The organism is Arthrobacter sp. PvP103 (assembly GCF_017833075.1).
Taxonomy (GTDB): Bacteria; Actinomycetota; Actinomycetes; order Actinomycetales; family Micrococcaceae; genus Arthrobacter.
In genome coordinates this window covers 3,256,607-3,313,096 of the sequence record NZ_JAFIBQ010000001.1, presented here as the reverse complement: position 1 = coordinate 3,313,096, position 56,490 = coordinate 3,256,607, and the positions used below count along the sequence as shown (strand labels likewise).

Annotated in this window: 53 protein-coding genes, 1 tRNA gene and 2 riboswitches (1 of these 56 running past the window's edge); of the genes, 15 read left to right on the top strand and 39 right to left on the bottom strand. The window is 65.7% G+C overall.

Translation table 11 applies throughout. From position 1 onward, the window contains the following. Positions 1-1,117, top strand: partial view of a sodium:solute symporter gene (locus JOE41_RS15325; RefSeq protein WP_011690711.1) — the 3' portion only. Its footprint begins 407 nt before the window's first position; only the last 1,117 of its 1,524 coding nucleotides appear in the window; the start codon falls outside the window, past its left edge; the stop codon is at positions 1,115-1,117. Between the two features lie 6 nt (positions 1,118-1,123). On the opposite strand, the gene JOE41_RS15320 is transcribed toward JOE41_RS15325, so the two are convergent. Further along, positions 1,124-1,480: a hypothetical protein gene (locus JOE41_RS15320; protein WP_209752834.1), complete on the bottom strand. Its 357-nt coding sequence runs from the start codon at positions 1,478-1,480 to the stop codon at positions 1,124-1,126. A 259-nt stretch (positions 1,481-1,739) separates the two neighbouring features. On the opposite strand from JOE41_RS15320, the gene JOE41_RS15315 reads away from it, so the two are divergent. Together JOE41_RS15315 and JOE41_RS15310 are read left to right on the top strand one after the other, a co-directional pair. Beyond that, complete coding sequence (locus tag JOE41_RS15315) at positions 1,740-2,903, top strand: VIT1/CCC1 transporter family protein (protein WP_011690709.1); 1,164 nt, start codon at positions 1,740-1,742, stop codon at positions 2,901-2,903. Then, entirely contained in the window at positions 2,903-3,811 is a 909-nt protein-coding gene (locus JOE41_RS15310; RefSeq protein WP_209752833.1) for a matrixin family metalloprotease, read from the top strand. The genes JOE41_RS15315 and JOE41_RS15310 overlap by 1 nt, the downstream gene beginning before the upstream one ends. A gap of 10 nt (positions 3,812-3,821) precedes the next feature. On the opposite strand, the gene JOE41_RS15305 is transcribed toward JOE41_RS15310, so the two are convergent. From JOE41_RS15305 to JOE41_RS15285, 5 genes are all read right to left on the bottom strand, one after another. Further along, complete coding sequence (locus JOE41_RS15305; RefSeq protein WP_209752832.1) at positions 3,822-4,955, bottom strand: LOG family protein; 1,134 nt, start codon at positions 4,953-4,955, stop codon at positions 3,822-3,824. 16 nt (positions 4,956-4,971) lie between these two features. After that, positions 4,972-5,745, bottom strand: coding sequence for an SDR family NAD(P)-dependent oxidoreductase (locus JOE41_RS15300; RefSeq protein ID WP_209752831.1), 774 nt, complete (start codon positions 5,743-5,745; stop codon positions 4,972-4,974). A gap of 38 nt (positions 5,746-5,783) precedes the next feature. Next, positions 5,784-7,166, bottom strand: coding sequence for an MFS transporter (locus tag JOE41_RS15295; protein ID WP_156810610.1), 1,383 nt, complete (start codon positions 7,164-7,166; stop codon positions 5,784-5,786). A gap of 229 nt (positions 7,167-7,395) precedes the next feature. Next, positions 7,396-8,103, bottom strand: a complete 708-nt coding sequence (locus JOE41_RS15290; protein WP_209752830.1) for a FadR/GntR family transcriptional regulator — start codon at positions 8,101-8,103, stop codon at positions 7,396-7,398. Positions 8,104-8,151: 48 nt separating this feature from the next. Further along, positions 8,152-8,640 (bottom strand): SRPBCC family protein, encoded by a 489-nt coding sequence (locus JOE41_RS15285; RefSeq protein ID WP_209752829.1) that lies wholly within the window; start codon positions 8,638-8,640, stop codon positions 8,152-8,154. A gap of 40 nt (positions 8,641-8,680) precedes the next feature. On the opposite strand from JOE41_RS15285, the gene JOE41_RS15280 reads away from it, so the two are divergent. The 3 genes from JOE41_RS15280 to iolB all read left to right on the top strand — a co-directional run bounded on the left by JOE41_RS15280 (position 8,681) and on the right by iolB (position 11,400). Then, entirely contained in the window at positions 8,681-9,514 is an 834-nt protein-coding gene (locus JOE41_RS15280; RefSeq protein WP_011690702.1) for a gamma-glutamyl-gamma-aminobutyrate hydrolase, read from the top strand. Between the two features lie 157 nt (positions 9,515-9,671). Next, on the top strand, positions 9,672-10,412 hold the full coding sequence (locus JOE41_RS15275) for a GntR family transcriptional regulator (RefSeq protein WP_011690701.1): 741 nt from the start codon (positions 9,672-9,674) through the stop codon (positions 10,410-10,412). An 85-nt stretch (positions 10,413-10,497) separates the two neighbouring features. After that, positions 10,498-11,400, top strand: a complete 903-nt coding sequence (iolB, locus tag JOE41_RS15270) for a 5-deoxy-glucuronate isomerase (protein ID WP_209752828.1) — start codon at positions 10,498-10,500, stop codon at positions 11,398-11,400. A 91-nt stretch (positions 11,401-11,491) separates the two neighbouring features. Here iolB and JOE41_RS15265 read toward each other — a convergent pair whose 3' ends face one another. The 6 genes from JOE41_RS15265 to JOE41_RS15240 form a co-directional block, all read right to left on the bottom strand. Then, positions 11,492-12,526 (bottom strand): Gfo/Idh/MocA family oxidoreductase, encoded by a 1,035-nt coding sequence (locus tag JOE41_RS15265; RefSeq protein ID WP_209752827.1) that lies wholly within the window; start codon positions 12,524-12,526, stop codon positions 11,492-11,494. Then, positions 12,523-13,629 (bottom strand): Gfo/Idh/MocA family oxidoreductase, encoded by a 1,107-nt coding sequence (locus JOE41_RS15260; protein ID WP_209752826.1) that lies wholly within the window; start codon positions 13,627-13,629, stop codon positions 12,523-12,525. The genes JOE41_RS15265 and JOE41_RS15260 overlap by 4 nt, the downstream gene beginning before the upstream one ends. A gap of 30 nt (positions 13,630-13,659) precedes the next feature. Further along, positions 13,660-14,577: an ATP-binding cassette domain-containing protein gene (locus tag JOE41_RS15255; protein ID WP_011690697.1), complete on the bottom strand. Its 918-nt coding sequence runs from the start codon at positions 14,575-14,577 to the stop codon at positions 13,660-13,662. A gap of 13 nt (positions 14,578-14,590) precedes the next feature. Then, positions 14,591-15,640 (bottom strand): ABC transporter permease, encoded by a 1,050-nt coding sequence (locus tag JOE41_RS15250; RefSeq protein WP_209752825.1) that lies wholly within the window; start codon positions 15,638-15,640, stop codon positions 14,591-14,593. Between the two features lie 54 nt (positions 15,641-15,694). Continuing rightward, a complete protein-coding gene (locus JOE41_RS15245) occupies positions 15,695-16,690 on the bottom strand; it encodes a substrate-binding domain-containing protein (RefSeq protein ID WP_209752824.1) in 996 nt (331 codons plus the stop codon). Between the two features lie 249 nt (positions 16,691-16,939). Beyond that, a complete protein-coding gene (locus tag JOE41_RS15240) occupies positions 16,940-18,163 on the bottom strand; it encodes an MFS transporter (RefSeq protein ID WP_209752823.1) in 1,224 nt (407 codons plus the stop codon). Between the two features lie 164 nt (positions 18,164-18,327). Here JOE41_RS15240 and JOE41_RS15235 point away from each other — a divergent pair, with 164 nt between their 5' ends. Then, on the top strand, positions 18,328-18,777 hold the full coding sequence (locus tag JOE41_RS15235) for a MarR family winged helix-turn-helix transcriptional regulator (protein WP_209752822.1): 450 nt from the start codon (positions 18,328-18,330) through the stop codon (positions 18,775-18,777). 67 nt (positions 18,778-18,844) lie between these two features. On the opposite strand, the gene JOE41_RS15230 is transcribed toward JOE41_RS15235, so the two are convergent. The 9 genes from JOE41_RS15230 to JOE41_RS15190 all read right to left on the bottom strand — a co-directional run bounded on the left by JOE41_RS15230 (position 18,845) and on the right by JOE41_RS15190 (position 29,236). Beyond that, positions 18,845-20,293 carry a sugar porter family MFS transporter gene (locus JOE41_RS15230; protein WP_374068720.1) on the bottom strand — a complete coding sequence of 483 codons (1,449 nt, stop codon included), beginning with the start codon at positions 20,291-20,293 and terminating at the stop codon, positions 18,845-18,847. Between the two features lie 10 nt (positions 20,294-20,303). Beyond that, positions 20,304-21,176 carry a sugar phosphate isomerase/epimerase family protein gene (locus tag JOE41_RS15225; RefSeq protein ID WP_209752820.1) on the bottom strand — a complete coding sequence of 291 codons (873 nt, stop codon included), beginning with the start codon at positions 21,174-21,176 and terminating at the stop codon, positions 20,304-20,306. A gap of 41 nt (positions 21,177-21,217) precedes the next feature. Beyond that, on the bottom strand, positions 21,218-22,231 hold the full coding sequence (locus JOE41_RS15220) for a Gfo/Idh/MocA family protein (RefSeq protein ID WP_209752819.1): 1,014 nt from the start codon (positions 22,229-22,231) through the stop codon (positions 21,218-21,220). A 36-nt stretch (positions 22,232-22,267) separates the two neighbouring features. Further along, on the bottom strand, positions 22,268-23,179 hold the full coding sequence (locus JOE41_RS15215; protein WP_209752818.1) for a sugar phosphate isomerase/epimerase: 912 nt from the start codon (positions 23,177-23,179) through the stop codon (positions 22,268-22,270). 78 nt (positions 23,180-23,257) lie between these two features. Beyond that, on the bottom strand, positions 23,258-24,769 hold the full coding sequence (locus JOE41_RS15210) for a CoA-acylating methylmalonate-semialdehyde dehydrogenase (RefSeq protein ID WP_209752817.1): 1,512 nt from the start codon (positions 24,767-24,769) through the stop codon (positions 23,258-23,260). Positions 24,770-24,791: 22 nt separating this feature from the next. Then, entirely contained in the window at positions 24,792-26,720 is a 1,929-nt protein-coding gene (gene iolD / locus JOE41_RS15205) for a 3D-(3,5/4)-trihydroxycyclohexane-1,2-dione acylhydrolase (decyclizing) (protein WP_209752816.1), read from the bottom strand. A 42-nt stretch (positions 26,721-26,762) separates the two neighbouring features. Next, positions 26,763-27,749 carry a hypothetical protein gene (locus JOE41_RS15200; protein WP_011690686.1) on the bottom strand — a complete coding sequence of 329 codons (987 nt, stop codon included), beginning with the start codon at positions 27,747-27,749 and terminating at the stop codon, positions 26,763-26,765. Further along, positions 27,746-28,747 carry a 5-dehydro-2-deoxygluconokinase gene (gene iolC, locus JOE41_RS15195; protein WP_209752815.1) on the bottom strand — a complete coding sequence of 334 codons (1,002 nt, stop codon included), beginning with the start codon at positions 28,745-28,747 and terminating at the stop codon, positions 27,746-27,748. The genes JOE41_RS15200 and iolC overlap by 4 nt, the downstream gene beginning before the upstream one ends. 261 nt (positions 28,748-29,008) lie before the next feature. Further along, entirely contained in the window at positions 29,009-29,236 is a 228-nt protein-coding gene (locus JOE41_RS15190; RefSeq protein ID WP_011690684.1) for a tautomerase family protein, read from the bottom strand. A gap of 179 nt (positions 29,237-29,415) precedes the next feature. Between JOE41_RS15190 and JOE41_RS15185 the strand changes: the two genes are divergently transcribed. After that, the gene (locus tag JOE41_RS15185) at positions 29,416-29,778 is read left to right on the top strand and encodes a helix-turn-helix transcriptional regulator (RefSeq protein ID WP_043429409.1); all 363 of its coding nucleotides are present in this window, start codon (positions 29,416-29,418) and stop codon (positions 29,776-29,778) included. Further along, the gene (locus JOE41_RS15180) at positions 29,775-30,257 is read left to right on the top strand and encodes an SRPBCC family protein (protein ID WP_011690682.1); all 483 of its coding nucleotides are present in this window, start codon (positions 29,775-29,777) and stop codon (positions 30,255-30,257) included. Before JOE41_RS15185 ends, JOE41_RS15180 begins: the two co-directional genes overlap by 4 nt. 141 nt (positions 30,258-30,398) lie before the next feature. Here JOE41_RS15180 and sucD read toward each other — a convergent pair whose 3' ends face one another. The 5 genes from sucD to JOE41_RS15155 all read right to left on the bottom strand — a co-directional run bounded on the left by sucD (position 30,399) and on the right by JOE41_RS15155 (position 36,814). After that, positions 30,399-31,301, bottom strand: a complete 903-nt coding sequence (gene sucD, locus JOE41_RS15175) for a succinate--CoA ligase subunit alpha (protein ID WP_011690681.1) — start codon at positions 31,299-31,301, stop codon at positions 30,399-30,401. 11 nt (positions 31,302-31,312) lie between these two features. Next, complete coding sequence (gene sucC, locus JOE41_RS15170) at positions 31,313-32,482, bottom strand: ADP-forming succinate--CoA ligase subunit beta (RefSeq protein WP_011690680.1); 1,170 nt, start codon at positions 32,480-32,482, stop codon at positions 31,313-31,315. A 224-nt stretch (positions 32,483-32,706) separates the two neighbouring features. Continuing rightward, a complete protein-coding gene (locus JOE41_RS15165) occupies positions 32,707-33,414 on the bottom strand; it encodes a hypothetical protein (protein ID WP_011690679.1) in 708 nt (235 codons plus the stop codon). Between the two features lie 14 nt (positions 33,415-33,428). Continuing rightward, entirely contained in the window at positions 33,429-35,921 is a 2,493-nt protein-coding gene (gene pcrA, locus JOE41_RS15160; protein WP_209752814.1) for a DNA helicase PcrA, read from the bottom strand. Between the two features lie 44 nt (positions 35,922-35,965). After that, positions 35,966-36,814 carry an inositol monophosphatase family protein gene (locus tag JOE41_RS15155; protein WP_011690677.1) on the bottom strand — a complete coding sequence of 283 codons (849 nt, stop codon included), beginning with the start codon at positions 36,812-36,814 and terminating at the stop codon, positions 35,966-35,968. A gap of 68 nt (positions 36,815-36,882) precedes the next feature. On the opposite strand from JOE41_RS15155, the gene JOE41_RS15150 reads away from it, so the two are divergent. Next, entirely contained in the window at positions 36,883-37,506 is a 624-nt protein-coding gene (locus tag JOE41_RS15150; RefSeq protein ID WP_209752813.1) for a hypothetical protein, read from the top strand. Here JOE41_RS15150 and JOE41_RS15145 read toward each other — a convergent pair. Next, complete coding sequence (locus tag JOE41_RS15145; RefSeq protein WP_209752812.1) at positions 37,478-38,278, bottom strand: DUF998 domain-containing protein; 801 nt, start codon at positions 38,276-38,278, stop codon at positions 37,478-37,480. The genes JOE41_RS15150 and JOE41_RS15145 overlap by 29 nt on opposite strands. Before the next feature lie 85 nt (positions 38,279-38,363). On the opposite strand from JOE41_RS15145, the gene JOE41_RS15140 reads away from it, so the two are divergent. The 3 genes from JOE41_RS15140 (at position 38,364) to JOE41_RS15130 (ending at position 39,363) form a co-directional block, all read left to right on the top strand. Next, positions 38,364-38,436 (top strand) — tRNA-Arg (locus tag JOE41_RS15140). Position 38,437: 1 nt separating this feature from the next. After that, positions 38,438-38,956 (top strand): DUF6314 family protein, encoded by a 519-nt coding sequence (locus JOE41_RS15135; protein ID WP_209752811.1) that lies wholly within the window; start codon positions 38,438-38,440, stop codon positions 38,954-38,956. Next, complete coding sequence (locus JOE41_RS15130) at positions 38,953-39,363, top strand: NUDIX domain-containing protein (protein ID WP_209752810.1); 411 nt, start codon at positions 38,953-38,955, stop codon at positions 39,361-39,363. Before JOE41_RS15135 ends, JOE41_RS15130 begins: the two co-directional genes overlap by 4 nt. Here the strand turns inward: JOE41_RS15130 and JOE41_RS15125 are convergent. Together JOE41_RS15125 and JOE41_RS15120 are read right to left on the bottom strand one after the other, a co-directional pair. Continuing rightward, positions 39,360-41,273, bottom strand: coding sequence for an ABC transporter ATP-binding protein (locus JOE41_RS15125; RefSeq protein WP_209752809.1), 1,914 nt, complete (start codon positions 41,271-41,273; stop codon positions 39,360-39,362). The genes JOE41_RS15130 and JOE41_RS15125 overlap by 4 nt on opposite strands. Continuing rightward, positions 41,270-42,979 (bottom strand): ABC-F family ATP-binding cassette domain-containing protein, encoded by a 1,710-nt coding sequence (locus tag JOE41_RS15120; RefSeq protein WP_209752808.1) that lies wholly within the window; start codon positions 42,977-42,979, stop codon positions 41,270-41,272. The genes JOE41_RS15125 and JOE41_RS15120 overlap by 4 nt, the downstream gene beginning before the upstream one ends. Before the next feature lie 182 nt (positions 42,980-43,161). Between JOE41_RS15120 and JOE41_RS15115 the strand changes: the two genes are divergently transcribed. Both JOE41_RS15115 and JOE41_RS15110 read left to right on the top strand, forming a co-directional pair. After that, on the top strand, positions 43,162-43,905 hold the full coding sequence (locus JOE41_RS15115; protein ID WP_011690670.1) for a hypothetical protein: 744 nt from the start codon (positions 43,162-43,164) through the stop codon (positions 43,903-43,905). After that, positions 43,902-44,636 carry a hypothetical protein gene (locus tag JOE41_RS15110; RefSeq protein WP_209752807.1) on the top strand — a complete coding sequence of 245 codons (735 nt, stop codon included), beginning with the start codon at positions 43,902-43,904 and terminating at the stop codon, positions 44,634-44,636. The genes JOE41_RS15115 and JOE41_RS15110 overlap by 4 nt, the downstream gene beginning before the upstream one ends. A gap of 199 nt (positions 44,637-44,835) precedes the next feature. Here JOE41_RS15110 and JOE41_RS15105 read toward each other — a convergent pair whose 3' ends face one another. The 10 genes from JOE41_RS15105 to JOE41_RS15060 form a co-directional block, all read right to left on the bottom strand. Further along, entirely contained in the window at positions 44,836-47,862 is a 3,027-nt protein-coding gene (locus tag JOE41_RS15105) for a glycoside hydrolase family 38 C-terminal domain-containing protein (protein WP_209752806.1), read from the bottom strand. Between the two features lie 175 nt (positions 47,863-48,037). Then, positions 48,038-48,910: a formate dehydrogenase accessory sulfurtransferase FdhD gene (gene fdhD, locus JOE41_RS15100; protein WP_043429406.1), complete on the bottom strand. Its 873-nt coding sequence runs from the start codon at positions 48,908-48,910 to the stop codon at positions 48,038-48,040. A 71-nt stretch (positions 48,911-48,981) separates the two neighbouring features. After that, complete coding sequence (locus JOE41_RS15095) at positions 48,982-50,517, bottom strand: molybdopterin molybdotransferase MoeA (RefSeq protein ID WP_209752805.1); 1,536 nt, start codon at positions 50,515-50,517, stop codon at positions 48,982-48,984. Then, positions 50,514-50,885 (bottom strand): DUF6457 domain-containing protein, encoded by a 372-nt coding sequence (locus JOE41_RS15090; protein ID WP_083812658.1) that lies wholly within the window; start codon positions 50,883-50,885, stop codon positions 50,514-50,516. Before JOE41_RS15090 ends, JOE41_RS15095 begins: the two co-directional genes overlap by 4 nt. Positions 50,886-50,946: 61 nt before the next feature. Further along, positions 50,947-51,564 carry a molybdenum cofactor guanylyltransferase gene (locus JOE41_RS15085; RefSeq protein ID WP_209752804.1) on the bottom strand — a complete coding sequence of 206 codons (618 nt, stop codon included), beginning with the start codon at positions 51,562-51,564 and terminating at the stop codon, positions 50,947-50,949. A gap of 45 nt (positions 51,565-51,609) precedes the next feature. After that, positions 51,610-52,110 (bottom strand): HNH endonuclease, encoded by a 501-nt coding sequence (locus tag JOE41_RS15080; RefSeq protein WP_011690663.1) that lies wholly within the window; start codon positions 52,108-52,110, stop codon positions 51,610-51,612. 223 nt (positions 52,111-52,333) lie between these two features. Beyond that, the gene (locus tag JOE41_RS15075) at positions 52,334-53,098 is read right to left on the bottom strand and encodes an NlpC/P60 family protein (RefSeq protein ID WP_011690662.1); all 765 of its coding nucleotides are present in this window, start codon (positions 53,096-53,098) and stop codon (positions 52,334-52,336) included. Positions 53,099-53,237: 139 nt separating this feature from the next. After that, a complete protein-coding gene (locus JOE41_RS15070) occupies positions 53,238-53,822 on the bottom strand; it encodes a C40 family peptidase (RefSeq protein ID WP_245200726.1) in 585 nt (194 codons plus the stop codon). A gap of 160 nt (positions 53,823-53,982) precedes the next feature. Further along, positions 53,983-54,176, bottom strand: a riboswitch (cyclic di-AMP (ydaO/yuaA leader). A 113-nt stretch (positions 54,177-54,289) separates the two neighbouring features. After that, a complete protein-coding gene (locus JOE41_RS15065) occupies positions 54,290-55,111 on the bottom strand; it encodes a M23 family metallopeptidase (RefSeq protein ID WP_043429401.1) in 822 nt (273 codons plus the stop codon). A gap of 3 nt (positions 55,112-55,114) precedes the next feature. Beyond that, positions 55,115-55,358: riboswitch (cyclic di-AMP (ydaO/yuaA leader) on the bottom strand. A gap of 110 nt (positions 55,359-55,468) precedes the next feature. Then, entirely contained in the window at positions 55,469-56,164 is a 696-nt protein-coding gene (locus tag JOE41_RS15060) for a metal-dependent transcriptional regulator (RefSeq protein WP_011690659.1), read from the bottom strand. Positions 56,165-56,490: the final 326 nt, after the last annotated feature.

The following is a 56,490-nucleotide window of genomic DNA, read 5'->3' as shown; positions in this document are numbered from 1 at the left end:
CACCGGGGCCTACGCCACCATCTTTGTGGTGCTGTTCGGCTGGGACCGCGCCCTCGCCATCGCCGTTGGCGGGGCGATCGTCCTGGTGTACTCCACCATTGGCGGCATGTGGTCCATCACCCTTGCGGACCAGGTCCAGTTCGTCATCAAAACGGTGGGGATCTTCCTCCTGATGCTCCCCTTCACGCTTAATGCAGCCGGAGGCCTGGACGGCATCCGCAGCCGCGTCGAGGACAGCTTCTTCCAGATCGACGGCATCGGGATCCAGACCATCATCACGTACTTCGTGGTCTACACCCTCGGCCTCCTGATCGGCCAGGACATCTGGCAGCGCGTCTTCACCGCCAAGACGCCCACCGTGGCACGCTGGGGCGGCGCAACAGCCGGCATCTACTGCATCCTTTACGGTGCGGCCGGCGCCCTGATCGGCCTGGGTGCGCGAGTGGCCCTCCCGGAGATCGACGTCGCAAACCTCGGCAAGGACGTTGTCTATGCCGAGGTGGCCCAGAACCTGCTGCCCGTCGGCATCGGCGGACTGGTGCTCGCAGCAGCCGTAGCGGCCATGATGTCCACCGCCTCCGGCGCCCTGATCGCGGCGGCAACCGTGGCCCGTGCCGACGTCCTTCCGTTCGTTGCCAGCTGGTTCGGCAAGGACATCAACACCGATGACACCGACAACCCCGAGCACGACGTCAAGGCGAACCGCATGTGGGTCCTTGGCCTTGGCATCGTGGCCATCCTCATCGCCATCATCACCAAGGACGTCGTGGCAGCCCTGACCATCGCCTACGACATCCTGGTGGGCGGACTCCTGGTCGCGATCCTTGGCGGACTCGTCTGGAAACGGGGCACGGGCGTGGCCGCGGCGGCATCCATGGCGGTAGGCACGGTGGTAACACTCGGCACCATGATCTACCTGGAGATCAATGCCGCGGCGCCGCTGGACGGCATCTACGCCAATGAGCCGATCTATTACGGCCTGCTGGCGTCAGGCATCGTCTACGTGGTGGTGTCCGTGGCAACCAAGCCCACCGACCCCCGGGTCATGCGGAACTGGCAGGAGCGCGTCGCCGGCAACGTCGACGAAGAAGAGCCGGCTCCGGCTCTGGTCAACTAACACCGGTCAATTAACGCCAGTCAACTGATCCCGGCAAAACAATGCACGACGCCGGTGCCTCCCCTCCGCGGGGAGGCACCGGCGTCGTTCGTTTAAGGGATCGGTTGTATAGGGATGGGAGCCCTCACTCGTTTTCCTCAGGCTCTCTAGGAATTCTTCCCCGCCCAGGGGCACCACGGGTTTCTCATCGCCCAGGAAATCGTCCTCGCCCAGCGGAACAAGACGACCGGCCTCTTCGAGCAGTTCCTCTTCCTCCGTCTCTGCTGCGTCGTCGATGGGAGCGTCATCGGCAAAATCGTAGGCGGGATCGGATTCGAGGGTGTCCCGTTCCGGCTGGATGGGGTGTGATCCGTTCGTGTCCATGGTGCAAACCTCCGTCTCTGGTTATGCGGCCAGGGGTGGGGCTACGGAAGCACCTGCCCTGGCAATCATCACAGCACCGGCATGCGGCCCGGTCAATAGCCCGTCAAAACACCTCCGCCGAAGCCATCGGTTGGAGGCCACATTTGAGGGCCGCCTAAACTTCCGGGTGAGGAATGCCGGCCGAAAATCCGCGTAAATCCGCGGTACGCTGGATCTGCAATGGGGCCGAAACCATGCCCCATCTAGCCCAGGAGTGTCCGTGTCTCAGCACGCTAAATCTGACCATGATCGCGCCCTTCCCGCCGACCGTACGGCAGCAGGCGCACCCGAAACACCCGAAGGCAGCGCAACCCCGGCCGACATTAAGCGGTGGCGCCAATACCTCGCCGACGAACGGGCCGAGGCCCGCGTTTACCGCGAGCTGGCCCAGAACCGCAGCGGCGAGGAGCGGGACATCCTTCTGGCCCTGGCCGAGGCAGAGGGTCGACACGAAGCCCACTGGCTCCAGCTCCTCGGGGATCACGCAGGGAAGCCACGGCAAGCGTCCCTCCGCAGCCAGCTACTGGGATTCCTCGCCCGGCATTTCGGTTCCGTGTTCGTCCTGGCCCTGGCGCAACGCGCCGAGGGCCGCTCCCCCTATGCTTCGGACCCGTCGGCCACGCCCGCCATGGTCGCCGACGAACAGATCCACGAGGAAGTAGTCCGCGGGCTCGCCACCCGCGGCCGCAACCGCCTGGCGGGTTCCTTCAGGGCTGCCGTGTTCGGCGCGAATGACGGCCTGGTCAGCAATCTTTCCCTGGTCATGGGTATGGCTGCGTCCGGCGTCGGCAGCCAGGTGGTTCTCCTGAGCGGTGTGGCCGGACTCCTTGCGGGCGCATTGTCCATGGGCGCCGGCGAATTTATCTCCGTCCGCTCACAGCGGGAGCTCCTGGCCGCAACGCGGCCCACCCAGATCACCCTGTCCGCTGCCCCGCGGCTGGACCTCGAGCACAACGAGCTGCTGCTGGTGTACCTGGCCCGCGGCATGTCCCGGGAAGCCGCCGAACACCGCGTGGCGGAACGCACGGGCATGCTGGATTGCGACTGCGACCCCAGCCTGTCGCTCCAGCCTGAACTCCCCGACGCCGAGGACCAGCACGAAGCCGTGGGCACGGCGTGGAGTGCAGCGGCATCGAGCTTCTGTTTCTTCGCCTCCGGCGCCATCATTCCGATCATCCCGTTCGTCCTTGGCATGACGGGCGTGGCGGCGCTTGCCGTTTCCGCCGTTCTGGTGGGGATGGCCCTCCTGCTGACCGGCGGCGTCGTCGGCCTGCTGTCCGGCACCTCTCCGACCAGCCGCGGTTTCCGGCAGCTGGCCATCGGCATGGGCGCGGCCGCCGTCACCTACCTCCTCGGAATGGCGTTCGGCGCGGTGGTGGCCTAGTGGAGGGTCCGCAACCGCGGCAACGCCGGCCGAGGCATGCGGGCCGGCTGGGCACGCCGGCCCGGATCCTGCGCACAGCGGCACTCACCGCCTTGATCGCCGCGGCAGCTTTCACGGCGGCCGGGCTGTTTTACGGAGATCCCCGTGTTGTGGGGCTTTTCCAGTTCCGCAACAGCAATGTCCCCGACGGACAGGCCGCGGAGCAGCAGCCGGGGGTCGTCGCGGAGAGTGTCAACGCGGACGCGCCTCCCCCGGGGCTCGAGGAAGCGGACTCCCCCTTGGGAACGGCGGAGGAACCGCCCTCACGCAGTGATTCCTTCAAGTTCCTGGCCACGAACGACGACGGGACGCCCGTGGGCTATTCACCCTGCCGTCCGCTGCACTACGTCGTCAATGCCGGGCTGGCGCCCGCGGGTGCGGAAGATCTGGTGGAAAACGCCATTGGCACGATTTCGCGCGCCACGGGTATCCGGTTCATCTACGACGGACCCTCCACCGAAGCACCCGCCGAGGAACGCGACCCCTACCAGCCCGAAACGTATGGCGAGCGCTGGGCGCCGCTCCTCATCGCGTGGACCACCCCGGAGGCCGCACCGAAACTGAAGGGGCAAGTGATCGGCACCGGAGGCAGCACCCACTACAGCTTCGACGGCGGCCCGAAGACCTTCGTGACCGGCAGCCTGGACCTCGACGCCCCGCAGATCACTGGCGAACTCGAGCGACCGCAAGGCTCTGCCTACGCCACGGCCGTGATCCTGCACGAGCTGTCCCATGTAATGGGGCTGGAGCATGTCGATGACCCGCGGCAGCTCATGTATCCGGAGATCGGTACTCCGGAGGGCCTTGCCGCCGGCGACCTCAACGGCCTCTACCAGCTGGGCAAGACCACCTGCCGCAAGGACCTTTAGCCCGCTGCTGCTAACCCGCCACGATGCCGAGGGCTTCCTCCACCGTGTCCACCAGGAAGATCCTGTCCGCCATGGCGTTTCCCGAGGCAAGGCTCTGCAGCAAAGGCCAGGCAGGATAGCGGCGCTGCCAGTGTTCGCGGCCCACAAGGACCATGGGCGTGACGGTTTCCGAGGCACCGTAGTAGTTCTCGCAGGCGTCCTGGAAGATTTCCTGCAGGGTGCCGGCGGACCCGGGTAGGAAGATCACACCGCCGTCGCACAGCTCCAGCAGGATCGCCTCCCGGATGGCGTTGGCGAAATACTTTGCGATGTGGGTGGCGAAATAGTTGGGCGGCTCATGCCCGTAGAACCACGTGGGAACCCCCAGCGACGGACTGCCGTCCGGATAGCGTTCGACGACGGCAGCAGCCGTCCGCGCCCACGCGGACACAGAGGGCCGGAACCCCGGCACGGCCTCCAGCTGCGCCAACGCTGCGTGGAAGTCCGCGTCCGGCAGTTCGCTCAGATACGCGCCCATGTTGGCGGCCTCCATGGCGCCCGGTCCCCCGCCGGTGGCCACTACCCGTCCGCTTCTGGCAAGAAGCCGCCCGGCGAGGGCGGCTTCCTCGAAGGCCGGCGTTCCCCGCCCCGCCGTATGGCCGCCCATCACACCCACCATCGGACGGCCCCGGCACACTTCGGAGCGTGTCAGCTCATCAAGGGCGTCACCGATCGAGTGGTCATGCAGTGCAGCCGCGAGCGTGGCGTCCAGCCGTTGCCGCTGGCCGGGCCGGATGCTCCACTGGTAGATCCGGGCGTCCAGCGTTGATTCGTATCGGCCGCCCGGCGGACCGAAGTAGAGCTCCTGCGGCGAGTAGAGCTGCCCGCGGTAGGGATTGAAAGGCACGGTTTCCAGCTTGGGAAAGATGAGCGCACCCCGGCTCCGGAGCGAATCCTCTACACCCTCCTCGAAAGTGCAGCCCAGGAAGATGGCACCCTGCGCGTCCATGGCTTCCAGCGGAGCGGTGCGGCCGCGGAGGTCCAGGGACTGGGCATGCCAGCCCCGCATGCTGCGGACCCCCGCGTCCACCAGCCGGTCGAAGTTGTCCAGGCTTTCAACCTCAAGGGTTCTGGGGCTGGGCCTCAGGCTGCGGGCGGCGTTCATGGAGCCAGCCTAGTGGTCAGCTGACCTGCAGTCCCCCGTTGATGTCATACGTGGCGGCGGTGATATAACCGGCATCCTGACCGAGCAGGAAAGAGATCAGGGCGGCCACTTCCTCACGGGTTCCCACCCGTCCCATCATGATGCCCTCTGACATCTGGGCCTTGCGCTCGTCGGTCAGGGTGCCGCCCATGATATCGGTGTCGATGGGGCCCGGTGCGATCGCATTGACGGTGACGCCGAACTCGCCAACTTCCCGGGCAAGGGCACGGGTGAAGCCGATGATTCCGGCCTTTGAAGCGCTGTAGGCCACCTTCGAGTAAGTGCCGCCGCCGCGCTGGGCGGAAATAGAGGAAATGCTCACAATGCGGCCAAGCTTGCGCTCGATCATTCCCTTGAGGACTCGCTGGGACACGATGAAGGTGCCGCGCATGTTGATGGCGAAAACCTTGTCCCATTCCTCCACGGTGGTTTCCATGAAGGTGGTCGGCGAGCTGATGCCTGCCAGGTTTGCGAGTGCGACGATGGGCGGCAGCGATTCTTCGATTTCGCTGATCGCACGGTCCACCGAGGCGGCGTCGGAAACGTCGGCGCCCACTCCGATGGCCTTCACGGCGCGGTTGGAGCCGATCTCGGCAGCCGCGGCCTTGGCGTCCTCGGCATTGATGTCCAGGATGGCGATTGACCAGCCTTCGCTGGCCATCCGGTCCGCAGCTGCGCGGCCGATGCCGCGGGTGGAAGCTGCCCCTGTCAGGACGACGGTGCGTTCGGCGGGAAATGAGGTGGTTGTCATGGTGTGTCTTTCGTCGGGATTCGTTGGTGTTCGATCGGTCAGGAGCGGGCTTTGGCCGGGTCTGCGTTCACCGCTGCTGCGGCGGCAACTGCGGGATCCAGGGCGGCATCACCTTCCGGCCGCTTCCGGGCGTAGAGGTAGGTGGCCACCGCCGTGACGCACAGGCAGAAGGACAGGAAGAGCAGGCCGCTCTGATTGTTGCCTGTGGCGTCTTTGAGCATGCCGACGGCGTACGGTGCCACGAACCCGCCAAGGTTTCCCAGGGAGTTGACCAGGGCCAGCCCGGACGCGGCGGCTGCACCGGTGAGCGCCGCGGACGGCATGGACAGGAACGGGGCGATGGCTCCGTAGATCCCCATGGCGGAGACCGTGAGGGCAATCAGGGCCAGGACGGGGTTGACCGGGAGCAGGTACCCCGCCGCAAGGAGGCCCATACCGGCGAGAACCATGCTGACGGCGGTGTGCCAGGCGCGCTTTCCTGTCCGGTCCGCCCGCTTGCTCCAGAAGTACACAAAGACCGCGGCGACTGCGTAGGGAATGAAGACGATGAATCCCACTTCTGCCGTGGAGAACTTGCCGAGGGCGGCAACAATGGTGGGCATCCAGAGGCCAAGGCCGTAAATGCCGCAGACCAGGCCGAAGTACAGGGCGGAGTAGACCAGCGTGCGCTTGTCCTTCAGGCCGGCCAGGAAGTTGTGTTGTCCACCCTTGGACTTGGCAGCTAGTTCGGCTTCCATGGTGGTGGCAAGCCATTCGCGCTCGTCCGTGTTGAGCCACTTGGCGTCCCGCGGCCGGTCGGTCATGAGGATAGGGGTCAGCAGGCCCAGCAGGATCGCGGGGATGCCTTCGATGATGTAGAGCCACTGCCAGCCTTGCAGGCCGAGAATTCCGTCCATCTGGAGCAGCAGTCCGGACACCGGAGCGCCGAGTGCGTTGGAAACGGGCTGGGCCAGGATGAAGATGCCCAGCACGGTGACGCGTTGCGCGGCCGGGAACCACAGGGTCAGGTAGAACAGGATGGCGGGGAAGAACCCGGCCTCGGCCGCACCCAGCAGGAACCGGATGATGTAGTAGGTGCTTTCTCCGTTGACCAGGCACATGGCCGTGGCGAAGATGCCCCAGGTGATAAGGATCCGGGCAAGCCACTTGCGTGCGCCGAAGCGGTACATTCCGGCGTTGCTAGGCACTTCCAGCAGGGCGTAGCCCAGGAAGAAGATGCCTGCACCAAGGCCGTAGGCAGCAGCGCTGAGCCCAATGTCCTCGCTCATGGTGAGTTTTGCGAAGCCAACGTTGTTGCGGTCAAGGTAGGCAACGAAGTAAAGCAGGACGATCAGCGGCATAACGCGGCGGCGGACCTTGCGAAGCGTGCGCTCACCGAGCTCGCCGAGCCCTGCGGGCCGCATGGAAAGTGAAGTCATCATCGACCTTCTGTCTGACGGAGGCGGCACTTGGACAGTGGCGCGGTCCGATGGAGATGTGGGGGTTTCCGTCGTGCGACTAGGCAAGTCTGATGTCTGACATCTGACGGAAGAACATGAGAAAGATCATAGAAGCGTGATCTGGGTTACGTCAAGCCACGGCGGATGAACCTGGAGTGGTGCGGGGTCTGCCCGGCTGAGGGATGCCCCCCCCCTTTAGGGGTGGGCCGTGTCAGGACTCGGAACGGTGGACGTAGCGTTCGTAGTCGCGGTACGTCTGGTCCATGTGTTCGTCCATGGTCCGCCGTGACAGCTCGGCGTCGCCACTGAGGATGCTGTCCATGACCTTCTGGTGGTACTCGATGGCATGAACCTGGATTTCGGGTACCGCCGAGGTCTCCCGCCTGGTCATGTAGAGCAGCTGGCCCAGCTGCGCGAACAGGGCCCGGACAAACGGATTGCCCGAGGCCTTCAGCACTGCGTCATGGAATGCGATGTCCGCTTCGACAAAGCGGTCCAAATCGCCGGACTCGTGGAAACGCTTCATTGCCGTGATGCACTCCCGCATCTGTTCGGCGTGCTCAGGGGTGTGCCGCTTGGCGGCCAGGGAGGCCGCACCCGTTTCCACCATGCGCCGCATCTCGATCAGCCCCACGGAGACTTGGTCAGCGCCGTTTCCGTGCGACGCGGCTTTGAAGATCGCGTCCAGCCCGGTCCAGTTGTCCGAGGGATTGACGAACGTTCCCCGGCCGGCCTTGACGTAGAGGATGTTCTGCGCCCGCAGCGCCTTAAGCGCCTCGCGTACGGTGAGCCTGCTGACATCGTAGGCCTTCGCGATGTCCGCTTCGGGGGGTATGGCATCGTGCGGCTTCAGCCTGCCGTCGAGGATGTCGTCGAGCAGGCCGTCGACAAGATCGTCAACGAGTGTCCTGCGACCCATCCTGGCTCCTGCCTTTAGTCATGCCCGCCGCTGCGGGTGCTTTCAACATTACTGTTGAACGCGTTCCGGATCAGCATCATGGCCCGAAGCGGCAACATACTGGTCCAGCTTTGCCAGTGTGGCGTCCAGGTTGGCGGGGTGGCGGCGCAGGTAGCCGGCCAGCCGAAGGAAGAACTTCCCCCGGACCTGCCTGGCATCCCATTGCTCGGTAACCAGCGTGCCCGGGATTCCGCGGGCGTCGGTGGAGGGTTCCAGCACATAGCGCCACACGTGGCCAAAGAAATGCCGCCAGGCGATGCGCCGGCCCTCTTCGAACTCGCAGACCGTGTTGAGGATCTTGTAGTCCACCATCATGTTCATTTCCATGCCGAACCTGGCGCCGGCTGACAACCTCTCCGGACCGCGCGGCTGCGCCGCTTTCACGGTTTCAGACCCGTCGATCACGCTGTGCAGGGCAGGCGTAGCCAGGACCTCGAAAACGGCCTCGGGCCCGGCCTGGATGAAGCGCTGGCGGGACACAAGGTATCTGTTGTTCATCCGGCAAGCCTAACCGTTTCGGCCTGTTGCAGAATGAGTCATGCGCATTCCTCCCCTTAACCCGCCCGCCCGGCCGCGGATCGGAATCCCGGTCCGACTCAGCAGCTCCCGGGACCCCGACCCGCGGGTCGGGGAAGCCAATGAACTGTTTGAGTACATCGTGGAGCTGGTCCGCGACGGCGGCGGGGAGCCGGTGCTGCTGACGACACATTCCGACGGCGGCCGGCTGGCCGAAACGCTCAAGGGGCTTGACGGCGTCGTACTCCCCGGTGGCGGAGACCTCGATCCGCGGCACTACGGAGAAGAGCAGACGGCGGAGTGCTATGACGTGAACCCCGCACAGGATGAACTGGACCTCGCGGTTGCACGCGGGAGCCTTGACGAAGGGCTGCCGCTGCTGGGGATCTGCCGCGGACACCAGGTCCTCAATGTCCTCTACGGTGGAACACTGGTGCAGGACATGGCGGCCGGTCCCCTGACGCACCACGAGCCCGCAGCAGGCGGGGCGGCGGCGGACGGCGCCGAGGGAACGGCGCCCGGACCCTGGGCCTGGCACGACGTCGACATTCTCCCCGGCTCGAAGGTGGGGCGGCTCTACAGCAGGGACGGCGGGGCTGACGGCCTGACGGTGAAGATCGCCTCGGGACACCACCAGGCGGTGGCCCGCGTAGCGGACGGGCTGATCGTAACGGCCGTCGCCGGCGACGGCACCGTGGAGGCGCTGGAGGATCCCGCTCGCTGGGTGGCATCCGTTCAATGGCATCCAGAAGTCCTCGAGCTCCCGGCCGAGGACCGCGTCGCGCCCTTCCGGGCGTTCGTGGACGTGTGCCGCAACCGGCCGCTGCCCGGCCGGGCAGCGGCGCCTGGCGACTAGCCCCAACCCGGACGGCACCCCGTTGCCGCTCCTTGGCCACCGTAAAACAGCCTGCTATTATCGTCAAAAAGGCAGTATGTCCTATCAAGAGAACATACGCTGACATACGCGGGCCCTCCGGTACCCTCGGAGGTCGCGGAGCACAAGGGAGCGCTCAGTGGCGAATCAACTTAATCTCAGTATCGACCGCTCTTCTCCGGTGCCCCTTTACCACCAGGTGGTCCAGGGCATCGAGTCCGCCATCCACACCGGGCTGCTTCCCCCGGGCAGCCGGCTGGAAAACGAGATCGACCTTGCTGCCCAGCTCAACCTGTCCCGGCCCACCATGCGCAAGGCCATGGACGAACTGGTGCGTTCCGGGCTCCTGGTGCGCAAGCGCGGCGTGGGGACACAGGTTGTGTCCAGCCAGGTCCGGAGGCCGCTGGAGCTTTCGAGCCTCTACGACGACCTCACCAATAACGGAAGCAAGCCCACCACCGAGGTGCTGAGCTTCTCCCATATCGAAGCCGATGCTCCCACGCGCGAAGCCCTCCAGCTTCCCGCCGGCGCCAAGGTCTACCACTTCACCAGGTTGCGCAAGGTGGGCGGCAAACCGCTGGCCCTGATGGAAAACTGGGTCCGCGACGACATCACCCCCATCGACGAAGCCCAGCTGGAAGCCCAGGGCCTGTACGCGATCCTGCGCAATGGCGGCGTGAACTTCCGGCTGGCCTCGCAGCGCATCGGGGCCATGGTGGCCAATGACTACCAGGCGCCGCTGCTGGATACGCAGCCAGGCCTTGCACTGGTGACCATGGAGCGCACCGCAGTGGATGACACGGGACGCATGGTGGAGACCGGCCACCACGTCTACCGCGGCGACTCCTACAGCTTTGAAATGACCCTCGTCCAGCGCTAGGCACCAGCCTCCTGCCCGAGCGCTAGCCGCTGCCTCCTGCCCGTCCGGCCGGGCTGGACTCCCCCACTAACGAAAGAGCAACCCTATGGCCAACTGGGTATATCCCCTGGGTTCCGCCGCCGACGGCAGCTGGGACATCTCGCTGGGAACATCCGATTCCGCGCTTGACGTGAACGGCTGGACCCACACCGGACTCAAAGTGGCGACGCTGCCGGCGGGCGCCGCCGTCGACCTGCCTGCCGCCGGCGAGGAACGGATCGTGGTTCCGCTCAGCGGTTCCTTCACCGCCACGGTGGACGGCGAAGACTACCGGCTGGCTGGCAGGGCCAGTGTTTTCCACGGCCCCAGCGATGTGCTGTACACAGGCACGGAGAAGGCTGTCACCATCAGTTCTGCCGACGGCGGCAGGGTGGCGGTCGCAACGGCTCCCGCGAAGACGTCATACCCGACCCGGCTCGTGACCGCCGCCGAGACTCCCGTGGAACTGCGGGGTGCCGGCAACTGCTCACGGCAGGTCCACAACTTCGGCACCCCGGCCGCGCTGGAGGCCGACCGCTTCATCGTCTGCGAAGTCATCACCCCGGCCGGCAACTGGTCCTCGTATCCCCCGCACAAGCATGACGAGGAAAAAGACGGCGAAACCAACCTCGAGGAAATCTACTACTTCGAGACCCGCGTAGCGCCGGACGGTCCCGCCCCCGGCTCAGGCGTGCAAGGCGACGCCATCGGCTACCAGCGCGTCTATGCCTCCGACGACCGGCCAATCGATGTGTCGGCTGAGGTCCGCACCGGCGACGTCGTCCTGGTTCCGTACGGCTGGCACGGGCCCGCGATGGCCGCCCCGGGGTACGACCTGTACTACCTGAACGTGATGGCCGGCCCCGGCCCCGTCCGTGAGTGGCTCATCAGCGACGACCCGCACCACGGCTGGATCCGCCAGACCTGGGAGGGCAAGGACGTGGACCCGCGGCTGCCCTTCACCGCCTAAAGACGAGACGAGGCCCCTGACCGGTTCAACCGGTCAGGGGCTTCTTCGTCTGCCAGTGGGCGCTATGGGCCGGGGCCAGCGTCCGCCGGGGTTAGCGGGCCACATTCTGTGCCACGCGAACCGGAACGCCCGTCGCCAGCGATTCCTGGGCGGCGTCCGCAACGCGGGAGGCAGCCACGGCGTCCTCTGCCGTGCACGGGTTCTCCCGGCGGCCCAGGATTAGCTCCACGAAAGCCGCCATCTCGGAGCGGTACGCCTGGTCGAAGCGTTCAGCGAAGGTCTTGTGCGGCTCGCCCGCGGGGAAGTGGACGCCGGTTTCGGCCGATGCCAGCGCCGTCTTGTCATCCAGACCCACCATCAGCGAACGGCGCGAACCCTGGATTTCGAGCCGGACGTCGTGGCCTGCCCCGTTGTACCGGGTGGCGGAGACCGTCCCGACCGTGCCGTCGTCGAACGTTACCAGCGCGAGCGCGGTGTCCACATCCCCCACTTCGCCGATCGCCGGGTCGCCGTTATTGGAGCCCCTGGCGTACACCTCGACGATCTCCCGGCCGGTCAGCCAGCGCAGGATGTCGAAGTCATGGACGGAACAGTCCCGGAAGAGGCCGCCGGAGCTGGCAAGGAACTCCACCGGAGGGGGTGCCATGTCGCACGTGACGGCCCGTAGCGAGTGGATCCAGCCCAGCTCGCCGGCCTGGTAAGCGCGCCGTGCTTCAAGGTAGCCGGCGTCGAAGCGGCGCTGGTGCCCGATCTGCACCACGCCCTTCCGGTCCCGGATGTAGTCAAGCACCTTCAGGGCATCCGCCACATTCAAGGCCACCGGTTTCTCGCAGAACACCGGGATGCCGGCATCCACGCCTGCCTTGATCAGTTCCGGGTGGGTGGCAGTCCCGGTGGCAACGACCAGTCCGTCCAGCCCGGAGGACAGGAGTGCCTCCACCGAGGGAAGGAACTCGGCGCCGAGCCCGGCCGCCACGGTCCGCGCATGCTCTTTCGCGACGTCGGTGAGCCGGAGCCTGACGTTGATGCCCTCCGCGTTGAGGACCCCGTTCAGCGCGGCGATGTTGTTGGCGTGCATGACGCCGATCCGCCCTACTCCGACCAGGCCAAGAATGACGTCCTTCATGCTTTATCCTCCGCATAATCGGCTGTTGATGCTGCCACGGCCGCCGGGGCGCCCAGCTTGACTGAGTCGATGCAGGCCAGCGCCATCGCCAGCGCACGCCTGGCGTCGGCGGCCCCCGGCCTGAGCGTAAAGGCGGACGACGACGGCGGCACGCCGTCACGCCGTGCGCGCACCGCGTCGGCGAAATCGGCGAGTTCATCCGTGTAGGCCTGCCTGAACAGTTCGACGTTGAGCCGCGGTGTATCGGCGGACAGTCCCTCGGCGGTGTAGCGGCGGGCTGCGGTCTCCGTGGCACGGCCGGCCTGGACCATTCCCTTCGAGCCGAAAACCTCCCCGCGGATGTCGTATCCGTACAGTGCGCTGAAGTTTGCTTCCGCCACGGCTATGGCTCCGTTGCTGTAGCGGATGGTGACTACTGCTGTGTCCAGGAAGCCCTGATCACGGAGGCCCGGCTCCACCAGGGCGTCCGCGACCGCGTAGACCTCCACGGGCTCGGAGCCTTCGTTGAACCAGTTGAGCGTGTCGAAGTCATGGATCAGGGTTTCCAAGAAGATGGTCCATGCCGGGACCCTGGCCGCGTTCGGGATATTTCCGTTGCCGGGGTCGCGCGTCAGCGAACGCAGGAGCTGCGGCGTGCCGGCAACGCCTGCGGCAAGGTCTTTCTTGGCGGCCTGGAAATCCTCCGCATACCGGCGGTTGAACCCGATCTGGAAGTGCACGCCCGCCGCTTCCACCGCGGCGAGTGCGGCGTCCAGTTCGTCGAGCCCCTGGCCGGCGGGTTTCTCGCAGAAGACGTGTTTTCCGGCGGCGGCAGCCTGCGCGATGAGGGAGGAGTGGAAGCGCGCCGGGCTCGCGATGATCACGGCGTCGATCTCCGGATCCGCCAGGATGTCCTCGGCGTTGGGCGTCACCTTGACGGTGCCCAGGGAGCGGGCCAAAGCTTCCGCGGATTCAACGTTCGGGTCGGCGATGGCCGCGAGGACGGCGCCAGGGACGCGGCGGGCGATACTTTCGGCGTGGAACGCCCCCATCCAGCCGGAGCCGATGAGTCCGATCCGTACTGGGGCCGGGACTCCGGCGGGATTCAGGGTGACGTAGGCCAAGGGGCTGTCCTTTCAATTGGTCTCGGCAGTTCAGCTGTAGGCCTTGCCGGTGGTCTGGGCCACCTCGGCTACTTCGCCTTTGACTTCCTTCACGACGTCGCCGTGCCCACCAAGCTGTTCCAGTTCGTGCGCGAGCTCGGCCAGCTCCGCGCCGCCGGCCATCTGGGCGGTGAGTTCGTCGAGGGTGATGTCCTTCTTCTCGTAGTAGCCGATCGACTTGCCGCGCTTGAGCAGGAGGAACCGGTCCCCAACCGGGAAAGCGTGGTGCGGGTTGTGGGTGATGAAAATGACCCCCAGTCCGCGGTCGCGGGCCTGCAGGATGTAACGGAGCACCACGCCGGACTGCTTCACTCCGAGGGCCGCCGTCGGCTCGTCAAGGATCAGCACCTTCGCGCCGAAGTACACGGCCCGTGCGATCGCGACGCACTGGCGTTCACCGCCGGAGAGCTGGCCGATGGGCTGCTCCACGTCGCGGAGGTCGATGCCCATCTCGGCGAGTTCGTGCTTGGTGATGTCCTTCATTTTCTCGACGTCCATGCTTTTGAACGGGCCAAAGCCGGAGGTCAATTCCGAGCCGAGGAAGAAATTCCGCCAGATCGGCATCAGCGGCACCACGGCGAGGTCCTGGTAGACGGTGGCGATGCCGACGTCGAGGGCGTCGCGAGGGGAGGTGAACTTCCGTTCCTCCCCCATGACCTTCAGGGCGCCCTCATCGTGCTGGTGCAGCCCGGCGATGATCTTGATCAGTGTTGACTTGCCGGCGCCGTTGTCGCCCAGGACGCAGGTAACGCGGCCATTGTCCACGGCCATCGTGACGTCGGTCAGGGCGACGATGTTGCCATAGCGTTTACCGACCCTGTCCAGCGAGAGCAGATGCACCGGAGTGTGCGTCAGCGGGTCGGTTTCGTTCTGGAGCAGGGTCTGCTGGTCAATCTGTTTGGCATTCATTTCTCCGGCCCCTTTACTTGAGCTCTGCGCGGCGCTTGACGATGAGATTGACGATGGTGGCCAGCAGCAGCATCAGGCCGAGGAAGAACTTGAACCAGTCCGGATTCCACTGCGCGTAGACGATGCCCTTGTTGGCCATGCCGAAGATGAACGCGCCGATCGCGCCGCCGATCGCCGAGCCGTAGCCGCCGGTAAGGAGGCAACCACCGATCACCGCGGCGATGATGTAGAGGAACTCGTTGCCCACGCCTTCACCGGACTGTACGGTGTCGAAGGCGAAGAGGTTGTGCATACCCAGGATCCAGCCGCAGAAGCCCACGGCCATGAACAGGCCGATCTTGGTGGCCTTGACCGGCACCCCCACGGCACGGGCCGCGTTCGCGTCGCCGCCGACGGCGAAGATCCAGTTCCCGACCCGCGTCCGCATCAGCACCCAGGTGGCCACCGCGACGAGGGCGAACCAGATGAACACGGTGATTTTGACGTCGACCCCGCCGATGGTCACCGAGGATGCGAACACCGCCCGGGCCGAGGCGAAGCCGTCCATGTTGGAGATGGAGGGTGAGGAGACCGAGCCGCCGATCAGGCGGGTCAGGCCCAGGTTCAGGCCGGTCAGCATCAGGAACGTGGCCAGGGTGACGATAAAGGAGGGCAGTTTGGTCTTCATCAGGATCCAGCCGTTGATGAAGCCAATGCCCAGGGAGACCAGCAGGGCCAGGCCAACCCCCACCCACACATTCGTACTGAAGTACCAGCTGAACAGCGACGCCGTCAGCGCCGAGGAGATCACGGCGACACCGGTGGAGAGGTCGAACTCCCCGCCGATCATCAGCAAGGACACCCCGACCGCCATGATCCCGATCGTGGAGGAACCGTAGAGGATGGTCGCCAGCGCGTTGGGCTGGGTAAACGTCGGGGAGACCAACGCGAAGAAGATGAACAGGACGATGGCACCCACCAGGGCACCGACCTCGGGACGTCCGAGGAGCTTTTGGAACGGACTGCGCTTGGCGACGCGCTCATCGGGCGCCGCGGGCTTTGGCTTGGTCTGAGTGACGGTCATGATAATTCTCCTTGCTGCCGGGGCCGGCGTGAACCGGCCCCGGCCAGCGGGCTGTTAGCGGATACCCTGCTCGGCGAACTTCAGGACATCGGCCGCATTTGACTTGTCGACGATCGCGGGGCCGGTCAGGACGGGCTGGCCGCCACCGATACTGAAGCCGCCGCGCTTGTTCTGCCACAGCGCGTCGACTGCGCCGTATCCCTGCAGCCACGGCTGCTGGTCCACGGTGAACAGAACTGCACCATCCACAATCTTCCGGGAGAGATCCGCGTTCAGGTCGAAACTTGCCACCTTGGCCGAACTGCCCGCGTCAGTGACCGATTTGAGGAGCGTCAGCGTGATGGGAGCCCCGAGGCCGATGATGACGTCGGCCTCCTTGGAAGCCTGGAGCTTGGCGGTCGCGGTGGACTGGACGGAGGTCATGTCCTTGCCGTCAACGTAAAGGATCTCCGTTCCGGGCACCTTCGCCTTGACACCAGCGCACCGTGCTTCAAGTCCGACGTGCCCCTGTTCCTGTATCACGCAGATCGGATGCTTGAATCCGTCCGCGGCGAGCTTGGTGCCCACGGCCTGACCGGCGAGCTGCTCGTTGGAGCCGAAGTGCGTAAACGCTCCCAGCTGCGCCGAGACACCCTCGCCGGCATTGAGGCTCACAATCGGGATGCCCGCGTCGGCGGCCTTCTTCAGGACATCTTTGAGGGCTTCGGGCTTGGCGAGCGTGACCGCGATGCCGTCGACCTTCTGATCTATTGCCTGCTCGATGAGCTGAGCCTGACGCCCGGCTTCGGGGTCGGACGTGTAGAGGAGTTCAACGTTGTCCTTCGCCGACGCTTCCTCGGCACCCTTGCGGACGATGTCCCAGAAGGTATCACCCGCGGCCGCGTGGGTAATGAGAGCCACCTTGATGCGGTCCGTGCTTGCGGCCTGGCCACCACCTGCGCCGCCACCCGTCTCGGCGGGCTTTCCTCCGGTGCTTGAACACGCGCTCAACGCCATCATCGGCACTACCACCGCAACAAGGGCTGCCTTGCGCCAGGAAAAATTAGCCACCTGAATCTCCTTTGATCTCAGTTTCCGGGCTGCCACTCTGCAGCCGCCGGAGCACTGTCTACCTCGATCATGGTGATTGGGCCCACTAATGTCAATAGTTTGTCCTGACATTAGGATGTTTTAACCTGAAATCGCATTTATTGGCATGGAAATGCCGGGGGTGACGGGCAATTCCGTCACCCCCGGCAGTCCAATGCGAGAGCCCCAGGCCGCGCCGGCAAGGTTGGCGGCGAGGGTCACCGTGGATGCCTAAACGCCGACGGGCGCCCCGGCAGCAGCAGGCGCGGCGGCCGCCGTCGTGCGATTTTGATCCTGCCGCTTGGCTTTCGCCGCGGCGAAGGCCATCACACCGAGGCCCAGCAGTGTGATCCCCGCGCCGGCCCAGATTGGCGAGGTGTAGCCCAGGCCTGCAGTGATGGTCACGCCGCCGAGCCAGGCGCCGAGGGCGTTGCCGACGTTGAAGGCGCCGATGTTGGCGCCGGAGGCCAAAGTGGGCGCACTACTGGCATACTTCATGACGCGCATCTGGAGCCCCGGGACAGTGGCGAAGCCAAAGCCGCCCATCAGGACCATGGAGGCGATGGTGAGGGGCTGGTTGCCGGCAGCCAGGGCGAAGGCCACCAGGATCACCACCAGCGCGGCAAGGACAACCAGCAGCGTGCGGTCCACGTTCCGGTCGGCCGCCTTCCCGCCCACAGTGTTTCCGATGAACAGCCCGACGCCGAAGAGGATCAGGAGCCAGGGCACGGTGGAAGCCGCGAAGCCGCTGACCTCGGTGAGGGTGTAGGCGATGTAGGTGAAGGCACCGAACATGCCGCCGTAGCCGAGGATGGTAACAAGGATGGACAGCCACACCTGGCCGGACCGGAAGGCCCGCAGCTCGCCGCGGAGCCCGCCGGAGGCAGCCTGGGCGGCAGCGCGGCCAGGGCCGGTACGGGGCACCAGGATCAGGATGCCCGCCAGTGCAAGGACGCCGATGCCCGTGATGGCCCAGAAGGTGGAGCGCCAGCCGGCGGCCTGGCCGAGCATGGTGCCAAACGGGACGCCGAGGACGTTGGCAGCAGTAAGGCCGGTGAACATGATGGCGATGGCGCCGGCCTTCTTGGTGGGGGCCACCATGTCCGCGGCAACAACCGCCCCAATGCTGAAGAACGCGCCGTGGGCCAGGGCGGCCACAATCCGGCCGATCATCATCATGGAGTAGTCGGGGGCGATGGCGGAGACCAGGTTGCCGGCAATGAACAGCACCAGCAGGACGGCCAGGACCGGCTTGCGTTCGAAGCGCGTTACGGCTGCGGTGAGCAGCAGGGCGCCGACGACGACGGCGAGCGCGTAGCCGGAGATCAGCCAGCCGGCCGTCGCCTCGCTGACACTGAAGTCAGCGGCAACCTCGGGCAGCAGGCCCATGATCACGAACTCGGTGAGTCCGATACCGAACCCGCCGAGGGCTAGGGCTAACAGGCCAATAGGCATGGCGGAGCTCCTTCAAAACTGTACTGAATGGGGTAGGGCGCGTAAGCTAATAGTTGCAGACGCGTTATTTATTGTTGCACAAGCAGATACCACGCGCAAGCAACTATTATTTGTTATGCCCGCACTACTGTCCGCGGGGTACACGATTCGAAGGGAAGTACACGATGGGCATCAAGGACGACGCCGTTGAAGTCCGCGCGCAGGGATGGCGGACCCTCGCGGCCCTGCACGGCCTGATCGAGTCGGAGCTGGAACGCTCGCTCCAGGCCGAAGCCCAGCTGTCAGTCGTCGAGTACACGGTGCTCGACGCCCTGAGCCGGCAGGACGGCTGGCACATGCGCATGCAGCAACTGGCCCGTGCCACCGCGCTGAGCGCCAGCGCCACCACGAGGCTGGTGAACAGGCTCGAGGACCGCGGCCTGCTCACGCGTATCCTCTGCGCGGACGACCGCCGCGGCATCTACACCGAACTGACAGAGAGCGGCATCAAGCTGCTGGAGGAGGCGCGGCCCACCCACGACGCCACGCTGGAACGGGCCTTGGCCGAGGCGCAGGAGATCCCGGAGCTTGCCCCGCTCGTGGACGCGCTGCCGAAGCTCCACGCCCACGCGTAGGCACACAAGGCAAAAGCCCCGCGCCGCGCTGAAGCGCGCCCGCGGGGCTTTCCTGCTGTAGGGACGCCTACTTCACTGCGGCAGCGTTTTTGAAGAAGTGCTCCAGGTCCTCAAGGCTCTTGTCCTTGGTCTCCGGGACCACACGTTTCACCCACACGATGGCCGCCAGCTGGATGGCTACGAAGATGAAGAACGTCGTTGAAACACCGATCGAGGCCACCATCTGCGGAAAGGAGAATCCGATCAGGAAGTTGATCATCCACAGCACGAACACACAGATCCCCATGCCGATGCCGCGGACATGCAGCGGGAAGATTTCGGACATCGTCAGCCACGTCACCGTGCCGATGCAGGACTGCATGGAAGCCAGGAACGTCACCATGAACAGCAGCACCAGATAGCCGCGAACGATGCCTTCCGGGACCAGCATGGAAATCAGGCCAATGGCCAGCAGCGAAGATGCCGTGCCTACCAGGCCCACGATCAGCATGGACTTCCGGCGCACCTTCGTCATTAGGGACATTCCGACAATGACGGCGACCACGGAGGTGATGCCGTTGACGACATTGGCCAGCAGGGCACCCTGGTCCCCGAAGCCTGAACTGGAGAGGATCGAGGTTCCGTAGTACATGATGGCGTTGACGCCGCTGATCTGGTTGATGACCGCCATGCCCAGGCCCACCACGAAGATCCTGCGGATCCATGGCACGGTGAGGTCCCGGAACGTTCCAAGCTTGGATTGGTAGTCTTCCCGGGCCGCCTGCCGCACCTCATCGAATTCCGTGGAAACTTCGGCCGGGGCACGCGTCTTGCGCAGCACTTCGAGGACCTCGCCGAAGCGTCCGGCCGAGGCCAGCCAACGGGGGCTTTCGGGCAGGAACAACATGCCGAACCAGAGAACGACGGCGGGGAGCGTGGCGATCACCAGCATCCAGCGCCACACATGGGACGCCTCGGGGAAGGCGTTGCCCAGCACAGCGTTGAAAGTGAACGCCAGGAACTGTCCCGTGACGATCATGAGCTCATTCTGCGTGACGATCCGCCCGCGCTGGGCTGCCGGCGACATTTCCGCAAGATACACAGGAACGATTACCGACGCGCCGCCCACCGCAAGGCCCAGGACTGTCCGGGCTGCCACCAATAGCTCCGTCGTGGGTGCCAAGGAACAGGCGATCGTAGAGAGCGCGAATATGATTGCAAGCGCCATAATCGTCCTGCGGCGGCCGAAACGGTCGGACAACCGGCCGGCAGTGATGGCACCAAAGGCCGCGCCGAACAGCAGGGTGGACGTGACCAGGCCTTCAGTCAACGGCGTCAGCCCGAGATCGCGCTGCATGAACGGCAGGGCACCGTTGATCACACCGGTGTCGTAGCCGAAGAGCAGGCCGCCGAAGGTCGAGAACAGTGCTACCCGCCGCATGAATCCCCTGGGATTGGGAGCCGCTGCAGCAGAACCTGCCGGGCCGGCCAGTGACCGGGTCGAAGTACCGGGGAGTGTTTTTTCTGTTTGCTTCATAGGGCGGCCGTCACCGGGCTGTCGCGATGTAGTTGTTCATTGTGACCAGCTGGTAGCGGGAAACCTCCGCGGCGTTCTCGTCTTCAGCGAAGACGCTGGACACCATCACGGTGTCTTCACGGTCCAGGAAGCCGATTTCCTGCAGGCCGCCGAAGAATTCCTCCCAGTTGACGTCACCGTCGCCGATTTTCAGGTGCTGGTGCACGCGGACCGGGTTCCCGGGCGGGTTGGTGATGTAGCGCAGGCCGTGCGAAGCGTGGTGGTTCATGGTGTCTGCCACGTGGACCAGCCGGAGCTTGTCCCCCGCAGCGCGCATGATGTCCAGCGGCGCGTTCTTCATGTGGAAGCTGTGCGAGGCCACGTAGACCAGGCCCACGTTCTTGGAATTCAGGCCGCGGATGACGCGGATGGCAGCCAGGCCTTCCTCCACGAAGTCGTCCGGGTGCGGATCGATCAGGAGGTCCAGGCCTTCGCGTTCGATGATGGGCAGCAGCTCCTCCATCGAACGGTAGAAGGCGCGCTCTGATTCCTCGGCCTTCTCCGGGCGTCCGCTGAATTCGGTGTTGATAGTGCTGACGCCCAGGTCCACGGTGATCTGGATGACGCGCTTCCAGTAGCGGACGGCGGCTTCGCGGGCATCCTCGTCCGGCCCGGACCAGCGGAGCACAGGCAGGACCGAGGCGATCTCGATCCCCACGTCCTTGCAGGCCTTGTTGAGCTTGCCCACCAGTTCGTCGTCGGCCTTGGGGTGGTTGTAGAACGGGATGAAGTCGGCGTGCGGGGTCATCTGCATGTACTTGTAGCCGAGGTCCGCCACCACCCGGGGAAATTCGAGCAGGGTGTGCGAGTGGTGGAACGGCGTTGGATCAAGTGCGATTTTCACGGGGAACACTCCATGGTGGGTGAGTCAGTTGTCGAACGGGCTCAGCTGTAGAGGGCCGGCCTGGCGTTCAGCTTCACGGCCACCTTCTCACCGTTCTTCTGTGCTTCCACGCCGGCTTCACAGCATGCCGCGGTGGCGTAGCCGTCCCAGGCGGTGGGGCCGCCGATTTCGCCGCGGAGTGCCGCGTCCACCCAGGACTGGATCTCGACGTCGTATGCCGCGCCGAAGCGCTCTTCGAAACCGGGGGTGACATTACCGCCCCAGCGGCCGGCGCTGCGGGTGTAAGGGCCCTTGTCGCCGCCGATGCTGACGATGCCGTCTTCGAAGGATGCCTGCGTGGCCACCTCATAGCCGAACTTGGCGTTGACGAAGATCTCCACGTCCGCCAGGACGCCTGACTCGGTTTCCACCAGGACGTGCTGGGGATCGTGCTGGCCGGCCGGGGCGTTCTTCGTGGCCTTGCCCAGGCGGACCTGGACGCTGGTGATTTCCTCGCCGGTGAAGAACCTGATGGCGTCGAACTCGTGCACCACCGAATCGTTGATCAGCATCTCGTTGGTGAAGCCCGGGGGCGTGGTGGGGTTGCGGTGCTGGTGGTGCAGCATCAGTAATTCACCCAGCTCGTGGTCGCGGATGACCTGTCCCAGGGCGGCGTACTCGGCGTCGAAGCGGCGCATGAAGCCCACCTGGATGCGCTTGTGGCCCAGCTTTTCCTCGGCCTGGACGATCTTCCATGCTGATTCGGCGTCGGGGGTGAGCGGCTTCTCGCAGAGGATCGGGATGTCCCTGGCGAGGGCCTTGAGCAGGATGTCCTCGTGCAGGAAGCCTGGCGTGGCGATCAGGACGGCGTTGACGTCCCCGTTGTTCAGCGCCTCGTCGGCATCGGCCAGGGCCACTGCGCCCGGGATGCCTTCGACGGCCGCCTGTGCGCGGGCAAGATCAACGTCGACGACGGCGGCAACTTCAGCGCCGTGGATCCGCTTGCTGAGGCGCTGGATGTGGTCAGCGCCCATGCGGCCGGCGCCGATGACGGCGACGCGAAGGGTTTCAGTCATTGTTCTTTCCTTACGTTTCGAGTGCCTGGGCGGCTGTTAGTTGACTGCCGTGCGGGAACCGCAGGACAGCAGGTAATTGCGGGTGCGCTTGGCGATGGGCATGGGGACGTCAAAGGCCACCGGATACATGTCCTGTTCCACGATGCCGAAGATAGGGCGGTTCAGCGCCTCCACCGCTTCGATGACGGCGCGCAGGTCCGGCAGCCCGTTCGGCGGCTCGGTCATGACGCCGGCCAGGTTGGCTGCCGCCCAGGTCATGTTTTCCTCGTTGACCTTCTTGAGGATGTCCGGGTTGATCTGCTTCAGGTGCAGGTAGCCGATGCGGTCCGGGTAGTTCTTGATGAGTTCAAGGCTGGAGGCTCCGCAGTATTCGGCGTGGCCGGTGTCCAGGCAGAGGTTCAGGTACTTGGAGTCCGTGGCCGCCAGAAGGGTTTCGATATCCTCCTGGGCTCCGACGTGGGAGTCGGCGTGGGAGTGGAACTGCTGCTTCAGCCCAAAGTCCTCCAGCAGGGTCTTGCCCAGCCGGTTGTGGCCGGCGAACAGATCGCTCCAGGCCTTCTCGGTCAGCTGGCCGCTTTCCACTGCTTCGCCGGTGACGTCGTCGCGCCACATGGCCGGGATGACAACGATGTGTTCGCCGCCCATGGCCGCCGTGAGCTCGGCGACCTTGCGTGCCGGCTCCCAGGCGGTCTCCCACTCGTCCAGTCCGCGGTGGAACGCGGTGAAGACCGTTCCCGCGGTGACTTTCAGGTCGCGCTGCTTGAGCTCCTCGGCCAGCCGCGCAGGGTTGTTCGGCAGGTAGCCGTAGGGGCCAAGTTCGATCCACTTGTAGCCGGACTCGGCCACCTCATCGAGGAACCGCTCCCACGGGGTCTGCTTGGGGTCATCAGCGAACCAGACGCCCCAGGAGTCCGGCGCGGTGCCGATGATCAGTTTGTTCTCAGTCATGACAGCAATGTCTTTCTGCTGGGCCCACGCCGCCAGGGTTACCTGGCCGAGCTTGCGAGGCGGGGGCGGCGGTGCGGACTAGTTGGACGGGAAGTTGTAGGAGGCACCCGAGGCGTGGGTGGGCTCGGGCCAGCGTGAGGTAACTACCTTGCCACGGGTGTAGAAGGAGACGCCTTCCGGGCCGTAGATGTGCTTGTCACCGAACAGGGAGGCCTTCCAGCCGCCGAAGGAGTGGTAGGCCACGGGAACGGGCAGCGGCACGTTGATGCCGATCATGCCCACGGTCACGGAGCGCTGGAACTTGCGGGCGTTGGCGCCGGAGGAGGTGAAGATCGCGGTGCCGTTGCCGTACGGGTTCGAGTTGATCAGGGCGATGCCTGCCTCCAGGTCCTCCACCCGGACGACGACGAGGACCGGTCCGAAGATTTCCTCGGTGTAGGCGGTCATTTCGGTCTTGACGTGGTCCAGTACGGTGGGGCCCACCCAGAAGCCTTCCTCGTGGCCGGGGACAACCAGGTCGCGACCGTCCACCACCATCGCGGCGCCCGCGGCTTCTGTTTCGGTGACGATCCTGACGATGCGTTCCTTGGAGGCGGGCGTAATGACCGGGCCCATTTCGGCGTCGGGTGCGGTGCCGTTGTTGACCTTGACGGCGAGGGCGCGCTCTTCGACTTTTTTGACCAGCAGTTCGGCGGCATCGCCGACGGCGACGGCAACGGAGATGGCCATGCAGCGTTCGCCGGCGGAACCGAAGGCGGCAGCAGCGAGGTGGTCGGCGGCGTTGTCCAGGTCGGCGTCGGGCATCACGATGGCGTGGTTCTTCGCACCGCCCAGGGCCTGGACGCGCTTGCCGTGCTTGGTGGCGGTCTCGTGGACGTACTGGGCGATCGGGGTGGAGCCGACGAAGGAGATGCCGTCCACGTCCGGGTGGGTCAGGAGGCCGTCCACGGTTTCCTTGTCGCCGTGCAGGACCTGGAAGACGCCGTCGGGAAGGCCTGCCTCCTTCCACAGCTTGGCCAGCAGCATCGAGGCGGACGGGTCGCGCTCGGAGGGCTTGAGGATGAAGGCGTTGCCGGTGGCGATGGCCATCGGCGCCATCCACAGCGGGACCATGACAGGAAAGTTGAACGGCGTGATGCCGGCGACGACGCCGAGCGGCTCGCGGAAGGAGAAGACGTCGATGCCGGTGGAGACCTGGTCCGAGTAGTCGCCCTTGAGCAGGGTGGGGATCCCGCAGGCGAATTCAATGACTTCGAGGCCGCGGCCGATCTCGCCCTTGGCATCGGAGAGGACCTTGCCGTGTTCGGCGGTGATCAGCTCGGCGAGGTCGTCCACGTGGGCTGCGACGAGTTCGCGGAACTTGAACAGCACCGCGGTGCGCTTGGCCAGGGAGATGTCGCCCCAGCTGTCGGCGGCTTTGCGGGCGGCGGCAACGGTGGCGTCCAGGTCCGCCCGGCTGGCCAGCCGCAGCTCTGCGGAGACGGCGCCGGTGGCGGGGTTGTAAACGGGCTGGGTCCGGTCGCCTTCGCCGGCGGCCTCGGCCCCGTTGATGAAGTGGTTGATGGTGGTGGTGACGGTCGTCGTTGACATGGGGGTGGACTTCCTTGGTCTGTTAGCCGAGCAGCTTGCGCTGGCGGTTTTTGTGGTCGGTGTAGGCCTGGAATGCCTGCCTCGTGGATTCGAGCTCGGAGACCTGGGAGACGGGAACGTCCCACCATGATTCGGAGCTCGGGGCGTCCAGCAGGGGGTCGGATTCGACGTGGATCAGGATGGGCCCGCCGCGCTCGGGGGCGGCTTTGGCGTCCCTGATGGCCTGTTCGAGTTCGGCGATGACCTTCTCCCCCGGTTCGATCCGGATCACTTTCACGCCCAGGCTTTGCGCGTTCAGGGCGAGGTCCACCGGAAGGGTTTCGCCTTCGTCGAAGCTGTGGTGGTCCCCGTCGAAGGCGCGGTACTTGGTGCCGAAGCGCTGTGAGCCGAGGGACTCGGAGAGCGAGCCGATCGAAGCGTAGCCGTGGTTCTGGATCAGGACCACGATCAGCTTGATCCGTTCGGCGACGGCGGTGACCAGCTCGGTGTGCATCATGAGGTACGAACCGTCCCCCACCATCACGACGACGTCGCGCTCCGCCCCGCCCCGCGCGGCTTCCGCCAGCGCAGCGCGCTTGACGCCGAGCCCGCCCGGGATTTCGTAGCCCATGCAGGAGTAGGCGTATTCCACGTGGTAGCCGAAGGGGTCCCGGACGCGCCACATCTTGTGCAGATCACCGGGCAGGGACCCGGCGGCGCAGACGACGACGTCCTGGGCGTCCATGGCCCGGGACGTGGCGCCGATGATTTCGTTCTGGGCCGGCAGCGGAGTGAAGCGGGTGTCGAACGCTTCGTCCACGGTGGCATCCCAGCGCTTCTTCTCGGCCGCGATCTGCTGTTCCAGGTCGGCGCCCACGCGGTAGCCGCCGAGTGCTTGGTTCAGCTTCACCAGTGCCTTGCGCGCATCCGCGACGATCGGCAGCGACGTGCCGTGCTTATACGCATCCATGGCGGCTACGTTGATGTTGATGAACTTCACATCCGGGTTCTGGAACGCGGTCCGCGAGGCGGTGGTGAAGTCCTCGTAGCGGGTGCCGATGCCGATGATCAGGTCCGCTTCGGCTGCAAGGGCATTTGCCGCCGTCGTGCCCGTGGAGCCGATCGCGCCGAGGGACAACTTGTGGTCCCAGGGCAGGACGCCCACCCCGGCCTGGGTGTTGCCCACCGGGATGCCGGTGAGTTCCACGAACCTGGCCAGTTCGTCGTTGGCGTAGGCGTAGAGGACGCCGCCGCCGGCGATGATCAGCGGGCGTTTCGCGGCGCGGATGGCTTCGGCGGCACGGCGGATGTCCTCGTCGTCCGCGTCCGGGCGGCGGATCCGCCACTCGCGTTCGGCCAGGAACTCCTCGGGCACGTCTAAGGCTTCGGCCTGGACATCCTGCGGCAGGGAGATGGTGACAGCGCCGGTTTCGGCCGGATCCGTCAGTACGCGCAGTCCGTGGTGGAACGCGGAGAACAGCTGTTCGGGCCGGTTGACGCGGTCGAAGAACTTGGACAGCGGACGGAAGGCGTCATTGACGGTGATGTCGTACGCGTAGGGCTGTTCGAGCTGCTGCAGCACCGGATCCGCAGCACGGGTGGCGAACGTGTCGCTGGGAAGCAGCAGGACCGGCAGGCGGTTGGTGGTGGCCAGCGCCGCCCCCGTGAGCAGGTTGGAGGAACCCGGCCCGATCGAGGTGCTGATCGCAAAGGTCTGCCGGCGGCGGGTGTGGCGCGCGTAGCCCACAGCCTGGTGCGCCTGCGCCTGCTCGTTGCGGCCCTGGTAGTACGGCATGATCGCCGGATCCAGCTGCTGGTACTGCTTGAGCGCCTGGCCCACTCCGGCAACGTTGCCGTGCCCGAAGATGCCGAACGTGCCGGGGATCAGGCGTTCGCGGTAATCCAGCCCGCCAACAGAATCAACGGTGTACTGCTTGGATAGATATTCGACGACGGCCTGGGCGACCGTCATCCGGCGGGTTCCTGCGGTTACAGTTCTCGTCCCCATGGGAGGCTACTCCGATACTTCTGCGGTGTGGGCTGATGCGGTGTGGGCTGATGCGGTGTGGTGGAGGAGGGAAGCGGCCGTGGCAACGGCGCCGGCCACGTCGCCGTCCTGCGGGTACAGGAGGGTCCGGCCGACGGTGAGGCCCTGCACGCCGGGAAGGGCCAGGGCGGCTTCCCAGCTGGCGAACACTTCCTCCTGGGTACCTTCCGGGTCTCCGCCCAGCAGCACGGTAGGCATGGTGGTGGCGGCCATGACGCGTTCCATTTCTGCCACCACGGGCAGCTTCATCCAGGTGTAGGCGCTCGTGGAGCCAAGGCCCTCGGCGATGGCCACGGACTTGATGACCGCGTCGGTGGACAGATCGTTGCGGACCTTGCCGTTGTGCCAGGCGGACAGGAACGGCTCCACCATGGCGATCAGCTTGCGTTCTGCCAGGGAGTCGATGGCCTTGGCCGTCGCTTCCAGCAGGGACACCGTGTCCGGGTCGCCCAGGCAGATACGGGTGAGCATCTTGCCGCCGTCGGCCCCCAACGCCTCCAGCGCAGCTGCGGTGTGGCCGGTGAAGCGGTCATCAAATTCGTTGACCAGGCCCGTGAGCCCGCCGCGGTTCATCGATCCGAAGATCAGCTTGCCGTCGAGTGCGCCCAGCAGCAGCAGGTCGTCCATGATGTCTGGGGAGGCGAGCACGCCGTCCACGTCAGGGTTGGCCAGTGCTATCTGCAGCCGGTCCAGCAACTGGCGGCGGTCGGCCATGGCCACGGGATCATTGCCGACGGCGAGGGCACCCCGGGCCGGGTGGTCCGCCGCCACGATGAAGTTCTGCCGGCCGTACTTGAGGCCGGGGTGCCGGCGCCGCGCTTTGGCGGCCCGGGCAACGGCGTCCGGATCCTCCAGGCGGATGGTGCTCAGGTGGGCGTAACGGCGGGGATCGTCGTCCACGCCCGCAGCGGCCGGAACGGCATCCGGATTGGCCCGGGAAACGTTGAGGGTCACAGCACTGCTCCTTCGGTGGCAAACTGCCCGGGAGCCAGGCGGCCGCGCTCGGCCAGCAGCGAGGTGACCTCGTCCGGCGTCGGCATGGCGTCGGCGCAGGACAGGCGGGACGCGACGATCGCGCCGGCGGCGTTCGCGTAATCGAGGACCTCGGCGAGGCTCCAGCCGGAGAGCAGTCCGTGGCAGAACGCTCCGCCGAAGGCGTCCCCGGCGCCCAGGCCGTTGACGGTCTCCACCGGAACGGGGGCGGACACCACACGGTCGGTGCGGGTCTTGGCCATCACGCCTTCGGGGCCGAGCTTGACGACGGCGATTTCGACGCCCGCGGCCAGGAGCCGGTCCGCCTGCTCGTCGGGGGTCCCCTCGCCCACGGCTACAGCGCATTCCTTGTCGTTGCCGATGGCCACCGTGACATGCGGCAGGATCTTGGCCACCTGGGCACGGGCTTCCGCTTCCGAGGCCCAGAACATGGGGCGGTAGTCCAGGTCAAGGATGGTGTACTGGCCGTCCTTGAGCCCTTCACGCGGGCGGGCTTCGTGGGCCTTGATGTGCGCTTCGCGACTGGGTTCCTGGCACAGTCCGGTAACCGTGGACCAGAAGATCCGAGCGTCCCGGATGGCGTCAAGGTCCAGTTCCTCAACCTTGATCTGCAGGTCCGGAGCCGTGGGGAAACGTCCGTAGAAGTAGAGCGGGAAATCCTCCGGCGGCTTGATCGCGCAGAACGTGACCGCGGTAGGCCATTCCTTCACCGACGTCACGAAGGTGTCGTCCACGTTGAACTTGCGCAGTTCACGGTGCAGGTATTTTCCGAAGGCGTCCTCGCCGGTGCGGGTGATCACTCCGGTCCGGCGGCCGTGCCGGGCGGCAGCAACGGCCACGTTGGACGGTGATCCACCGAGGTACTTTCCGAAGGACGTGACGTCCTCCAGATCAACCCCGATGTCGTTCGGGTAGATATCAACGCTGATGCGCCCGATCGTGAGCAATTCGTGGGTCACGGTGATCGAGGACCTTTCTGGTTTGAACTCTGCACTTCTGAACAGACAGAGCTCCGGTTCCTGGCGGACCCCCGTGAGCGGGGCCACAACCACTACTTTGCCCTAGAATTATTGTCCTGTCAAAGGTTTGTACTGACATATTTACAACTTGGCATACCCGGGAAAATTTGTCCCATTGGGGCCTCAGGAAATCACCCTCAACCCGGAATTATTTCCGCGGAACCGCCAGCTCGCACTGCGCCCCCGAACCCGAACGACCAGTCACCGGCGGCATTTCTCCACATAACCGATGAATACATCCTCGCCGGACACCCCCAGCTCCGCATCCTGGGCAAAGATCTGCCCGCGGGGATGTTCCGCGATGATGTGGAAGTAGTCACGCTCCGGAATCCCGCACTCAGCCAGGACCGCATTATGGAGCCCCCGGCTGAGCCGGCGCAGGCCCTCGGGGCTGCGACCCTCATTGACGTCGATTCGCGCCAGCGGCACCTTAGCTCTTTCGATAGTTTGTCCTGACCTGCTAGCAAACTGTGAAACGCTCTAACGAGGTATCTCCCGGAAAGCCCCTTGCCGGCAGTCCAGGCCGGGAGTAGCCTTAAACAACCGAATGGTTGATAAACGAATTAATTGATCAGCAGCGGATGGCGGGACGGGGTGATAGGCGGGCCATGGATACCGGCGACGACGAACTGCTCGACGCGGCCTTCCTCGCCCTCGCCGACCCGGTTCGCCGCCGCATCATCGCCCGGCTCAGCCGCGGCCCGGCAACCGTAAACGAACTGGCGGAACCCTTCGCGATCACCAAACAGGCGGTCTCGAAGCACATCCAGGTCCTCGAGCAGGCGCAGCTGGTCACCCGCACGCGTGACGCCCAGCGTCGGCCCGTCCACCTGAACCCTGCACGGCTGGAGGCACTCACCGCATGGATCGACCAGTACCGGCTGGTCCGCGAGAGGCAGTTCCGCAGCCTCGACGCCGTGCTCCAATCAAACGCCGCCTCACGCGGCGCAGAGGCAAAGGACCCATCATGACCAACGCCCTGAAAGTCTCCGTTCCGGAGGGCCTGCCCTTCATTGACTTCGAGCGGGAGTTCGATTTCCCCGTGGCGGATGTCTTCCGCGCCCACAAGGAGCCCGAACTCGTCGCCCAGTGGCTTGGACCGCGAAGGCTGAAGATGGACGTGGACCACTACGACTTCCGGACCGGCGGGAGCTACCGTTACACGCACACCGCGCCCGACGGCGAAAGCTATGGCTTCAACGGCGTCTTCCACACTGTCCGGGAAAACGACTTCGCCATCCAGACTTTCGAATTCGACGGCTACCCGGACGTGGTCAGCATCGAGTTCCTGACCTTCGTGGACCTCGGCGGCGGGCGCACCCGGCTGACGGCCCACTCGGTCTATCCGAGCATGGAGGCCCGCGACGGCATGGCTACGTCCGGAATGGAAGGCGGACTGACTGAAGGCTATGAGCGGCTCGACGAGCTCCTCAGCGGCGCCAAAGTCTAGGCCGCAAACGTACGACGTCGACCGGCCACTTGCCCGGGGCGGGTGACCGACCGACGTCGGGCATTAACCAAAAAACGCGGGGCCACCCGGCCGTCCCGAAGGACGGCGGCGTGACCCCGCGTTGCGGTGCTGCTTAGTAGCCTAGAGGGTTGCGTAAACCTCGCGCAGCAGCTTGGCGGTCTCGGACGGCGTCTTGCCGACCTTGACGCCGGCAGCCTCGAGGGCTTCCTTCTTGGCCTGCGCAGTGCCCGCGGAACCCGAGACGATGGCGCCTGCGTGGCCCATGGTCTTGCCTTCCGGAGCGGTGAAGCCTGCGACGTAGCCGACAACCGGCTTCGTGACGTGGGCCTTGATGTAGTCCGCGGCGCGCTCTTCAGCGTCGCCGCCGATTTCGCCGATCATCACGATCGCCTTGGTCTCCGGGTCAGCTTCGAAGGCTTCGAGAGCATCGATGTGCGTGGTGCCGATGACGGGGTCGCCGCCGATGCCGATGGCGGTGGAGAAGCCAAGGTCGCGCAGTTCGTACATCATCTGGTAGGTCAGGGTGCCCGACTTGGAGACGAGGCCGATGGGGCCCTTGCCCGTGATGTTGGCCGGGGTGATGCCTACCAGGGCTTCGCCCGGGGTGATGATGCCGGGGCAGTTCGGTCCGATGATGCGGGTGACCTGCTTGCCGTTGGCGTCGACCTTGGACTGGGCCAGGGCCCAGAACTCGGCGGAGTCCTGGACCGGCACGCCTTCGGTGATGACGACGACCAGGCCGATGCCGGCCTCGATGGCTTCAACGACGGCATCCTTGGTGAAGGCCGGCGGCACGAAGACGATGGAGACGTCGGCGCCGGTCTCGGCCATGGCTTCCTTGACGGTGCCGAAAACGGTGATTTCATTATCGCCGTGCAGGACCGTAGTGCCGGCCTTGCGGGCGTTGACGCCGCCCACAATGTTGGTGCCGGCCTTGAGCATCAGGGCGGTGTGCTTGGTGCCTTCGCCGCCGGTGATGCCCTGGACGATGACCTTGGAGTCCTTGTTCAGATAGATAGACATGGTGCGTCCCTTTACTTAGCTGCGTTGGCGAGCTCGGCGGCCTTGTCGGCGCCCTCGTCCATGGTGGCGGCCAGGGTAACCAGCGGGTGGTTGGCCTCGGCCAGGATGCGGCGGCCTTCCTCGACGTTGTTGCCGTCGAGGCGGACGACCAGCGGCTTGTTCGCGGAGTGGCCCAGCTCGGCCAATGCTCCGACGATGCCCTTGGCCACGGCGTCGCACGCGGTGATTCCGCCGAAGACGTTGACGAACACGGACTTGACCTGCTCGTCGCCCAGGATGACGTCCAGGCCGGCTGCCATGACCTCGGCGGAGGCTCCGCCGCCGATGTCCAGGAAGTTGGCCGGCTTGACGTTGCCGTGGTTTTCACCGGCGTAGGCAACGACGTCCAGGGTGGACATGACCAGACCGGCGCCGTTGCCGATGATGCCGACTTCGCCGTCCAGCTTGACGTAGTTCAGGTCCTGCGCCTTGGCCTTGGCCTCGAGCGGATCAGCAGCGTCCTTGTCCTCCAGGAGTGCGTGCTTGGCGTGCCGGAAGTCGGCGTTCTCGTCCAGGGTCACCTTGCCGTCAAGGGCAACGATGTCTCCGGCGCCGGTCTTGACCAGCGGGTTGACCTCCACCAGGGTGGCGTCTTCCTTCTTGAAAACGTCCCAGAGCTTCAGGATGACGTCGGCGACTTTGCCGCGCAGTTCCTCAGCGAAGCCGGCAGCGGCAACGATTTCGTCGGCCTTGGCCTGGTCGATTCCCACTGCGGGATCGATGGCGACCTTTGCCAGTGCGTCGGGGCGTTCGACGGCGAGCTGTTCGATTTCCATGCCGCCTTCAACCGAGCACATGGCCAGGTAGTTGCGGTTGGCCCGGTCCAGCAGAACGGAGAAGTAGTATTCCTCGGCGATGTCCGCGCCCTGGGCGATCATGACCTTGTTGACCGTGTGGCCCTTGATGTCCATGCCCAGGATGTTGGTGGAGTGCTCCAGCGCCTCGTCGGCGGTCTTTGCGACCTTAACGCCGCCGGCCTTGCCGCGGCCACCGACCTTAACCTGTGCCTTGACGACAGTTACGCCGCCGATCTTCTCGGCAGCTGCCTTTGCTTCTTCAGGGGTGTGCGCCACGATGCCAGCAAGCACGGGTACACCGTGCGCCTCGAACATATCGCGCGCCTGATATTCAAACAGGTCCACGGTTTAGTGTCCTTCTACGTCGAAGTAGTTTCTGTACAGCCGGACCCCACGTAATCGTGGTTACCGGGCTGCGGAATAAACGCACCCTGCGACTGGTTCGGAAACGAGCCACACGGCGCAATGCTCCTCTCGGAACTCTAGTCCTTTATGCGGACCGGCCCGTTCCAGAGTACCTGTTATGTGAGTAAGGACACTATTCTATGGAGCGTAGAAAAACCGCTAGATTACGGGGATTTTGGCGCCTCTGACGGCGCCGCGGAGGGGTCTGCACTGTCCGCAGAAATTAGTTCGTAACGGTCCCGGGAAACGAAGAAGCCGACGCCGGCCGAGACGTTTCCGCAGGCCACGCCGCCGTTATAGGCCGAGCACCGCAGGCCGTTGCGCTCGAGGTTCTGTCCGTCTTCCAGTACCGGCAGCTGGGATATCGGCCCGTTTTTGCTGCCCTTGGGCCCGAACTCGGCCTCCATCTGGGTGATGCCGGAGCGGCATTCGCCGTAGCCTGCCTTGTCCGGCGTGAGCAACGCGGTGCCGCCGAGGTAGCCCAGGCCCGTTCCGGCACAATCATCCGTTACGTCCGCGGCATCGGGTTTGGGGTAAAAGGCGAGTTGGCAGTGCGCCACCGGGACGATAGCCAGCTTGTTGTTGGCGCCGTCGCTGTAGGCGTTCTGCTCATAGGGCAGGTTGACGTGCTCGCCGCGTGCCGAGGTCAGCGAGCAGACGGCGCTGTGGTCGGCCGTGACGAAGCTGAGCACGTCGCTGCCCGCAGAGAACCGGGTACCGTCAGCCAGAGGTGCCTGCTCGAGCTGTTCCAGCGCGGGAAGCGGCGGCGGCGGAACATAGTTCGGATCCTTCTGCGTAATGGTGCAGGAAGTGCAGGCCAGCAGGATGAGGGCGGCCAGGATCCCCGGTACAGTCCGTCGCATGCGCTCCATTATGCCTGCAGGGGCTACGCGTCCAGTTTGGTCAGCGGCGCGTACCTCAGCAGCAGCCGCTTTTCGCCGACGCTGAACTTCACCTTGGCCACAGTCTTGTCCCCGGCGCCTTCAACGGCCAGGACCGTGCCGTTGCCAAAGCTCGTGTGGTTGACCTTGTCCCCGACGCTGACCGCCACCACTTCTTTTTGCGGCTGGACGCGGTTCTTCGCGACGGCGGCCGGAACGTCGGCATTGAAGCCGGCGGAAGGGCTGGCCGCCTGGCCGCGGGCCGTGCCGGCGCCCCAGAACGAACCGCTGTACCGGCTGGACCCGATGGCGGCTCCGCTCCCCCAGCCGCTGACCTGACGGCTGGTGCCTTCCCGACGCCATTCCACCAGCTCGGCCGGGATTTCCTCGATGAACTGGCTGGCCGGATTGTATTGGCTTTGGCCCCACATGCTGCGGACTTCCGACCGCGTCACGTAGAGGCGCTTCCGGGCACGGGTCAGGCCCACGTAGGCCAGCCGGCGCTCCTCCGCGAGTTCCTTGGGATCCGTGGCGGAGCGCTGGTGCGGGAAGAGGCCGTGCTCCATGCCGGTAAGGAAGACCACGGGGAACTCCAGGCCCTTGGCCGTGTGGAGGGTCATGAGTGTGACGACGCCCAGCCGTTTGGCTTCCGCCACGGCGGCGTCGATGTCCGCGCCCGGGGCATCCGGTATCTGGTCCGCGTCCGCCACGAGGGACACCTGCTCCAGGAAGGCGCCGAGGGAACCTTCAGGGTTTTCCTGTTCGTATTCACGCACGACGGCGACGAGTTCGGCGAGGTTCTCCACCCGGGACTCGTCCTGGGGATCGGTGCTGGACCGCAGCCCGGCCAGGTAGCCGGTCTGCTCCAGGACCGCTTCCAGGGCGGCCGCCGCACCGGAGCCGCTGGCCACCTCGGCGAGATCGTCCAGGAGTTTCACGAAACCCAGCACCGCGTTGACCGAGCGGGTTGCCATGCCGGGCGCCTGGTCCGCCCGCCGTGCGGCGGCCATGAACGAGGTCCGTTCGCGTTCGGCCAGGGCTGCCACGGCGCCCTCGGCGCGGTCGCCGATGCCGCGCTTGGGTTCGTTGAGCACCCGGCGCAGGTTGACGTCGTCGTCGGGGTTCACCAGCACGCGCAGGTATGCGAGGGCGTCCTTGATTTCCTTGCGCTCGTAGAACCTCGTGCCGCCCACCACTTTGTACGGCAGCCCCACGCGCACCAGGACGTCTTCGATGGAACGTGACTGGGCGTTGGTGCGGTAGAAGATGGCGACATCGCCGGGACGGAGGTTGTCCTCGTCCTGCAGCCTGTCGATTTCCTTGGCGATGAACTGGGCTTCGTCGTGTTCGTTCTCGCCCACGTAGCCGATGATTTTGTGGCCTTCGCCCTCGGCGGTCCAGAGCCGTTTCTCCGGCCGGTTCGGGTTGCGGGAGATCACCGAGTTGGCGGCGGTGAGGATGTTCTGGGTGGAGCGGTAATTCTGTTCCAGCTTGATGGTGCGGGCGTTCGGGTAGTCCTTTTCGAACTCCACGATGTTGCGGATGTCCGCGCCGCGGAACGCGTAGATGGACTGGTCCGAGTCACCCACCACGGTGAGCTCGGAGGCTCCGGGACCTTCGCCCACAATTTCACGGACCAGCGCGTACTGGGCGTGGTTGGTGTCCTGGTACTCGTCCACCAGGACATGCCGGAAGCGCCGGCGGTACGATTCGGCGAGCGCCGGGAAGGCGCGGAACATGTAGACGGTTTCGGCAATGAGGTCGTCAAAGTCCATGGCGTTCGCCTGGCGCAGCCGCTGGGTGTAGCCCTTGAAGACATCGGCCACGGCGGACTCGAAGGGATCGTTGTGGTTGGCGGAGGACGAGTAGGAATCGGCGTCGATGAGCTCGTTCTTCAGCGCCGAGATCTTGTGCTGGATGGCCTTGGGTGCGAATTTCTTGGGATCCAGGTCAAGGCTCTTGGACACCTGCGTGACGAGGCGGAGCGAGTCCGCGGAGTCATAGATGGAGAAATTGGACTTCAGCCCAACATTGGCAGCTTCCTGCCGGAGGATGCGCACGCAGGACGAGTGGAAGGTGGAAATCCACATGATCTTTGCGCGCCCGCCCACCAGCGCCTCGATCCGCTCCCGCATTTCCGCGGCGGCCTTATTGGTGAAGGTGATGGCCAGAATCTCACCGTGATGCGCCCTCCGCGTGGCGATGAGGTAGGCGATCCGGTTGCTGAGCACGCGTGTCTTGCCGGATCCGGCTCCGGCAACGATGAGCAGCGCCCCGCCGGTGTGCTTGACCGCTTCTTCCTGCTGGGGATTCAGGCCCTGCAGGAGTTCGTCCACGCCCGGCAGCTTCGGACGTGCCCGTTCCCCCTCGGATTCCGGCCCGCCGTTGCCGTAGCGCGCCGGATCTTCGCCTGCCCCGGGGCGCGACTTGGTGAGCGCTGCCGCTTGCGGGGCAGCCTTGAACGGTCCGTCAGCATACGGGTCAAACAACATATCCATGGTGCTCTAAGTCTAGGCGGTGGGGCCGACACTAACTTCCGTGGCTACTCCACCGAGCCCGATTCAAGGGCCGCGCGAAGCTGCCGGACCGCCGTCGTGCCTCCCGCGACGAACCACTCGAGTCCGTTGATCCGGACGACGTCGGCGGTGCCGCCGGCGGCGATCACGATTGCCTTGCCGGGCAGCCAGTCCCATTCGGGGCAGCTGTGCTGGAACCAGCAGTCCAGTTCGCCGTCGGCCACCCGGCCCAGGTCGCAGGATCCCGAGCCGAACATCCGCAGCGCCGCAGCACCGGTGGCTGCAGCGTGCCAGGGCATGGCGCACAGCGGGTCCGCGAGCCAGGACGGGTGGATGTACGTTGCTGCGCCCTGCTCTGCCAGCGGCGTGAGGGTCCTGGCTCCGCCACCGTCGTGGAAGGAAGTGAGCCGTTCACCGTTCAGGGTCGCGGGGCGGGTGGTTCCGCCGAGCCAGAGCTTGTCCTCCTCGGGCTGGAAAATGGCCCCCAGGACCGTGCCGGCAGTGTCCTTGAGGGCGAGCGCGGAGCACCAGTACGTGGAGCCGTGCAGGAAGTTGTAGGTTCCGTCCACTGGGTCGATCACCCAGGTCCGGCCACTGCTCCCCTTCACGGAGGCGCCCTCCTCCCCCAGGATGCCGTCGTCCGGCCGGCAGCGGCGCAGCTGTTCGAGCACATAGTCTTCGGCGGCATGGTCGGCTGCCGTCACGACGTCGGATACCGACGTCTTTTGCTGCCCTTCCAGGCCGCCCTGGCGCATCATGAGGGCCAGCATTCCTGCTTCCCTGACCAGCGCTTCCGCCAGCTCGTAGTCGTCCAGGCCCGCGTTGAGTTCCGCCGCGCTGTGCCTGCCAAGTTTGTGTCTTCCCAGTTCCGTCACGCGTCCAGCCTATAGCTGGCCTTCGGCCAAGGACAGGTTCCAGGCACAGGACCAGCGATAATGAACGCATGGCCAAGACACCAGCACAGCGGATCAAGAAACACGGCGCCAAGGCGTCCGTTCCCCAGCACCATCTGCCGCCGGTGATCAACCCCACCACGCAGCGGACCCCGGAGAAGGCACAGAACAACAGCAGCCTGATCCTCATTGCCGGCGTCGTGGCCAGCCTCTTCCTGTTCTGGTACCTGCATTTGCTGACGCTGAACCAGCTCACCCAGCTCTCCGGGGGCCTGCCCATGCCGGATTCGCTGATCGGGGGCTTTGACCAGGGGTTCGTGGACCAGCTGAGGTCGGCCATGAACGAGGAGGCGCGCGGCCAGCTCAACTACCTCCACAAGACGGCGGGCACCCTGTTCCCGCTGATACTCGCTTTCACCTGGCTGCTGCTGATCGGGACCAATGTTGCCCGCAAGGGGCTCCGTTGGGCGCTCTGGGCGCTCCCGCTCCTCTTCGCCGCAGTCCGGTTGTGGGGGAACGCCGCCATTGATTCGATGATGTCCGCATCAGCCGTCGACGCCGGCCAGGTGGCCCTCGCGTCCGCCCTCACCGTCGCCGGCTGGGTACTGCTCGTGCTGAGCCTTCTGGCCGGCGGCGCCGCCGTGTTTATTGGCCGGAAGCCCCGGAAGCAGTAGCCCGGGCTGTGGCCCGTGCGGCCTTCCGCGCCTTCAGTTCCTGACGCACGCGCTGGGCGATCACCAGCCCCGACGTTGCCAGGCCAACGGTCACCGGGTAGCCCATGAAGCGTTCCAGCGTGCCCGGTTCCGGGACATCCATGCCGGTCAGCCCGCCGACCACCAGCGCCCCGAAGGAAACAGCTCCGCAGGCGAGGATGAACCAGGCCAGGGGTGATTGCTTCAGCCACAACCACCCCAGCAGCAGCAGCGCCAGCGCTCCCCCCAGGAAGAACATCACCGCGCCGGTCAGATGCACGGCAAACCATCCGGCGTCTTCGGGCACCACCCCCACGATGATTGTCCCGGTTCCCGCGGTGAAGGTAAGGACCTTGGCCGCGAGGGCGGTGAACCACGGGACACGGTGGCCGGGACCGAAAGCGAGCCGGACACCGGGCCGGGCCGCCACGCACAAAAGTGCCGAGCTGAGCAGCAGCGCCCCCACCAGCATGCCCAGGCCCTGGACCACGAACGAGGCATTCATCACCGCGTGCAGCGGTGAGCACACATCCCGGCCCTCGTACACGGCGCACTGGGTGGCGCCGAGATCGCTGATGTAGCCGGTCCGCCGGTCATAGGGTTCGGGTCCTGCCCACGCCGCGATCACAGCCGACTCCGCCACGAAATACTGCAGCACGCTCAGCTTGGCCCACGCCCCGAAATACTCCCGGCTTGAGGCGATATCCGGCAGGAAGCCGGCCCGGTAGGAAGTTGCTGGTGTTGCTGCAGTCATGCCAAGAGCGTAGTACGGGCCGGCACCTTGTATGCTTGTATCCGTGCCCGAACAGGACGGCCTGTGCCAACCGCTTCGGACGCCCGCCCTCGTAGCTCAGTGGATAGAGCACGGCTCTCCTAAAGCCGGTGTCGTTGGTTCGATTCCAATCGAGGGCACTTGAACTTCCAGCCACAGGATGCAGCGCAGGAATTCGATCTGCGTGCCTACCTGCTGGGCAGCTGGTCCGTGGAACGTGCCCTGTGGGACCGCAGCACCGGCGCACGGGGCACTTTTACCGGCGTCGCCCGGTTCTCCGCGAAGGACGACGACGGCGGCCTCCACTTCCACGAAGAGGGCACCATGCGCTGGCCTGCTCCGGACGGCGGCACCTTCACTGGCACCGCAAGCCGTGACTACATCCTGCAGCCTGCCGACGCCTCCGATGCGATGGATATGACGTTCCCCGACGGGCGGCCCTTCCACCGGATGAGCTTCCGGGAAACGGCCAGGCAGGACAAGCACTGGTGTGATCCGGACACTTACCGCGTGACGTACGCCCTCCGCGGCCCCGACGAATTCAGCTACACGTGGGACGTCCAGGGGCCCAGGAAGGACCTGCTCCTGGAATCGGTGCTGCGCAGGCTCGGTCCGGGCGAAGACCCTCCGGCCGCGGATGGGCTAGGGTCGGAGCCGTGAAAGACCGCATTGTTGTGTCCGCCGTCTGCGTCTATGACCATGCCGGCCGCCTGCTGACCGTCCGCAAGCGCGGCACGGACAAGTTCATGCACCCCGGCGGCAAACCCGAACCCGGCGAAACCGCGGCCCAGGCCGCCTCGCGTGAGCTGCTGGAAGAGGTGGGCATCGCCGTAGCCCCGGAAGACCTCCGGTTCATGGGCGTGTGGCTCGCCGACGCCGCCAACGAGGCAGCAACGGACATCGAGGCAACGGTTTTCGCCGCCCCGGGCACATGGAGCGCGCACCCCTCAGCGGAGATCGCCGAAATCCGCTGGCTGGACCTGGCCGCCGTGCTGCCGCCAGACCTTGCACCGCTGCTGACGGACCACATCCTGCCCGCCCTCGCCGCGGGCCAGGGCCGGGCCTAGAACTCCGGAACGGCTTCTTCCACCACGGCGCTGGCCTCGGCGAACTGCGTGCGGTAGAGCTCCGAATAGCGGCCTTCAGCGGCGAGCAGCTCGGTGTGGGTGCCGCGCTCCACGATGGTGCCGTCCTCCACCACCAGGATCATGTCCGCGGCGCGCACAGTGGACAGCCGATGGGCGATGACGACGGCGGTGCGGCCCTCGAGCGCCGCCCCCAGTGCAGCCTGCACGGCCGCCTCATTGGTGGAATCCAGGGCTGCTGTGGCCTCGTCCAGGATCACTACCCGCGGCTGTGCGATTAGGAGCCGGGCGATGGTGAGGCGCTGGCGTTCGCCGCCGGAGAGCCGGTAGCCGCGCTCCCCCACCACCGTATCGAGGCCGTCCGGCAGGGACCGGATCATGTACTCGAGGCGGGCCCGGCGCAGCACATCCCACATGTCCTCTTCGGTGGCGTCCGGACGGGCCAGCCGCAGGTTGGACGCGATGGATTCGTGGAAGAGGTGGCCGTCCTGGGTCACCATGCCCAGCGTTGCCCGCATCGAATCGAAGGTGGCGTCACGGACGTCCAGGCCGCTTTTGGGCACGGTCCCGCCAAGGCGAACGGCGCCGGAATCGACGTCGTACAGCCGAGACAGCAACTGGGCGATGGTGGACTTGCCGGCGCCGGAGGAACCGACAAGGGCCACGGTCTGGCCGGGTTCCACCCGGAAGCTGATGCCGTGCAGCACTTCCTCGCCGCCGCGGGTGTCCAGGGTTGACACATCCTCGAGCGAAGCCAGCGACACCTTGTCAGCGGAGGGGTAGGCGAAGCGGACGTCGTCGAACTCCACGGACACCGGTCCCGGCGGTACCTCGACGGCGTCGGGCTTCTGCTGGATGAGGGGCTTGAGGTCCAGGATCTCGAAGACCCGTTCGAAACTGACCAGGGCGCTCATGATCTCCACCCGGGCGTTGGAAAGGGCGGTGAGCGGCGCATAGAGGCGCGTGAGCAGCAGGGCCAGCACCACGACGTCGCCGGCGGCCAGCTGCCCCTGCAGGGCGAGGAAGCCGCCCAGCCCGTACACGAGGGCGAGCGCCAGCGCCGAGACCAGGGTCAGGGCGGTGACAAAGGTGAACTGGAGCATGGCGGTCCGTACGCCGATGTCCCGGACGCGGCCGGCGCGGACGGCGAACTCGCGGGATTCCTCATCGGGGCGGCCGAAGAGCTTGACCAGCGTCGCACCGGGGGCAGAGAAGCGTTCGGTCATCTGCGTGCCCATGGCGGCGTTGTGTTCGGCGGCCTCGCGCCGAAGATCCGCCAGTTTGGAACCCATCCGGCGTGCCGGGATGAGGAAGATCGGCAGCAGGATCATGGCCAGCACGGTGACGAGCCACGATTTGCCCAGCATCACCACGAGCGTCAGCGCCAAAGCCACCACGTTGCTGACCACGCCGGACAGCGTGCCGGCGAAAGCCGACTGCGCGCCGATGACGTCGTTGTTCAGCCGGCTGACCAAGGCACCGGTCCTGGTGCGGGTGAAGAAGGCGATCGGCATCTTCTGGACGTGGTCGAACACCTTGGTGCGCAGGTCCACGATCACGCCCTCACCGATGGTGGAGGACAGCCAGCGCGTCACGAGCCCAAGCCCGGCTTCGGCGACGGCCACGACGGCGATCAGCACGGCCAGCCGGATCACCACGTCAACGCCCACGCCGGCGATGATGGCGTCCACCACCTGGCCGGCAAGGACGGGTGTGGCCACCGCAAGGACTGCCGTGGCGATGGACAGCAGCACGAAGGCGATCAGCTTGTTCCGGTGCGGCCGGGCGAAGCCGAACACGCGCTTCAGCGTGGCCTTGGAGAACGGCTTGGAACCGCTGGAAGCCCGTGTGATGTTGTAAAGGGAGCTCCAGGCTACCCGGTCCATGCTCATCTTGGCTGGCCTTTCGTGACGCGTTCGTTGGCTCGGTCAGTGCTGCCGCGCGGCGTTCCTGCGTCGGCATGCTGTTCAGTCACCACACCGTCCTCGACATTCCACCGGACGTCCAGACGCACGTTTTCCAGCAGTCGCCTGTCGTGGGTCACCAGGAGCAGAGCGCCGTCGTAGCTTTCCAAGGCTTCTTCGAGTTGCTCGATCGCGGGCAGGTCCAGATGGTTGGTGGGCTCATCCAGGACCAGCAGGTTCACGCCGCGCGCCTGCAGCAGCGCAAGCGCTGCGCGGGTCCGCTCGCCCGGGGAGAGCGAGTCGACCGGGCGGGAGGTGTGGTCCGCCTTAAGGCCGAACTTGGCAAGCAGGGTGCGGACCTCCGCCGGGGTCAGCCCGGTCAGGACGGCTTCGACGGCGTCACCCAGCATGAGGTGCCCGGCCAGCAGGCCGCGGGCCTGGTCGATCTCGCCGACGGCCACCGAAGCGCCCATCGCGGCGTTGCCGGAATCGGGCTCCCGGATCCCCAGCAGGAGCCGCAGAAGCGTGGACTTGCCGGCCCCGTTGGGGCCCGTGATGCCGATCCGCTCCCCGGCGTTGAGCTGCAGGTTCACCGGTCCGAGGGTGAAGTCCCCCTGGCGGACGACGGCGTCGCGCAGCGTTGCCACCACTGCGCTGGACCGCGGCGCCTGGCCAATGCTGAACTGCAGCTGCCACTCCTTGCGGGGTTCCTCGACTTCGTCGAGGCGGGAGATCCTGGATTCCATCTGCCGCACCTTCTGGGCCTGCTTCTCCGATGATTCGGTGGAGGCCGCACGGCGGATCTTGTCGTTGTCCGGGCTTTTCTTCATGGCGTTGCGCACGCCCTGGGAGCTCCACTCACGCTGCGTCCTGGCACGGGAAACCAGGTCCGCCTTGGTGGAGGCAAACTCTTCGTAGCGCTCCCGGGCATGGCGGCGCGCCACAGCGCGTTCCTCCAGGAAGGCCTCATAGCCGCCGTCGTACACCGCCACGGAGTTCTGCGCCAGGTCCAGCTCCACGATGGTGGTGACGCAGCGTGCCAGGAACTCACGGTCATGGGACACCAGGACCACGCCGCCGCGGAGGCCTTGCACGAACGATTCAAGCTTGGCCAGTCCGTTGAGGTCCAGGTCGTTGGTGGGCTCGTCAAGCAGCACCACGTCGAAGCGGCTCAGCAGCAGCGCAGCCAGCGCCACACGGGCTGCCTGCCCGCCGGAAAGTCCCGTCATGAGGGCCTCGGGCCCCACGTCCAGCCCCAGGTCGGCAAGGACCGGTGCAATCCGCTCGTCAAGGTCCGCCGCGCCGGAGGCCATCCAGCGGTCGAAGGCCAGGGAATAGGCGTCGTCGGCGCCGGGGGCGCCCGAACCGAGGGCCTCCGCTGTGGACTCCATCTCCGCCGTCGCCTGGGCGCAGCCGGTACGGCGCGCCACGTAGTCCGCCACGGTTTCGCCCGGGACGCGTTCGTGTTCCTGCGGCAGCCAGCCTACGAAGGCATCGGACGGGGCCAGGCTTACCGATCCTGCCAGGGGCTGGTCCACACCGGCCAGCAGCCGGAGCAGGGTGGACTTGCCGGCGCCGTTTGCGCCCACAACGCCCACAACGTCGCCCGGCGCCACTGTGAGGGAAAGTTTTGAGAAGAGTGTGCGGTGGTCGTGACCGCCCGAAAGGTCTTTGGCAACAAGGGTTGCAGTCATTAGTCCATCCTCTCACTGCGGCCCAAAACGGCCTGAAGTGCCGCCGGGCATGGAAGAACCCGCTGGTCCGGACTTGGGGGGTGTACGGACCAACGGGTTCGACCATTTAGCATAGTTCATATACCCCCCGCCGTAAAATCGACTGACGACATCCGACCGACCCACCCTGCAGGAAGCCATTCATGCCACTCCCCGCCAAGGCGTTCCAACGCTGGCTTCACGGAATCGCGCCCCAGGCGAGCACTGCCGACATCTGCAGGATCTCCGGGGTCAAGCGGACCACCCTGGCGCAGCAGCTGGTCCGGGGGAAGGTGGCCGAAAGCACCGTTGTCAGCATCAGCCGGGCCTTCAACATCAATCCCGTATCGGCACTGGCCACATTCCAGAACTACAGCGAGCTGACCGGAAGCCCTTTACCTCCCACTGCCGCGGAGCTGGTCAGCCAGATCGCCACCACGGATCTGCTGAAGGCAGTCATTGCCCGCTCCGCCGGGGCGGGAGGGAGCGGAGCTGACCAGCCGCAGCCGGGCCCGCCCCTGACCACCGTCCCGCACGCGACGTCAGTCAAGAACTGGGTTGATGCGATCGACGACGGCGAGCTGCGGCACCGGGTTTCCTCGGCCACGGGAATCGCCCCGCAGAACTACTCCGCGCAGCTGACCGCCAACCGGCTGACTCCGGAGCTGGCCATCGCCACCTCCAAGGCAGCAGGGGTGGGACTGACCGGCGGCCTGGTAGCCACCGGAATGATCACGGAGGCGGAGGCCGGGTGGCCCCCGGGCGCGAGGCAGGCAGCCCTGGATGCTTTGTCCGACGGAGAGCTCACCGCCCTGGCCGGCGACAGGCTGCAGGCACTGGGGAAGACGCTCAAGCGCCAAGAACAAGACCACGAACAAACCAAAACTATCTGGGAGAACCTGGGATGATCGAGATCCTGCAATGGTCCACCCTGGCCATTTGTTGTGCCGCGGCGTTGGCCCGCATTCCGAGTGCCGTGAGGGGTGAGAACAGGTCGCTCTTCTATATTTTCGTGCTGGCCACCCTCGCGATTCTCCTCAGCATCGACGGCCCCTACGTCGCCATCGACCAACTGCTCGGCGGCACCAACGTCACCAACCTCGTGCTTCGGTTCGTGATCTTCGCCGTCATCTTCTTCATTGGGCTGCGTTTCATCAGGGGCTTTGGCGCCGACGGGTCACGGCGCTGGCTCCTGGGACTGCCGGGAGGGCTTGTATTCGGCGTCATCGCTGCCGTCATGGTCGTCTTTTTCCTGATGATGGATTCGTCCGGATCCTCGGCGGGGCTTGTGGCCGTCTCCGGGCGGAGTGCCCGGAATGCCGAGCTTGTCGAGTACTACGGCGCTGCGGGACGAGCCTATCCGGCCTACGTATCCCTAGTCCTTCTACCGGCCATGGTGAAAGCCGTGGCCAGCAGGCTGCCGGCGCTGGTCCGCGCCGGCGCCCTGCTGCTGGCCGTCGGCGGCGTTTCCCTGGCCCTGAGCCTGCTCTTCCCGTTCATCCCGGTTCAGTGGCAATCCCTGAGATTCATCATCAATTACGGGGCGGCACTGTGCTTCGTAATTGGACTTGCCGCCTTCTGGATTGCACGGGTCCGGGCAATGCAGCCGGGCGCGCGAAGGTCATCTACTGCAAAGTAGGCTTAGGTCTTTCACAAAATCATTAGAACGTGAGAGAATCATGAAAGTGTGAAAGTGACTGACGGCTGGCGTCGAGAACGGGGACAATCCGTTCGACCCCGGGCGGCCACTGAGCGCTATTGGGGGGATGAGTGGTGGCGGGCCGTTGGGGACCGCCCCCACTCAGCCTGTTAAGGGCCGGACTACTCAGGGGCGGGGCTCAGCGGGCAAACCGCAGGGTGAGCAGCTGGAACGGACGCAACGTCAGCTTTGCGGAATCCCGGCCGGTTTCAACACCCGGGCCCGCAACCGGACGCTCCAGCAGGTCCACTACCTGCACTTGCCTGGTTTCGAAATTGGCTGTCACGATTCCCTCGGACCGCTCCCCCAGGGACTCATAGAGACGCACAATGACGTCACCGGAACCGTCCTCCGCCAGCTTTACCGCCTCAACCACGATTCCCTGGTTGAACACCGTGAACAGTGGACGGACAGCGTTGGCGCCCCTCATGATCCGCGGGGCCAGGTTGGTCCGGTAGCCCTCCTCCACGGCGTCAGCAATGGCCGCCCCGGGCCTGATGGTCACCAGCAGCTCGTGCCGCCCCCGGTCGGCGTCGGGATCCGGATACTTGGGCGCGCGCAACAGCGAGGTACGGACGGTAGTGGTGGTGCCGCCGTCGTCCCTCACGGTGCGGGTGACGTCGTGTCCATAACTGGAGGCATTGGTGACCGCCACGCCGTAACCCGGCTCCGCCACGTGAATCCAGCGGTGGGCACAAACTTCGAACTTGGCTGCCTCCCAGGACGTGTTGGTGTGGGTGGGCCGGAAGACATGCCCGAACTGCGTCTCTGACGCCGAACGGTCTGCTCGCACGTCCAGGGGGAATCCGATCTTGAGCAGCTTTTCGCGTTCCTGCCAATCCACGGAGGTCAGGATGCCCAGCGAGCCGGAACCCGCCTCCAGCGAAATCCGCTGGGTGATCGCGGATGCTCCCGCCAGTCGTTCCACCACGACGACGGCGTCCCAGCCGCCCCGCTCGAGCGTCACCGAACGCGCTTCGGTCAGTGAGGTGACGTTGCGGCGGTAGAACTCGTCAATGTCCCACGCGTCCCACTCGTTGGGCGTATCGCGGTGTAGTTCCAGATGGTTCCCGTGCTGGCCGGGGGCGATGGCATCGCGGCCGCTTGCGTGGTCGATGAGGGAAGTCAGGAGTCCGTTCGAGTCCAGCACGGCCCTGATCACGCCGTTGTCCAGGATGTATCCCCCGGCATGCTCGGTGACCGTCACCGGGTGGTCGCTCCGGACCGGTTCGGCGGCGGCAAGAGCGGGTACTCCGCTGCGTTCGTGCGGCGCGGCGTTCAGCAGGAACTCGCGGCTGCCCTCACCGAGCATGGCGCGCGCGGCATCGGCAATGATGGCTTCAAGGCCTTCCGCGATGGCCGCATAGTTCCGCTCTGCGTCCTGGTGGACCCAGGCAATGGAACTGCCGGGCAGGATGTCGTGGAACTGCTGCAGCAGGACCAGCTGCCACAGGCGCTTCAACTCGGCCGCCGGATACGCGAACCCGCCGGCGGTGCGCACTGATGCTGTGGCACACCACAGTTCGGCCTCGCGGAGAAGGTGTTCGCTGCGCCGGTTGCCCCGTTTGGTTTTCGCCTGGCTGGTGTAGGTCCCTCTGTGCAGCTCCAGGTACATCTCCCCCACCCAGACGGGCAGGGACGCATATTCGGCCTGCGCCTGCGTGAAGAAATTCGCAGCCGTTCCGATCCGGACCTTCGGCGACCCTTCGAGATCGGCCGTACGGTGGGCGGCGGCGATCATCTCCCGTGTCGGTCCGCCGCCGCCGTCGCCGTAGCCGAACGGGACCAGGGAGACGGTTCCGCGGCCGTGGTCCCGGTAGTTGCGTTCCGCATGTGCCAATTCCCGGCCGCTCAGCTCCGAATTGTAGGTGTCCACGGGCGGGAAGTGGGTGAACAGCCGCGTGCCGTCGATTCCTTCCCAGTTGAAGGTGTGGTGCGGCATCCTGTTGACCTGGTTCCAGGAGATCTTCTGGGTCAGGAACCACTTGCCGCCGGCAGCCTTGACGATCTGCGGCAATGCAGCCGAGTAGCCGAAGGAATCGGGCAACCATGCCTCCCGGCACTCCACGCCAAACTCGTCGAGGAAGAACCCCTTGCCTTCGATGAACTGCCGGGCCATGGCCTCACCGCCCGGCATGTTGGTGTCGGATTCCACCCACATGCCGCCGACCGGCACGAATTTGCCCGCTTTGACCTTCTCGCGGATCCGGCCGAACAGCTCGGGGTAGAACTCCTTCATCCAGGCGAGCTGCTGCGCGGACGAGCAGGAGAAAACGAAGTCGGGAGACTCGTCCATCAGGGCCACGACGTTGGAGAAGGTGCGCGCGCACTTGCGGATGGTCTCCCGGACGGGCCACAGCCACGCCGAATCGATGTGCGCGTGTCCGGTGGCGACCAGCTGATGGGCGGAGGCATACGCCGGACGGGAGAGAACCTCAGCCAGGGCTGCGCGGCCTGCCGCGGCGGTGCCGGGAATATCGTCCGGATCCATGACGTCCAGCATCCGTTCCAGGGCGCGCAGGATCTCGTGGCGGCGCGGCAGTTCCATCGGGAGCTCATGCATGAGTCCGCTGAGCGTCCATACGTCCTGCTGCAGTTCCCACACCGTCTGGTTGAGCTCGGCGATGGCCATGGCGCCCAGCCGGTATTTGGGGTCGCTTCCCGCTGTTGCCTTGTCACCGTAGGGCATGGCTGCGAAAGTCCACCCCTGGGCAACATCGGGGTTGGCGGCGGCCTCCACGTAGAAGTCCACTGCCATCCCGCTGCCGAGGAGCTTCAGTGGAATGTACTGGTTCCGGGGCGAGATGGCCTTGATGATGGTGCCGTCCGGCCGCCAGGCGATCCCTTCGCACTGAAAGCCCGGGAGCTCCCGGGTGAACCCCAGGTCCACCACTATTTCCACCGCGGTATCGGGAGCCGTGCCCCAGGAATCGGGCACCTCACCCTGCAGCCTCAGCCATTTGGTGCTCCAGGGGCGGCCCCACGCCGATCCGTGTTCCAGCGGCACGAAGTCGTGGCGCAGGGCCTCCAGAACGGAGACAGGCTCGTCCGGAACGTCCCAGGCGCTGAGGTTCAGCGGAACGCTGCGGGAGTACACCGCAGGGTCCACGCGTTCGCGCATGAAGCGGTCCAGACGGACTTCCGTGATGCGGCGGTCGTCGTGCAATGTAGTCCTCTTTAATGCCTGTTGTGTGGAAGCTGACAGCTGGTGCACGGTATGCGCCCGGGCGTTGGGTTCAGCTTATGCGCAAGCCCTTGAACTCAGCCGAAGGAGCGGATCGGCGCGTCCATTCGATGGATAAAATCTACTGCGCCGGGCCCAATAAACCAAGCATTCTGCCCTAGCTCGGCACGGGGGCGGGCGCCGTGACACGGTGGTCTCCGGCATAAACGTTGAGGGTGGACCCCCTGCTGAAGCCCGCCAAGGTCATGCCGCTGGCGGCGGCAAGTTCAACGGCCAGGCTGGAAGGGGCGCTGACGGCCGCGAGTACCGGAATCCCGGCGAGCGCCGCTTTCTGAACGAGTTCGAAGGATGCCCGGCCGGAGACCTGCAAAACCGTCCCCGCCAGCGGCAGCAGCCGTTCGCGCAGGGCCCAGCCCACCACCTTGTCCACGGCGTTGTGGCGTCCCACGTCCTCGCGCAGGCACAGCAGCTCCGCACCGCCGTCGTCGGTGATCCGGAAAAGGCCGGCTGCGTGGACACCTCCAGTGGCGTCGAAGACGGCCTGCGCCGCACGGAGCTTGTCCGGGAGTCCGGACAGCGTCTCCACGGGCACGGTCAGCGGATCCGCCGCCGGGCTGAAATGCGACGACTTACGGACGGCGTCGATGGAATCGGTGCCGCAGATGCCGCACGAGCTTGACGTGAAGATGTTGCGTCCCCGCTCAGGCAGGACGACGTCCGGCCTGAGCTGCGCTTCCACGACGTTGAAGGTCTGCACTCCGTCCTCATCCTCGCCCGCGCAGAACCGCAGGGAGATGAGTTGCTCGGCGTTCCAGATGATGCCCTCGGACACCAGGAACCCGGCCACGAGGTCAAAATCGTCGCCGGGCGTTCGCATGGTGACGGTGAACGGGAGCGAGCCGAGCCTGATTTCCAGCGGCTCCTCCACGGCCAGGACATCTTCCCGGTGCCGCACGGGGAATGCGAGGGACTGGGCTGAGCCGTCCAGGACGAACCTGTGGATCTTGCGGCGTTGCGTCATGCGGGCCACGATGCGCTCCTTAAAGTGCGGGATATGACCATCATTGCAAGCCCGGACCACCTTCACCAGCCGGGACCGTTTTAGCCGAGCAGCGCACTCCAGTCCACCGGCCCGTCCGAGGCTGAGGGCTTTCGCGGGGCCTTGCGGGGAGCGGCTTTGGCCTTCGCGGCGGCGGGTTCCGCAGCCTGGATCGGAGCGCCCCAGGGCAAGGCGAAGGCGGGCACCGCTTCGCCCAGCTGGACGCCGTGCGGCGGAACAACAAGGACGCCGTCGGCAGCAGCAAGACCGCGCATCATGCCGGGCCCCGCGTGCCGGGCAGGGGACGCCATCCCGTACAGCAGCCTGAAGGGCATCAGCCGGGTCCGCCCCGGATCAGCCTCGATCATCGCGCCGCAGGGCACCTCATGGACCGGAGGGAGGGTTCCGTGGCCAAGGGCGGCGAGCAGGGGCGCGCCCACCGTGCAGAGGGCCATCATCGCGGCAAGGGGATTGCCCGGCAGGCCAAGGATGAAGCGGCCGTCCGGCAGCTCGGCGAGGACGGCCGGGTGTCCCGGGCGCATGGCGATGCCGTCGATCAGCAGGCGGCCGCCCAGTTCCGCGACTGCACGGCGGAGGTGATCAGTCCCGGACCGGCCGGTTCCGCCGGTGGTGATGACGACGTCGGCAGGCGCTTCTTCCGCCACCGGCTCTTCCGGCAACAGCACGGAGCCGTCATCCGGCACGGTCTTCTCCGCCGGACCGGCCGATTCCGGTCCGTCGTCTTCCAGGGCAGCCAGCCATTCGTCGTAGCCGTCGCCTATTTTCTTTTGCCCGGCGCAGATCCCACCGAGCATCGCGACCACAGCCCCAAGCTGCGGGCCGAAGGTGTCGCGCACCTTGCCCGGAGCAGGCAGGCCCGCGGTAACCACCTCGGAGCCTGTCAGCAGGATCCTGACCACAGGTTTCCCCTGCACCCGGAGGGAGTCGTGGCCGGCCAGTGCCGCGAGGGCCAGGTGGGCCGGGTTGAGGACTGCCCCACTTTTGACCAGGACGTCACCGGCGGCCGCTTCCTCGCCTGCCTTCCGGATGTGCTGGCCGTTCTTCGGTTCACCGGGCCTTGCTGCACCACCAAGGGCAAGGATGGGGAGCCCCTCGTCGTCCGTAGTGATCATGCCGCTTTCGCTGCGGAGCACAGCCTTGGCCCCTGGTGGTATGAGGCCGCCGGTGACGATGGGACTGGCCTGGTGCGGCGCAAGCCTCTGGCCGGGTTCGGCCAAAATCCAGGGCCCCGTCCCGTTCACTGCCCAGCCGTCCATGGCGGATGAAGCGTAGTGGGGCATATCCTGGAGCGCCGTAATATCGGCAGCGAGCGTCCGGCCCAGCGCACTCCTGAGCGGCACCGGTCCCGGCGGAATGGGTGTGGCGCAATCGAATGACCTCTGCCGGGCTTCCTGCCAGGTGTGCGCCAAATGGGTGTGCCCGGCATCGTGGGATCCTGTATCGGCCTCGGCCGCTGCCCCGGGCGCACCGGTGCCGGCACCGGCTTCAGCCGCGCCGGGTGCGGTGCGGCCGGAGGATTGCCCGTGGTCAGGAACGTCGCTGGCGGCGTCACCGCCGTCCGGCGGCGCAGCCGTCATGCGCCGGTGGTCCCGCTGTTGGTGGACGGTCCGGAGGCCTGATCGGTCCGAACCGGCTCAGAACCTGACACGGCAGGCTGCCCGGGCACAGCCGGCTCCACTGCGGCATAGTCCATGGCAAGCGCCCGCGCCACGCCCAGGGCGGCCTGCATGGAGACCGCATCAGGGGCCTGCCCGGAACCCGTCGCCATTCCCGCCGCGAAGCCGGCGATGAAGGTCGTCAACGGCGCCGCCGGCCGCACGACGGAGTGCGCAGCCACACCGGCCAGCGCGAGTACTTCATTGACATCGACCTCGACGTCCTCCAACTCGAAGGCTTGCAGCAGCGCCCGGCACCAGTCCTCCAGCGTTTCGTCCTGGCTTTTCACTGTTGCCTCCAAACTCAAAAATTCGGTTGCGGTGCCACCGCACGGTCCCACCGACGGTGGCTCAAGACCCTTGGCGGGACACCCCTAGCGCGGTGGCATCGTCCCAAGTATCCACGTCATCCGTGGCACCGGCGGGGACGGTAACAGTCCGCACGTCAAGCCTAGCAAGGAGGGCGAACACTGAAGCTCCTGCAAGCCCCCCGCTCCTGTCCATTTCGTCTACGGAACGTTGTAGCGCGGCTGTGCTATAAAGGCCTGCGAGGGGTTGTTTGCGGCCGTCAGGGGAAATGGACATGACACCATCCGGCCCCGTGGGGTCCGGGCCATGGTCCGTAAGGGCGGCCCTAAGGGCGGCAACCGCCTGATCCGCCTTGGGCATGTCGCAGGCCAGAATCAGCGTCATCGCGGCCCGGAGCGGACCGCGCGCCCGTTCCAGTGCCGCCAGACCCGCAGCAATAGCCGCGGCAGGTCCCGTAAAGGCAGGCTCCTCGCGGCAGGTAAGGACACCGGCAGGCAGTTCGCCGGGATCCGGGCCCACCACCACGGCGGCGCCAGCTCCGGCAGCCGCCGAAAGCGACCGCGACAGGAGGGTGGCGCCGTCGTACATCAGCTGGGACTTGGGCACGCCACCCAGCCGCGATGACCGGCCGCCCGCCAGGATTAAGGCATCAAACTCCACAAGGCAAGCCTAGCCATTGAGGCGGGTCTGCGCAGGGGTGACGCCTCAGGCGGCGGATTCTGGCAGAAGGAAAGGGTCCCAAGCGGGGGTGGGCTTTTCCAGCTCCTTGATCTGCCAGATGGTGCCGTGCGGAGGCGCGGGCACGAACCTGAGCTTCCAGCCCATCTCGGCCGGCGTGTGGTCGCCCTTCACGTTATTGCACCGAAGGCAGGCGGCCACAAGATTTTCCCAGGAGTCCGCACCGCCCCTCGATTTCGGGTGGACGTGGTCAATGGTGTGTGCTGCCTTACCGCAGTAGGCGCAGCGGTGGGCGTCACGGCGCAGGACGCCCCGGCGGCTCACCGCGGTGGTTGTGTTGTACCGCGGCCGGATGTAACGGTTCAGGAGAATCACGGACGGGCGGCCCAGAATCTCCTGCGGCCCGACGACAGGATCGTCGCCCTCGGCCACTACGCTAGCTTTTCCGGTCAGCACAAGAACCAGCGCCCGGCGGAAGGTTACAACCGCCAGCGGTTCATATCCAGCATTAAGAACGAGAGTGCGCATGCACATACCTCTTCACGGCCGCACCCGTCAGGGGCTCGAGGGCCGGCTGCCCTCTGCTTGTCCGGGCTATGGATCGACAACACAAGAGTAAACACTCAAGTGGCCGATCACCGAATCGGTCCTTTACCATACACCCCGTGTCGGCAAAAATTCACCTGCCGGAAACGCAGAAGAACCCCTGCCCGGAGGCAGGGGTTCTTCCGGCAAGCGTCAGCTGGAGGCTTTAGCCGCCAACGCGGATGAAGACCGGGCCTGAGCCGACGTTGACGCTGAACAGGGAGGTGGTTCCACCGTTCCAGCCACCGTGCACGGCCTGGCCGTTGCCGACGTATACAGCGATGTGGGCCATGCCCATGCCGCCGTTCTCGTAGTATGCGAGGTCGCCCGGCTGTGCCTCGGCTGCACTCACGGTGCGGCCCAGGGAAAGGTAACCGGCCGGCCAGCCGTGGTAGTTGATGCCTACGGCTGCAAGCGCGTTGGTGGCGAGGGCCGTGCAGTCCTGGGCAACACCGAGCTGGGCGTAAGCCGCAGCTGCGATCGAGGCGCCGTTTCCGCTGGCAGCAGCGGGGGCCGCCGGGGCCGCCGGCGCTGCCGGGGCGGATACGGTCTCTGCAACGGCAGCCGGAGCGGCCGCGGGAGCAGCTTCCTGGACCTCAACAACCGGCTTCGGAGCCTCAACGACCGGAGCCGGGGAGGTGGAAACAGCCGGCTTCTCGAAGGAGATGGCGATGCTGGATGCAGCCGAGATGTTGGCCGGAGCGGAAGACTGGACTTCCAGGGTGGAAGCAGAGGTTGCTTCGCGCTGAACATTGGTGTCGGCAGCGTTGGCTGCGATACCGCTCGTCAGGACCAGACCGGAGGCAGCAGCGATAACCGCAGCCTGACGGCCCATGCCACCGGCGTTGTCGCCGACGGCCTTGGCAATGACAGCAAGCGAGTTGGTCTTAGTAACCTCGGCGCGATGCCGTGCGATGGCACGTGTAGTCATTAGTTCTCTCTTTCGTTTTCCTCAGACTGCATGGCAGGCCGCGGTTTTTGGACGCTCCGGCATCTTGGGGGTAAGCCGGAACGGCCCGAACAGGGTTTTTAGCGAAGAACGCGCGCTTCAGCGAAGGGAAGCGCGTGTTTTAGCGAAGCGTGTAGAACGCAGAAGTGCCCGTGGCGGACACAGCGTGCAGGAGAGTGCCCTGCGAGGGGTTGAGCGCGCTGATCATCATGCCGTTGCCGACGTAGATGCCAACGTGGGCGCCGCCGTTTTGCATGACAAGATCGCCCGGCGCCGGTGTGGCGGTAGGCGTCATGGCTGTCCATGCGTTGGTGCGGGGGATGCTGATGCCGGCCTGCGCGTAAACCCACTGGGTGAAGCCTGAGCAGTCCCAACCGCTGGGAGTGGTGCCGCCCCAGACGTACGGGCTGCCGATACCGGTGTAAGCGATAGCAGCGAGGCCCGATGCTGCTGCGGAAGATGCGGCGTCAGCAAGCTTGCTTGCCTTGGCCTCTCCGGCAGCCTCAGTGGAGGTCTCGCTGGCGTCCGTACCGGTGGACTGTGCCCGAACGGTTTCAACCTTGGGCGCTGCCTTCGTGGTCACTGCCGGACGCTCGAAGGAAACAGTCGCTGTCGGTTCTGCAGTTACGGTCAGCTGGGCCGACTGTGAGCCGGACTCCGTCGAAGCGGAAACGCCCAGGTTGGTATCGGCGGCGTTTGCCGGCATCCCAACACTAAGGATCAGTCCGGAAGCAGCTGCAATGACAGCCGCCTGGCGACCTACGGTCCCGGCGTTGGCAGTAACAGCCCTGGACACGGAGTTCAACGGGTTCGTACGAACCGTTTGCGCGCGGTGGCGCGCAGAATTGTGACGTGTAGACACGAAGGTAGCCTCTCCCAATGCCTACGAGGTGAGCTGTCGGATTCGGATGGGAGTCACCCGGCCGCTCGGCTTCCTGGGAAGCGTTGCGACTTAACCCCAAGGTCTTCTTGCGAAGACCAAAATTGGTTCCCCCGCCTCTGCCAGACGATGTAATGCGAACGGACCTTGAGCGGTGGCAGAGTTAGGCAATCCACTCAAGAGCGCCAACTTCGGAAAAGTTGGCGTGCTCTAAACGGTACAGGAATTCCGAACGAATGTCACATTCAGGTCACGGCATGTCACAGGGATGCGAGAGTGACCCATCGTTTGGATCAGAGCCAGCCGAGCGGGTCGACGACTTCGCCGTTGACCATCACTTCGAAATGGAGGTGGCAGCCGGTGGAGGCGCCGGTGGTCCCGCTGAGCGCCACCACATCGCCGCGGTTGACCTTCTGGCCGACCTGGACACTGGACGACGAGAGGTGGTTGTACGTGGTTTCCAGGCCGTTGCCGTGGTCAATCACCACACGGTTTCCACCGCCGTAGGGGTGCCAGCCGGAGAAGGTCACGGTTCCGCTGGCGGCAGCAAAAACGCTCGTGCCGCACTGGGCCGCGTAGTCCTGGCCGCGGTGGAACTCGCCGGCTCCGCCCGTGATCGGGCTGACCCGGAAGCCGAAAGGTGATGCGGTGACCATCTGTTCCAGCGGCGCGCCCAGGCTGCCGGTGGATGCCGCGCGGGTGATGGTTCCGGCTGACTGCGCGCTCAGCAACTGCTTGAGCTTGCCGTCCGGATCCCCCTTGGTGGCTACGGTGGTCCGGTTGAAATCGATCTTGGCGCTGGCGGCCGCGGAGACCTCCGGCTGGGCCGCGACTGATGCGGCGGCGGTATTTGCCGTGTCTGACGTGGCGACCATGGGGCTGGTTGACGGGACGGTCACGGTGAGGACCAGTCCGGTGGCGGCTAGCGCAATGCCTGCCTTCTGACCCACGCCGCTCGCCGAGGCAAAGTCCGTCACCTGGCTGAACAGGCTCCGGCGCCGGCGCGCATCACGGTGTGCGTCGCGCGGCCTGACCGTCATTACGGCTTCGGCCACGGGGTACTCCGAAGCGGGACCGGTCGCCCTGCGGCGGCCCCTGACGGTCTGCGTGGTCAAGAATTATCCTCTCTGGGAAGCCTGCGGAGTTAGCTGTCGGATTCGGGTCAGAGAGATCAAAGACCCGGTCCGCCAATGCAAGGCATCCGACACAGGGGTATCCCAAAGGAATCCTTCGTCGGAGGTGCTTTGCCGCTGACGGACTTCACCCCAAGGCCGTCTTGCAACGGCCGGTTGTGGTTCCCCCGCCTCTGCCAGGAGGTGATTCGTACCGTGATCCGCTGGCAGAGCTCGGCTTCGGATCAGGTAACGCTTTAGTATCGGCGCTAGTCCTCAACTATAGGTGATTAATCAGCGCGGTAATAATTCCGTTATCTGCGTCTCAGTGCGTTGTAGGTGGTCCTACAAGGTGCGCGGTTAGCGGACCGTAACAAATACGTGAGCTGCCACTTCGGGCGGCAGCTCCAGTGCACCTTCGATCTCGGGTACGCGCACCGAGATGTACTCCCCCACGCGCTCCAAGGACAGGGATGCCCCCGGACGGATGCCGCCTTCATCAAGCTGCACCAGCAGCTCCGGCTCAACCTGAATGGGCTCGGCCAGGCGGCTCACGGTAACGCGCGAGTCGACCCCGTATCCGGCCATGGCGTCAAGCAGGTTCACCACGCCGTCGGTAAACGCCGGAGCGGGCTGGCCGCCGAGTGCCGCCAGGCCGGGAATGGGGTTGCCGTATGGGGAAACCGTGGGGTGGTCCAGAAGCTCAAAAATGCGGCGCTCAACCCGCTCGCTCATGACGTGTTCCCAGCGGCACGCTTCGTCATGGACATACGCCCAGTCGAGGCCGATGACGTCGGCGAGGAGCCGCTCCGCAAGGCGGTGCTTGCGCATGACTTCGGTAGCCCGTTTCCGGCCCGTTTCGGTGAGCTCAAGGTGCCGGTCGCCCGAAACAACCACCAGTCCGTCGCGTTCCATCCGGCCAATGGTCTGCGAAACGGTGGGTCCGGAGTGGCGGAGCCGTTCGGCAATCCGCGCACGGAGAGCAACGATGTTCTCTTCCTCAAGCTCCAAGATTGTCCGAAGATACATCTCCGTGGTGTCGATCAGATCCGTCATCCAGCTCAGCTCCTCGAGCACAGTCCTTGCGTCAGTCCCACCGTACCGCGCGGCAGCGTTTCCCGTTGGCCTTGGCGAAGTGGACCTGCATCCACCGATCAGCCTTAGGGGGAACGGCCTCGCGGCATCAGCCCGCCCGCATCGCGGCCCGCTATACGTCAGGGACCAGCTTAGCCTATTTTGAATTACTCCGGATAATTCGGCGCGGAGCTTCACAGGGACGGGGCGGCTACCGCCTCAGGGATGTCTCAGTGACTGGACTATGACGGATACCGTTCCGTTCCCCGCTGGCGCGTCAGGCAGAATATAGGGGATCCCCCAGCAGG

What these genes read in the sequence shown, in the direction of transcription:
- JOE41_RS15070 (WP_245200726.1), bottom strand. Translation starts at nt 53,822, where the DNA reads ATGCCGGCAAACGCCGCCGATACCAACCTGGGCGTTTCCGCTTCGACG.
- JOE41_RS15290 (WP_209752830.1), bottom strand. Translation starts at nt 8,103, where the DNA reads ATGGGTCGCAGGACACTCGTTGACGATCTTGTCGACGGCCTGCTCGAC.
- JOE41_RS15305 (WP_209752832.1), bottom strand. Translation starts at nt 4,955, where the DNA reads ATGAACGCCGCCCGCAGCCTGAGGCCCAGCCCCAGAACCCTTGAGGTT.
- JOE41_RS15285 (WP_209752829.1), bottom strand. Translation starts at nt 8,640, where the DNA reads ATGAACAACAGATACCTTGTGTCCCGCCAGCGCTTCATCCAGGCCGGG.
- JOE41_RS15185 (WP_043429409.1), top strand. Translation starts at nt 29,416, where the DNA reads ATGGATACCGGCGACGACGAACTGCTCGACGCGGCCTTCCTCGCCCTC.
- JOE41_RS15080 (WP_011690663.1), bottom strand. Translation starts at nt 52,110, where the DNA reads ATGCGCACTCTCGTTCTTAATGCTGGATATGAACCGCTGGCGGTTGTA.
- JOE41_RS15145 (WP_209752812.1), bottom strand. Translation starts at nt 38,278, where the DNA reads ATGACTGCAGCAACACCAGCAACTTCCTACCGGGCCGGCTTCCTGCCG.
- JOE41_RS15240 (WP_209752823.1), bottom strand. Translation starts at nt 18,163, where the DNA reads ATGCCTATTGGCCTGTTAGCCCTAGCCCTCGGCGGGTTCGGTATCGGA.
- JOE41_RS15250 (WP_209752825.1), bottom strand. Translation starts at nt 15,640, where the DNA reads ATGACCGTCACTCAGACCAAGCCAAAGCCCGCGGCGCCCGATGAGCGC.
- JOE41_RS15060 (WP_011690659.1), bottom strand. Translation starts at nt 56,164, where the DNA reads ATGACGGATCTGATCGACACCACGGAGATGTATCTTCGGACAATCTTG.
- JOE41_RS15165 (WP_011690679.1), bottom strand. Translation starts at nt 33,414, where the DNA reads ATGGAGCGCATGCGACGGACTGTACCGGGGATCCTGGCCGCCCTCATC.
- JOE41_RS15220 (WP_209752819.1), bottom strand. Translation starts at nt 22,231, where the DNA reads ATGACTGAAACCCTTCGCGTCGCCGTCATCGGCGCCGGCCGCATGGGC.
- JOE41_RS15295 (WP_156810610.1), bottom strand. Translation starts at nt 7,166, where the DNA reads ATGATGACTTCACTTTCCATGCGGCCCGCAGGGCTCGGCGAGCTCGGT.
- iolB (WP_209752828.1), top strand. Translation starts at nt 10,498, where the DNA reads ATGGCCAACTGGGTATATCCCCTGGGTTCCGCCGCCGACGGCAGCTGG.
- JOE41_RS15095 (WP_209752805.1), bottom strand. Translation starts at nt 50,517, where the DNA reads ATGACGGCTGCGCCGCCGGACGGCGGTGACGCCGCCAGCGACGTTCCT.
- JOE41_RS15125 (WP_209752809.1), bottom strand. Translation starts at nt 41,273, where the DNA reads ATGAGCATGGACCGGGTAGCCTGGAGCTCCCTTTACAACATCACACGG.
- JOE41_RS15075 (WP_011690662.1), bottom strand. Translation starts at nt 53,098, where the DNA reads ATGACTACACGTGCCATCGCACGGCATCGCGCCGAGGTTACTAAGACC.
- JOE41_RS15180 (WP_011690682.1), top strand. Translation starts at nt 29,775, where the DNA reads ATGACCAACGCCCTGAAAGTCTCCGTTCCGGAGGGCCTGCCCTTCATT.
- JOE41_RS15210 (WP_209752817.1), bottom strand. Translation starts at nt 24,769, where the DNA reads ATGTCAACGACGACCGTCACCACCACCATCAACCACTTCATCAACGGG.
- JOE41_RS15320 (WP_209752834.1), bottom strand. Translation starts at nt 1,480, where the DNA reads ATGGACACGAACGGATCACACCCCATCCAGCCGGAACGGGACACCCTC.
- JOE41_RS15300 (WP_209752831.1), bottom strand. Translation starts at nt 5,745, where the DNA reads ATGACAACCACCTCATTTCCCGCCGAACGCACCGTCGTCCTGACAGGG.
- JOE41_RS15120 (WP_209752808.1), bottom strand. Translation starts at nt 42,979, where the DNA reads ATGACTGCAACCCTTGTTGCCAAAGACCTTTCGGGCGGTCACGACCAC.
- JOE41_RS15115 (WP_011690670.1), top strand. Translation starts at nt 43,162, where the DNA reads ATGCCACTCCCCGCCAAGGCGTTCCAACGCTGGCTTCACGGAATCGCG.
- JOE41_RS15235 (WP_209752822.1), top strand. Translation starts at nt 18,328, where the DNA reads ATGGGCATCAAGGACGACGCCGTTGAAGTCCGCGCGCAGGGATGGCGG.
- JOE41_RS15215 (WP_209752818.1), bottom strand. Translation starts at nt 23,179, where the DNA reads ATGACTGAGAACAAACTGATCATCGGCACCGCGCCGGACTCCTGGGGC.
- JOE41_RS15150 (WP_209752813.1), top strand. Translation starts at nt 36,883, where the DNA reads ATGGCCAAGACACCAGCACAGCGGATCAAGAAACACGGCGCCAAGGCG.
- pcrA (WP_209752814.1), bottom strand. Translation starts at nt 35,921, where the DNA reads ATGGATATGTTGTTTGACCCGTATGCTGACGGACCGTTCAAGGCTGCC.
- JOE41_RS15230 (WP_374068720.1), bottom strand. Translation starts at nt 20,293, where the DNA reads ATGAAGCAAACAGAAAAAACACTCCCCGGTACTTCGACCCGGTCACTG.
- JOE41_RS15265 (WP_209752827.1), bottom strand. Translation starts at nt 12,526, where the DNA reads ATGAAGGACGTCATTCTTGGCCTGGTCGGAGTAGGGCGGATCGGCGTC.
- iolD (WP_209752816.1), bottom strand. Translation starts at nt 26,720, where the DNA reads ATGACGGTCGCCCAGGCCGTCGTCGAATATCTATCCAAGCAGTACACC.
- JOE41_RS15280 (WP_011690702.1), top strand. Translation starts at nt 8,681, where the DNA reads ATGCGCATTCCTCCCCTTAACCCGCCCGCCCGGCCGCGGATCGGAATC.
- sucD (WP_011690681.1), bottom strand. Translation starts at nt 31,301, where the DNA reads ATGTCTATCTATCTGAACAAGGACTCCAAGGTCATCGTCCAGGGCATC.
- JOE41_RS15110 (WP_209752807.1), top strand. Translation starts at nt 43,902, where the DNA reads ATGATCGAGATCCTGCAATGGTCCACCCTGGCCATTTGTTGTGCCGCG.
- JOE41_RS15255 (WP_011690697.1), bottom strand. Translation starts at nt 14,577, where the DNA reads ATGAATGCCAAACAGATTGACCAGCAGACCCTGCTCCAGAACGAAACC.